General features: G+C 39.3%; 47 protein-coding genes and 1 pseudogene (1 of these 48 running past the window's edge). 9 read left to right on the plus strand and 39 right to left on the minus strand.

Going from position 1 to position 56,626, the window contains the following annotated elements:
- The 13 genes from uvrA to secA all read right to left on the minus strand — a co-directional run.
- Positions 1 to 1,923 carry the 5' portion of an excinuclease ABC subunit UvrA gene (gene uvrA / locus SAZ04_RS11970; protein WP_332695384.1) on the minus strand. It extends 951 nt beyond the left edge of the window, so the window shows 1,923 of its 2,874 coding nt (coding positions 1-1,923); the start codon lies at positions 1,921 to 1,923; its stop codon lies beyond the left edge, outside the window.
- A gap of 6 nt (positions 1,924 to 1,929) precedes the next feature.
- Positions 1,930 to 3,909, minus strand: a complete 1,980-nt coding sequence (gene uvrB, locus SAZ04_RS11975; RefSeq protein ID WP_332695386.1) for an excinuclease ABC subunit UvrB — start codon at positions 3,907 to 3,909, stop codon at positions 1,930 to 1,932.
- 336 nt (positions 3,910 to 4,245) lie between these two features.
- Complete coding sequence (locus SAZ04_RS11980; protein WP_332695388.1) at positions 4,246 to 4,470, minus strand: DUF2198 family protein; 225 nt, start codon at positions 4,468 to 4,470, stop codon at positions 4,246 to 4,248.
- 134 nt (positions 4,471 to 4,604) lie between these two features.
- Entirely contained in the window at positions 4,605 to 5,792 is a 1,188-nt protein-coding gene (locus SAZ04_RS11985; protein ID WP_332695390.1) for a PDZ domain-containing protein, read from the minus strand.
- 17 nt (positions 5,793 to 5,809) lie between these two features.
- Positions 5,810 to 6,004: a hypothetical protein gene (locus tag SAZ04_RS11990; RefSeq protein WP_332695392.1), complete on the minus strand. Its 195-nt coding sequence runs from the start codon at positions 6,002 to 6,004 to the stop codon at positions 5,810 to 5,812.
- A gap of 26 nt (positions 6,005 to 6,030) precedes the next feature.
- Positions 6,031 to 7,494 (minus strand): S41 family peptidase, encoded by a 1,464-nt coding sequence (locus SAZ04_RS11995; protein WP_332695394.1) that lies wholly within the window; start codon positions 7,492 to 7,494, stop codon positions 6,031 to 6,033.
- A 349-nt stretch (positions 7,495 to 7,843) separates the two neighbouring features.
- A complete protein-coding gene (locus SAZ04_RS12000) occupies positions 7,844 to 9,205 on the minus strand; it encodes a murein hydrolase activator EnvC family protein (RefSeq protein ID WP_332695395.1) in 1,362 nt (453 codons plus the stop codon).
- A gap of 90 nt (positions 9,206 to 9,295) precedes the next feature.
- Positions 9,296 to 10,189 (minus strand): permease-like cell division protein FtsX, encoded by an 894-nt coding sequence (gene ftsX / locus SAZ04_RS12005; RefSeq protein WP_332695397.1) that lies wholly within the window; start codon positions 10,187 to 10,189, stop codon positions 9,296 to 9,298.
- Positions 10,179 to 10,865: a cell division ATP-binding protein FtsE gene (gene ftsE, locus SAZ04_RS12010; RefSeq protein ID WP_332695399.1), complete on the minus strand. Its 687-nt coding sequence runs from the start codon at positions 10,863 to 10,865 to the stop codon at positions 10,179 to 10,181. Before ftsE ends, ftsX begins: the two co-directional genes overlap by 11 nt.
- 311 nt (positions 10,866 to 11,176) lie before the next feature.
- On the minus strand, positions 11,177 to 11,494 hold the full coding sequence (locus SAZ04_RS12015) for a c-type cytochrome (protein WP_332695401.1): 318 nt from the start codon (positions 11,492 to 11,494) through the stop codon (positions 11,177 to 11,179).
- A 77-nt stretch (positions 11,495 to 11,571) separates the two neighbouring features.
- Positions 11,572 to 12,444: a YitT family protein gene (locus tag SAZ04_RS12020; RefSeq protein ID WP_431308999.1), complete on the minus strand. Its 873-nt coding sequence runs from the start codon at positions 12,442 to 12,444 to the stop codon at positions 11,572 to 11,574.
- Between the two features lie 299 nt (positions 12,445 to 12,743).
- Positions 12,744 to 13,848 (minus strand): peptide chain release factor 2 gene (prfB, locus tag SAZ04_RS12025; protein ID WP_332695405.1). Its coding sequence is split into 2 segments (ribosomal slippage): positions 12,744 to 13,775 and positions 13,777 to 13,848, totalling 1,104 coding nucleotides; the frame shifts between segments, so codons are not numbered across the junction.
- 108 nt (positions 13,849 to 13,956) lie between these two features.
- Positions 13,957 to 16,467, minus strand: coding sequence for a preprotein translocase subunit SecA (gene secA / locus SAZ04_RS12030; RefSeq protein ID WP_332695406.1), 2,511 nt, complete (start codon positions 16,465 to 16,467; stop codon positions 13,957 to 13,959).
- Positions 16,468 to 16,681: 214 nt separating this feature from the next.
- Here secA and SAZ04_RS12035 point away from each other — a divergent pair, with 214 nt between their 5' ends.
- A complete protein-coding gene (locus SAZ04_RS12035) occupies positions 16,682 to 17,335 on the plus strand; it encodes a glycoside hydrolase domain-containing protein (RefSeq protein WP_332695408.1) in 654 nt (217 codons plus the stop codon).
- 111 nt (positions 17,336 to 17,446) lie between these two features.
- Here SAZ04_RS12035 and hpf read toward each other — a convergent pair whose 3' ends face one another.
- Positions 17,447 to 17,998 carry a ribosome hibernation-promoting factor, HPF/YfiA family gene (gene hpf / locus SAZ04_RS12040; RefSeq protein WP_332695410.1) on the minus strand — a complete coding sequence of 184 codons (552 nt, stop codon included), beginning with the start codon at positions 17,996 to 17,998 and terminating at the stop codon, positions 17,447 to 17,449.
- A 295-nt stretch (positions 17,999 to 18,293) separates the two neighbouring features.
- Positions 18,294 to 18,491, minus strand: a complete 198-nt coding sequence (cspD, locus tag SAZ04_RS12045; protein WP_034634086.1) for a cold-shock protein CspD — start codon at positions 18,489 to 18,491, stop codon at positions 18,294 to 18,296.
- Positions 18,492 to 19,038: 547 nt separating this feature from the next.
- On the opposite strand from cspD, the gene SAZ04_RS12050 reads away from it, so the two are divergent.
- The gene (locus SAZ04_RS12050; RefSeq protein WP_332695417.1) at positions 19,039 to 19,977 is read left to right on the plus strand and encodes a DUF6612 family protein; all 939 of its coding nucleotides are present in this window, start codon (positions 19,039 to 19,041) and stop codon (positions 19,975 to 19,977) included.
- Positions 19,978 to 20,116: 139 nt separating this feature from the next.
- On the opposite strand, the pseudogene SAZ04_RS12055 reads toward SAZ04_RS12050, so the two are convergent.
- From SAZ04_RS12055 to SAZ04_RS12085, 7 genes and pseudogenes are all read right to left on the minus strand, one after another.
- Positions 20,117 to 20,212: pseudogene (locus SAZ04_RS12055) on the minus strand (flagellin); the annotation flags it as partial.
- Positions 20,213 to 20,304: 92 nt separating this feature from the next.
- Positions 20,305 to 20,691: a hypothetical protein gene (locus SAZ04_RS12060; protein ID WP_332695419.1), complete on the minus strand. Its 387-nt coding sequence runs from the start codon at positions 20,689 to 20,691 to the stop codon at positions 20,305 to 20,307.
- Positions 20,692 to 20,934: 243 nt separating this feature from the next.
- Positions 20,935 to 21,639, minus strand: a complete 705-nt coding sequence (locus tag SAZ04_RS12065) for a ComF family protein (RefSeq protein ID WP_332695421.1) — start codon at positions 21,637 to 21,639, stop codon at positions 20,935 to 20,937.
- A complete protein-coding gene (locus SAZ04_RS12070) occupies positions 21,639 to 23,000 on the minus strand; it encodes an ATP-dependent helicase ComFA (RefSeq protein ID WP_332695423.1) in 1,362 nt (453 codons plus the stop codon). The genes SAZ04_RS12065 and SAZ04_RS12070 overlap by 1 nt, the downstream gene beginning before the upstream one ends.
- Positions 23,001 to 23,099: 99 nt before the next feature.
- On the minus strand, positions 23,100 to 23,951 hold the full coding sequence (locus SAZ04_RS12075) for a DegV family protein (protein ID WP_332695477.1): 852 nt from the start codon (positions 23,949 to 23,951) through the stop codon (positions 23,100 to 23,102).
- A 145-nt stretch (positions 23,952 to 24,096) separates the two neighbouring features.
- Positions 24,097 to 24,804, minus strand: a complete 708-nt coding sequence (locus SAZ04_RS12080; protein ID WP_332695479.1) for a response regulator transcription factor — start codon at positions 24,802 to 24,804, stop codon at positions 24,097 to 24,099.
- Between the two features lie 50 nt (positions 24,805 to 24,854).
- Positions 24,855 to 25,991 (minus strand): sensor histidine kinase, encoded by a 1,137-nt coding sequence (locus SAZ04_RS12085; RefSeq protein WP_332695425.1) that lies wholly within the window; start codon positions 25,989 to 25,991, stop codon positions 24,855 to 24,857.
- 392 nt (positions 25,992 to 26,383) lie between these two features.
- Between SAZ04_RS12085 and SAZ04_RS12090 the strand changes: the two genes are divergently transcribed.
- Together SAZ04_RS12090 and SAZ04_RS12095 are read left to right on the plus strand one after the other, a co-directional pair.
- Complete coding sequence (locus SAZ04_RS12090; protein ID WP_332695427.1) at positions 26,384 to 27,025, plus strand: YigZ family protein; 642 nt, start codon at positions 26,384 to 26,386, stop codon at positions 27,023 to 27,025.
- Between the two features lie 323 nt (positions 27,026 to 27,348).
- A complete protein-coding gene (locus SAZ04_RS12095; RefSeq protein WP_332695429.1) occupies positions 27,349 to 27,750 on the plus strand; it encodes a secondary thiamine-phosphate synthase enzyme YjbQ in 402 nt (133 codons plus the stop codon).
- A 69-nt stretch (positions 27,751 to 27,819) separates the two neighbouring features.
- Here SAZ04_RS12095 and opp4A read toward each other — a convergent pair whose 3' ends face one another.
- The 6 genes from opp4A to SAZ04_RS12125 form a co-directional block, all read right to left on the minus strand.
- Positions 27,820 to 29,613 carry an oligopeptide ABC transporter substrate-binding protein gene (opp4A, locus tag SAZ04_RS12100; protein WP_332695431.1) on the minus strand — a complete coding sequence of 598 codons (1,794 nt, stop codon included), beginning with the start codon at positions 29,611 to 29,613 and terminating at the stop codon, positions 27,820 to 27,822.
- A gap of 15 nt (positions 29,614 to 29,628) precedes the next feature.
- Positions 29,629 to 30,537, minus strand: coding sequence for an ABC transporter permease (locus tag SAZ04_RS12105; protein WP_332695433.1), 909 nt, complete (start codon positions 30,535 to 30,537; stop codon positions 29,629 to 29,631).
- Positions 30,538 to 30,566: 29 nt separating this feature from the next.
- Positions 30,567 to 31,529, minus strand: a complete 963-nt coding sequence (gene opp4B, locus SAZ04_RS12110) for an oligopeptide ABC transporter permease (RefSeq protein ID WP_332695435.1) — start codon at positions 31,527 to 31,529, stop codon at positions 30,567 to 30,569.
- A gap of 1 nt (position 31,530) precedes the next feature.
- Entirely contained in the window at positions 31,531 to 32,469 is a 939-nt protein-coding gene (locus SAZ04_RS12115) for an ABC transporter ATP-binding protein (RefSeq protein ID WP_332695437.1), read from the minus strand.
- Complete coding sequence (locus SAZ04_RS12120) at positions 32,456 to 33,475, minus strand: ABC transporter ATP-binding protein (protein WP_332695439.1); 1,020 nt, start codon at positions 33,473 to 33,475, stop codon at positions 32,456 to 32,458. Before SAZ04_RS12120 ends, SAZ04_RS12115 begins: the two co-directional genes overlap by 14 nt.
- 192 nt (positions 33,476 to 33,667) lie before the next feature.
- The gene (locus tag SAZ04_RS12125; RefSeq protein WP_332695481.1) at positions 33,668 to 34,120 is read right to left on the minus strand and encodes an Lrp/AsnC family transcriptional regulator; all 453 of its coding nucleotides are present in this window, start codon (positions 34,118 to 34,120) and stop codon (positions 33,668 to 33,670) included.
- A gap of 560 nt (positions 34,121 to 34,680) precedes the next feature.
- Between SAZ04_RS12125 and SAZ04_RS12130 the strand changes: the two genes are divergently transcribed.
- Complete coding sequence (locus tag SAZ04_RS12130) at positions 34,681 to 35,652, plus strand: LCP family glycopolymer transferase (protein ID WP_332695441.1); 972 nt, start codon at positions 34,681 to 34,683, stop codon at positions 35,650 to 35,652.
- Between the two features lie 73 nt (positions 35,653 to 35,725).
- On the opposite strand, the gene SAZ04_RS12135 is transcribed toward SAZ04_RS12130, so the two are convergent.
- Positions 35,726 to 36,793, minus strand: coding sequence for a glycosyltransferase family 4 protein (locus SAZ04_RS12135; protein ID WP_332695443.1), 1,068 nt, complete (start codon positions 36,791 to 36,793; stop codon positions 35,726 to 35,728).
- 365 nt (positions 36,794 to 37,158) lie between these two features.
- On the opposite strand from SAZ04_RS12135, the gene SAZ04_RS12140 reads away from it, so the two are divergent.
- Positions 37,159 to 39,030, plus strand: a complete 1,872-nt coding sequence (locus SAZ04_RS12140) for a SpoIID/LytB domain-containing protein (protein WP_332695445.1) — start codon at positions 37,159 to 37,161, stop codon at positions 39,028 to 39,030.
- Positions 39,031 to 39,130: 100 nt separating this feature from the next.
- On the opposite strand, the gene murJ is transcribed toward SAZ04_RS12140, so the two are convergent.
- The 8 genes from murJ to SAZ04_RS12180 all read right to left on the minus strand — a co-directional run bounded on the left by murJ (position 39,131) and on the right by SAZ04_RS12180 (position 47,998).
- Positions 39,131 to 40,663 carry a murein biosynthesis integral membrane protein MurJ gene (gene murJ, locus SAZ04_RS12145; protein ID WP_332695447.1) on the minus strand — a complete coding sequence of 511 codons (1,533 nt, stop codon included), beginning with the start codon at positions 40,661 to 40,663 and terminating at the stop codon, positions 39,131 to 39,133.
- A gap of 37 nt (positions 40,664 to 40,700) precedes the next feature.
- Positions 40,701 to 41,180, minus strand: a complete 480-nt coding sequence (pssE, locus tag SAZ04_RS12150) for a PssE/Cps14G family polysaccharide biosynthesis glycosyltransferase (RefSeq protein ID WP_332695449.1) — start codon at positions 41,178 to 41,180, stop codon at positions 40,701 to 40,703.
- Entirely contained in the window at positions 41,177 to 41,656 is a 480-nt protein-coding gene (gene pssD / locus SAZ04_RS12155; RefSeq protein ID WP_332695451.1) for a PssD/Cps14F family polysaccharide biosynthesis glycosyltransferase, read from the minus strand. The genes pssE and pssD overlap by 4 nt, the downstream gene beginning before the upstream one ends.
- 11 nt (positions 41,657 to 41,667) lie before the next feature.
- Positions 41,668 to 42,762: a glycosyltransferase gene (locus SAZ04_RS12160; RefSeq protein ID WP_332695453.1), complete on the minus strand. Its 1,095-nt coding sequence runs from the start codon at positions 42,760 to 42,762 to the stop codon at positions 41,668 to 41,670.
- The gene (locus SAZ04_RS12165) at positions 42,755 to 44,098 is read right to left on the minus strand and encodes an O-antigen ligase family protein (RefSeq protein WP_332695455.1); all 1,344 of its coding nucleotides are present in this window, start codon (positions 44,096 to 44,098) and stop codon (positions 42,755 to 42,757) included. Before SAZ04_RS12165 ends, SAZ04_RS12160 begins: the two co-directional genes overlap by 8 nt.
- 14 nt (positions 44,099 to 44,112) lie before the next feature.
- Positions 44,113 to 45,255: a polysaccharide pyruvyl transferase family protein gene (locus SAZ04_RS12170; RefSeq protein ID WP_332695457.1), complete on the minus strand. Its 1,143-nt coding sequence runs from the start codon at positions 45,253 to 45,255 to the stop codon at positions 44,113 to 44,115.
- A gap of 9 nt (positions 45,256 to 45,264) precedes the next feature.
- Entirely contained in the window at positions 45,265 to 46,149 is an 885-nt protein-coding gene (galU, locus tag SAZ04_RS12175) for a UTP--glucose-1-phosphate uridylyltransferase GalU (RefSeq protein ID WP_332695459.1), read from the minus strand.
- Positions 46,150 to 46,579: 430 nt separating this feature from the next.
- Positions 46,580 to 47,998: an N-acetylmuramoyl-L-alanine amidase gene (locus tag SAZ04_RS12180; RefSeq protein WP_332695461.1), complete on the minus strand. Its 1,419-nt coding sequence runs from the start codon at positions 47,996 to 47,998 to the stop codon at positions 46,580 to 46,582.
- A 286-nt stretch (positions 47,999 to 48,284) separates the two neighbouring features.
- On the opposite strand from SAZ04_RS12180, the gene SAZ04_RS12185 reads away from it, so the two are divergent.
- From SAZ04_RS12185 to SAZ04_RS12195, 3 genes are all read left to right on the plus strand, one after another.
- Entirely contained in the window at positions 48,285 to 49,124 is an 840-nt protein-coding gene (locus SAZ04_RS12185) for a hypothetical protein (RefSeq protein WP_332695463.1), read from the plus strand.
- 122 nt (positions 49,125 to 49,246) lie between these two features.
- Positions 49,247 to 51,928: a CotH kinase family protein gene (locus SAZ04_RS12190; protein ID WP_332695465.1), complete on the plus strand. Its 2,682-nt coding sequence runs from the start codon at positions 49,247 to 49,249 to the stop codon at positions 51,926 to 51,928.
- A 23-nt stretch (positions 51,929 to 51,951) separates the two neighbouring features.
- Positions 51,952 to 54,078, plus strand: coding sequence for a leucine-rich repeat domain-containing protein (locus SAZ04_RS12195; protein ID WP_332695467.1), 2,127 nt, complete (start codon positions 51,952 to 51,954; stop codon positions 54,076 to 54,078).
- 66 nt (positions 54,079 to 54,144) lie between these two features.
- Here the strand turns inward: SAZ04_RS12195 and SAZ04_RS12200 are convergent, their stop codons facing one another.
- Both SAZ04_RS12200 and SAZ04_RS12205 read right to left on the minus strand, forming a co-directional pair.
- Positions 54,145 to 54,834 (minus strand): DUF4956 domain-containing protein, encoded by a 690-nt coding sequence (locus SAZ04_RS12200; RefSeq protein ID WP_332695469.1) that lies wholly within the window; start codon positions 54,832 to 54,834, stop codon positions 54,145 to 54,147.
- A 15-nt stretch (positions 54,835 to 54,849) separates the two neighbouring features.
- The gene (locus SAZ04_RS12205) at positions 54,850 to 55,599 is read right to left on the minus strand and encodes a polyphosphate polymerase domain-containing protein (protein WP_332695471.1); all 750 of its coding nucleotides are present in this window, start codon (positions 55,597 to 55,599) and stop codon (positions 54,850 to 54,852) included.
- Positions 55,600 to 56,626: the final 1,027 nt, after the last annotated feature.

Genomic DNA, 56,626 nt, shown 5'->3' on the forward strand with positions numbered 1-56,626 from the left:
CGAGACGCCTGTAACTGCCATAAACAAGCCAAGTGGAAATGTCACACTTACATTTTTTAAATTGTTTTCACTTGCCTTTTTCACAGAAAAGGAGCGGCCATCAGACTGCCGTCGTATGTTAGGAACAGGAATAAATTTTTTCCCAGATAAATATTGTCCCGTTAAAGAATCTTCATTGTTCATAATTTCTTCTGGTGTGCCTTGTGCCGTAATTTCACCGCCATGAACACCTGCTCCTGGACCAATATCAATTAGAAAGTCTGCTGCCATCATCGTATCTTCATCATGTTCAACGACAATTAATGTATTTCCTAAATTACGCATGTGTTCAAGTGTTTTAATTAACCGATCATTATCACGCTGATGCAACCCGATTGATGGCTCATCAAGAATGTAGAGAACGCCCATTAAGGAAGAACCAATTTGAGTAGCCAGGCGAATTCGCTGCGCTTCTCCACCTGATAATGATCCAGCTGAGCGGCTTAATGATAAATAATCTAAACCTACATTCATTAAAAAGCCTAATCGATCATTGATTTCTTTTAATATTAAACGAGCAATCGCTATGTCTTTATCTGACAACTCTAGTTGTTCAAAAAACACTTTCGCATCTTTGACAGAAAGCGAAGCAACATGTCCAATATGATTGCCCCCGATAAAAACAGCAAGTGCTTCCTTCTTAAGACGAAACCCTTTACAAGCTGGACAATGTTTATGAGTCATATACGCTTCCATTTGTTCACGAATATAATCAGAACTTGTCTCATGATAACGGCGAGAGATATTGTTGACGACCCCTTCGAACACAATTAAATTCTCGCGTATTTGGCCAAATTCATTTTCATAGCGGAAATAGATTTTTTCTTTGCCGCTTCCATATAACACTTTGTCAAAGAGTGATTCGGGAATTTGGTCGACAGGTGTATCCAAATCGATTTGATAATGATCGCATACCGCTTGAAGCAATTGTGGATAATATTGTGAACTCGTCGGTTCCCAAGGCGCAATCGCATTCTCACTCAAGGACTTCGTACGATCTGGGACAACTAAATCAAGATCGACCTCAAGCTTATGACCAAGGCCATCACAAGAAGGGCAAGCCCCGTAAGGACTATTAAATGAAAACATTCTTGGCTCAAGTTCAGGAATGGAAAAACCACACTCAGGACAAGCATGATGCTGACTAAACAGCAATTCTTCCTCCCCAATCACATCAACTAGTACTCGTCCATCTGCTAAGGTGAGTGCTGATTCTAGGGAATCGGCTAAACGAGTATGTATGCCATCTTTGATCACAATGCGGTCAATGACTACTTCAATGCTATGCTTCTTATTTTTCTCAAGTTCAATCTCTTCGGCCACTTCCCGCATCTCTCCGTCAACACGGACACGGACGTATCCTTGCTTTTTCATATCCTCAAGCACTTTCACATGAGTCCCTTTTCTACCGGAAACAAGCGGAGCGAGAATTTGCATTTTCGTCCGCTCTGGATACTGGACGATCCGATCAACCATTTGTTGAATCGTTTGCGACGAAATTTCCACGCCATGCTTCGGACAGACAGGTTTTCCGATTCGTGCATACAACAAACGCAAGTAGTCAAAAATTTCGGTGACCGTTCCCACGGTTGAACGTGGGTTGCGACTCGTTGTTTTTTGATCAATCGAAATCGCTGGTGATAACCCTTCAATGGCATCAACATCCGGCTTATCCATTTGCCCGAGAAATTGACGAGCATACGCAGAGAGTGACTCAACATAACGTCTTTGTCCCTCTGCATAGATTGTATCAAAGGCTAACGAAGATTTTCCTGAACCAGACAATCCTGTTAACACAACAAGCTTATCTCGCGGAATTGTTACATCAATGTTTTTTAAATTATGAGAGCGTGCCCCTTTTACAACAATGTTTTCTAATGCCACGTTTCCTCACCCTTCCGCTTTTAATTCAAGAACAAGGTCACGAAGTTCAGCCGCCCGTTCGAAGTTCAATTCGCGCGCTGCTTCCTTCATTTCCTTTTCCATTCGTTCGATCATTGCTTGTCTTTCTTTCTTGTTCAGTTTTTGTACTGGTGCCGCATAATTTGTTGATTCTGTATTTTCGGCAACTTGAGTTGCTTGAATGATATCTGGAATTTTCTTTTGAATTGTTTTTGGTATAATGCCGTGCTTCTCATTATGTTCTCTTTGAATCGTACGACGGCGATTTGTTTCTTCTATTGCCGCGTTCATTGACTTCGTTATTTTATCAGCATACATAATGACATGACCATGCACATTACGCGCTGCCCGCCCCATTGTCTGGATCAATGAACGATCAGAACGCAAGAACCCTTCTTTATCAGCATCTAAAATGGCGACAAGTGACACCTCTGGAATATCAAGCCCTTCCCTGAGCAAGTTAATCCCAATTAGCACATCAAATGTACCCATTCGCAGTTGACGAATAATCTCAATCCGCTCTAACGTCTTCACTTCTGAATGCAAATAGCGAACGCGAATACCAATCTCTTTTAAATAATCGGTTAAGTCCTCTGACATTTTCTTCGTTAATGTCGTCACAAGAACGCGCTCATTACGTTCTGTCCTCGCATGGATTTCACCAATTAAATCATCAATTTGCCCTTCAATTGGCCGAATATCTATCGTCGGATCGAGTAAGCCAGTCGGTCGAATGATTTGCTCAACCATTTTAGGCGTATGCTCAAGCTCATATGGACCTGGTGTTGCCGATACATAGACAGCTTGATGAACTTTCGCCTCAAACTCCTCAAACTTTAATGGTCGATTATCAAGAGCAGATGGGAGGCGGAAACCATGATTTACGAGCACCTCTTTACGAGCCCGGTCCCCGTTGTACATTCCCCTTACTTGTGGCAAAGAAACATGCGACTCATCCATAATTAAAAGAAAGTCTTCAGGAAAGAAATCGATCAGCGTGTACGGAGTAGCTCCTGCTCCGCGTAATGTCAAATGACGGGAGTAGTTCTCAATCCCTGAGCAAAAACCCATCTCAGCCATCATCTCAATGTCATAACGTGTACGCTGTTCAAGGCGCTGAGCTTCAAGTAATTTCCCATTCTCATGAAGCTCTTTCAAACGTTCTTCTAATTCAACTTCAATGTTGGCAATTGCCTTTTTCAGTTTCTCTTCACGGGTGACGAAGTGGGAAGCTGGAAAAATCGCAATGTGACTCCGATCGCCTTTTATTTCTCCTGTAAGAGCATTGACCTCGGTCATTCGATCAATTTCATCTCCAAAGAACTCAACACGTATGCACTGCTCATCACGTGAAGCTGGAAAGATTTCAACAACGTCACCTCGAACGCGGAACGTACCACGTGTAAAATTTACATCATTGCGATCATATTGAATATCGACTAATTTGCGAAGTAGTTCATTTCGGTCGATTTCCATACCAACTCGTAGAGAGACAACGAGATCACGGTACTCTTCCGGCGAACCTAATCCATATATACACGAAACACTCGCGATAATAATGACATCGTTTCTCTCAAATAAGGCACTCGTCGCTGAGTGACGTAGCTTATCAATCTCATCATTAATACTAGCGTCTTTCTCAATAAACGTATCCGAACTTGGAACATATGCTTCAGGTTGATAATAATCGTAGTAGCTGACAAAATACTCAACTGCATTGTTTGGGAAAAACTCTTTAAATTCACTATAAAGCTGGCCAGCAAGTGTTTTGTTGTGAGCCATAATTAACGTAGGTCTGTTCACTTCTTTAATGACGTTTGACATCGTAAACGTCTTCCCAGTCCCTGTTGCCCCTAGTAAAGTTTGATGCTTCTCACCTTTCCTCAGACCTTCAACGATCTGTTTAATCGCTTCAGGCTGATCCCCTTCAGGTTGATATGCTGACACAAGCTCAAACGTCTCTCTCAATCAAATAACCTCCTACCGAACTGTTTATAATTACCTGTATTATACCATGGAATACCAGTTACAAAGCAAATAATACGAACGTCTGTTTTTGTTAAAAATGGTCACCAGAAACAAAAGATGATCTAGAGTCTTCTAAGAGAAGTTGCAAAACTTGTGAAAATACACTTCCAATGAATTTCTCAAAATCATTATGTCCACACTGTAAAGCATTTCTAACATAACAGCTTTGAATGTTTTTCCATTAGCAGCAGTACCAAAACTTCGTAAACGCATTCATAACCATGAGCAATTTTCACAACAACAAAAAGAGAGACGGTCTTCCACGTCTCTCTTTTTTTACATTCCTGGTTTTTTCTGCAGCCTTTTTCTTGCAATAGCAAGACCCACAGCAAACGATATAAACGCAATCATCCCAACTATCCAAGATTGCTGATGAAAACCCAATACAAACAAGCCAATCATCCATGTCACGATACAAGCTCCTATTAGACTAAATGTAACTCTTGTGACGACAATCATTAACAAAAAAGGGATGACAAGAGCAAGGACAAAGTCCATCATCCGTCTATTCAAACTCCTTTAGTGAATCCTATTTTTCATCAATTATACTTCATTACGTAATATAATGCTTTTCTACTCACCGTAATCACTTTTATCATTCTATTCAAAAGGTTTCTTACGGCAGGTTTAGTGCGTTAAATGATTGAATCCTGAAGATTGATATCATCTTTTACTAATAAGACACCGAGCTGATAATGTTCACCATCATAGAGAGCGCCATGAGCAAAGCGAATTTCTCCTTCATGGTTCAAGACATCTATTTTACAAAAGGCCGAATTGATTTGCAACGCTTCATAAAAACTCGTTTCACCGCTTATTTCTTGTCCATTTACTCTCACAATCGTTTCGCCAACAACAATGTTCATTTTATCCGCAGGACTTCCTGGTAACACACCTAAAACGACACAACCTCTTGCTCGAGTTGTGAAAAAGACCTGCTTTTTTGCATCACGTTTTTTCGTAATAATCGATAGAAGCTCTCTGCCGACAATTGCTAAAACACCTAATACAATAGCCAAAAATGGAATGAAGTAACTAGCTGCAGCCAAGAGAGCAAACAAACAACTTAATCCGATTACACGCAAGCCCGTTGTTTGAATCGGACTCGTCGGAAGATTGGACCGGACTCGTTGATGAAACCCGATTAGAAATGGCACAAGTACTGGTTGCAACGTTGTATCGGCAACCGTGATAATCGGCCAGAATGAAAAAGTTGGGATAAGCCCTTCTGGAATAAAAAGAACAACCGGAACCATCCAGAGCCTTTTCGCTATATGTATGCCAATCCACTTTCCACGTTTGCTCCTCTCAAGCATCGGCGAAGTATACGTAGCTCCGTTTATGCGAATTAAAATTCCTTCTACGAGCATGAGCAAAACAAGTAAGCTTGCAACAACAATAACTGGAACTTGTTCAAGAACATGATACAGAGGTGTAACTACTTCCCTAGAACGAAGCAGTGGTTCTAACCCATATAAGATCAGTACGAACCCTAATACAAACGTTGGAGTCATCCACCTAATTTGAAACGTTAGAGCAAATAGAATATAAATAATGGCTAAAACCGCAACAAACGGCAACGTAATCGTCAATCCTAATGCAATCGTAACGACTGATACACACACTCCCATTAACGTTGCTGATAAAAAAGGAATCGTTAGATCCGCCATACGACCATAAACTCTTGTATGAAAAGCTTTCCGCTCCTCTTTGACACGTTTATCTGAAAATAAATAAACAGCATATAATCCTATATACAAAAGTGGGTTCACAATAAAATAAAGAAAAAAGTAACCTAAACTTATAAAAATGTCCTGTATCATAGTTGTATCTCCTTCAACTATTCTTTCTTCCTTAAACGTACCATACTTACGTAAAAAGGTACATCCTTCTTAACACGAAGGATGTACCTTTTTAATTCGACATGAATGTCGCCTGTTCCTGCAATAAGTGGAGCCACCACTTGCTTTTCAGCCTGTTCTGAGCGAGTTTCCCACAACAGACATGCAGCGTGAGGAACCATTGTGACTCCCATCTAAAGGGCATTTTAACCAACCCTTGTTATTTTACGTTTGCCTGCTTTATGACTAGTTCAATTGCTGTTTGAAGTTGAAGGTCATTTTCTTTTTTGCGCGCATGTTCAACTATTTGTTGTTGGATTAGTGAAGCTGTGTCTTCATTTATCTCCCCTTTCGGCTCTAGATCTTTTGCACGTTGGAAAGCAATAACAGCTTGCTCTGTCTGCTCGTCGAAATAGCCATCAGCTCGACCTGGTTCGTAGCCAAGACCCTTTAACATTACTTGGGCATTTTTAATTTGCTCACTCAGCATATCAATTCTAAGCGGGCCTTCATCCCCAATAGAAATTGGAGCTGTATAAAAATAGTCTGGTTGCTTCACTTCAACTGTCGGCATAACTCCTTCGCCGTTAATGTCATTTCCAGCTGATGTTAGCCATCTAAATAAAGAAAGTTTAATCTCACTTCCATCACCAAGCTTAATCGTTTGCTGGACAGTTCCTTTTCCAAACGTCTGCTCACCAACAACATCATAATCACCGCCTTCAATTAAAGCCGCCGATAAGATTTCTGATGCTGATGCTGATGCACGATCTGTGATTCCAACAATTGGATATGGTTTCTGCTCATCAAGATTTGACATGTAACGTACTTTTTCGCCTTCACGGTTTTCAATTTGAACGATCGGTTGTCCCCCTGGAATAATGAGCTTCCCAATATCTTCAACCGCATTTAAATAGCCTCCAGGATTCCCACGCACGTCGATCAGCAATCCATCAATGCCTTCGCTCTCAAGCTTTTCTAATTTTTCTTGAAAACGATCAGCTGTATCTTCAGAAAATGAGGTGATCTCAAGAAGACCGATTTTCACATCATTACGTTCAATCACTTCTGAACGAACCGTCTCAATCGGAATCAAGCCACGTTCAACAGGGACTTTAAATAAATCATTTGCACCTGCACGCTCAATTGTCAGGTTAACGGTTGTCCCTTCTTCACCTCGAATCTGCAAAACAGCTTCATATAGAGAAAGTCCTTCAATTGAATTTCCATCAATTTCAATAATTTTATCATTCGGCTGCAGACCTGCTTTTTCAGCTGGTGACTCGCGAAATGGCGCAACAATCGTAACTTTTCCATCCGTCATGCTTACTTCTGCCCCGATCCCTTCAAAATGAGAACCGAGAGATTCTAAAAATTGCGTGGCCGTCTCTTGATCCATATAAACCGAGTATGGATCTTCAAGAGAACGAAGCATCCCCTCAATGGCGCCTTCAATTAATTCCTGTTCGCTCACTTCATCGACATATTGTTCATGAATAATCTCTAGTGCTTTTTCAAACTTCGCTACTAATTCTTCATTAGAAACTTCAGATTCTACTTGTCCATCATTTCCAGATGTAGCTGAATTCGTCTCCAAACTTGGCTTTGCTGATTGAAAATAAAATCCAAACACACCTAATACAAGTACGGCTGCTACGATCATTAGAAACTGCCTTTTATTCACTTCTACCAACTCCCACTATGTCTAAAACATCACTTCCAACAGCCACCCCTCTATTCTCACCTTTCTTTCGAGACAAGAGCAACCGAAAAACATTCATTAAAGAGTGTGTTGGATGGCAATGGCACAGCATCATACACGTCTCTTGGAGAACCCCACTCTTAGAGACTTAATACCTTGTAGAGGCTTCACTCATTGCTTTGAGGATTTTCAAAAATCGTTTTACTTCACTTTATGATTTGCTTGTACATATTATGTTTCTATATTTATCCTCATTTTAGTCAAAGAACCGAAATAAGTCAAAACCTCATCACTCTTCTATTTTGAAGAATGATGAGGTTTAAAAATTTGCTTAACGTGGAATATATTTTAATGGGTCTACTGCATTAGACTTAGCACCATTCCAGCCACCTTCATGTATTTCAAAATGAAGATGCGCTCCAAATGAATGACCTGTATTCCCCATCAGTCCTATACGTTGTCCCTTTGAAACACTCTGACCATTTGACACTTCTAAGTTCTCCATATGAGCATATAATGTTGTCACAAGTTGTCCATTGACTTGGTGAGCAATCAAGACCGTGTTCCCATAACTACTAGAATAGTAAGCACGGATTACTGTTCCATCTTGAACTGCAACAATTGGAACATCACCTGATCGTCCGTTTTTGCCAATATCAATTCCGTAGTGCATGTTTCCACCTGAAAAAGCACGCGGGCCATATGTAGATGTAATCGATCCCGTAGTTGGGCGCATAAAACCAGAACTTGTTACAGGAGGGCCGCTATGTACTTGTGACGATTTACCACCTGATGTTGATGTTGACGTTGATGTTGAACCCGAACTACTACGAGATGCTTGTGCTTGTGCTTGTTCTTGTTCTTGTTCTTCCGCTTCCGCTTCCGCTTTTGCTTTTGCTTCCGCTTCTTGACGCTGACGTTCTTCATAATCTGCTAACTCTTTTTTCAATGCCGCTTCTTGAGCACGAAGAATTTCATCAGCTCCCTTAAGTTCACCAAGGTCTGCATGAAGGTTGCCTTCTTTTTGTTCTAACTGTTTCATCACACTGTCTTTATCTTGACGTTGTGATTCTAACTCTACCATTAACGTCTCAAGTTCTTCTAAATGGCTTTCTAATTTTTCAAGCTCAATTTCAACTTGTTCTTTCGCTTCTTCTAACTCTAGATGATCAGCAATATGTGCGTCCAAAATATTTCGATCTTGTTGAGCAATAACCGATAAAGCACTAACACGGTCTAACAAATCACTAAACGTTTGAGCCCCTAATATAACTTCTAGATAATTGACTGACCCACCTGATTGATACATCGTACGCGCACGTTCTTTTAACAACTCGTCACGCTCAGCAATTCGTTCTTCAAGAATTTTGATTTCCTCTTGCAACTGTTCAATCGCTTCTTGTACTTCTTCTATTTCAGTACGTTTTTCACGAACTTTTTGACTCGTTTCAGCTACTTGTTGGTCAATACGCTGAATTTCGTCCGTTAATGCCTGCATTTCTTGTTCTAATTTTTCAAGTTCCGCTTCTGTTTTTTGTTTTTCTGCTTGTGTTTCAGATCGTTCTTTTTCCACATCACTTATTTTATTTTGAATTTCGCTATTCGCCGAGGCGGTCTCGCTAAAAGAACCCCAACCGAAAGATCCAATTGTTAGTAAGACTGCTATCGTTAATAGACCGACTTTCCTTTTCATTCAATTGCTCCCCCTTATTTTTTTCAAAAACTCAAACGAATCTCTGACCTTATGAAAGCAACGGCCAGAGATATCGCTTCAAGTTATCTCTTAAACTCTCAAAAATTTCCGTACCGACATCATACTTCCCCACACACCAATAAACGCTCCAATTCCTACTAACAACCCAGCAATTTGCCATACATAAGGGAAAGCAGGTAGTAGAGAGAAAAACATAATTTCAATTCGAGCTCCATAATTTGTAACTAAGTAGGAATAGCCAAACCCAATTAGTAAAATCGGAATCAGTGCTCCCAAGATTCCTAACAAAATTCCTTCTATGAAAAACGGCCAACGTATGAAACCATTTGCTGCTCCAACAAGTTTCATAATTTGAATTTCTCGTTTTCTTGCTACAATCGTTAGTTTAATAGTGTTTGCAATTAAAAACATCGCAGTAAACATCATTCCTACTACAAGGACTAAGCCAATTGTTCGAACGAATTCAGTAATCGTGAATAATCGTTCAATATAGTCTTTTCCATAGTTCACGCGTTCAACATTTTCGAGTGGTTCAATCGTCTCAGCCACTTGTTCAGTTAACTGCGGGCTCGTCGCTCGGACAACAAAAGAATCATTCAACGGATTCTCTTCCCGAATTGATTCAAATACTTCTCCACTCTCATTCAAGCTGTCGATTAATTGATTTAAGCCTTCTTCTTTATCAACAAATGAAATACTCTCTATATGCGGCAGTTGTTTCATTTCGGTAAGTAACTCATCCTGCTGTTCTTCCGAGGCAGTCAATTCTATATACACCTTAATCTCAACATCATCTTCAATGCTTGAAGCGACATTGTCGACATTCATTATCAGCAAAAGAAAAACTCCAACAACAAATAGCATAACGGCGACTGCACTAATTGAAGCAAACGTCATCCAACCATTCCGAGCTAAATTTTTTGTACCTTCGCGAACATGGCGTCCGAGGGTTCTAAGCTTCATAGCCGTAGCTCCCCCTTACTTCATCTCGGACTACTCGTCCACCTTCAATGGCAATTACGCGTTTTTTGATCGTGTTTACAATATCTTTGTTATGTGTAGCCATAATAATCGTTGTTCCACGGTGGTTGATATCATCTAAGATATTCATAATTTCCCAAGCTGTATCTGGATCTAGATTCCCCGTTGGCTCATCGGCAATTAACACTTCTGGACTATTCACAATCGCCCTTGCAATCGCGATCCGTTGTTGTTCGCCACCTGAAAGCTCGTCCGGCAAAGCTCTAGCCTTATTTTTCAAATGAACAATATCTAATACATCCAATACTTTTCGCTTTATTACCTTTGGATTTTCTTCTATTACTTCAAGTGCAAACGCAACATTCTCAAAGACTGATAGAGTTGGAAGTAGTTTAAAATCTTGAAACACCACTCCAATTCTTCGTCGCATTTTTGGTATGTGTTTTTCTTTCAATGTCGCCAAATTCGTCTGATCAATAAAAATGTCACCTTTTGTTGGTTTCTCTTCACGGTACATCATTTTAACAAAAGTTGATTTCCCTGCACCACTTGGACCAACAACGTACACAAATTCACCTTTTTCAATGCTTATCGTTATCCCATTAATCGCCTTAACATTATTAGGATAAGACTTCCAAACGTCTTTCATTTTAATCACAAATACTCACATCCCTGCATTTCTAATAAGCTAACTCTGCTGCACAGGATACTAGCTTGTCCGACAAAATCCTGTAGAAATAGTAAAAATTTCGCGTCTCTTGTCGTATCTTAAATCATTATACCATCTAAAAAAAAGAAGTGAAGGTCAATTATATTACAATTTGATTTCAATAGAAAAACTTTCCCCTCACAACCTACAATGTAGAGAGTGCCTACTTAACAGATGACTAGAGTAATTAAGAGCAAATAACAAGAAAGAGACCAAATCTTATGCAATTTGGTCTTAGATCATATGGCTTTCCATTCTCATTATTGCGCTTCAATCCATTGTGCTAAATTTTCCGCTTCATCAGCTGGTAAATTTTGTGCTGGCATTGTCTTTTGTCCATTTTGAATCACATGGAGAATCTCATCAGCTGTGAGGTCCCCACCTACTAAACCGGGACCACCTCCACCTTGAAGATTTTGTCCGTGACAATGAATGCAGCTTGCTTCATAACTTTCACGTGCAGCTGTTGCATCAAAATCTCCAGTCACTTCTTCTGCAGGTGCCGGTGCCGCTTCATCTCCACCACCACATGCTGTAAGGGCAATGACAACACCAAGTGCAAGCAAGATCTTTTTCATTATTGTAACCTCCTTTCAATTTTAAAAAACTTCCTATTGATTTTCTCTCATTGGTATTATAACCCTTTGTTTTTACATTAGGCTCGTTTAAAGCCTTCCCCAAGTACCTCTGTTGCATTCGTCACAATGACAAATGCTTTGGGATCAACTGTTTTAACTATTTGTTTCAATTTTGTGACCTCTGTTTGGTTTACGACACACATGAGAACATCACGTTCTTCTTCTGTATAACCACCATAGCCACTTAGTTTTGTCACGCCTCGGTCAACATCTCGTAAAATACTTTGACGTACGTCTTCTTGGCGATTCGAAATAATGAGCGCGACTTTTGCATACCCTACCCCCATTTGCACCATATCAACCGTCTTTCCTGTTACAAACAAACTAATTAAAGCGTAAAGGGCTAGTTCAATACCGAAAGTGAAAGCGGATGTTATCACAATTAACCCATCGATGATGAAAACCGCTGACCCTAGTGTTAGTCCCGTATATTTCTGAATAATTTGTGCTGCAAGATCCGTTCCTCCTGTACTTGCACTCGCACGAAAAACAAGTCCAATCCCAATTCCAACACCAATTCCGCCAAATAAAGCCCCAAGCAGCGGATCCTCAAACCCTACTGACCAATCTCTCGTTAAAAAAACAACGAAAGGTAAAAATACCGTACCAACAAGTGTCTTGATCCCATATTTAAATCCACCTAGTAAAAGTATGCCTAAAATAAAGAGAGGAATATTTAAAGCCCATTGTGTAAAAGCAGGTTCAAACCCAATCATATAGGCAACAATCGTACTGATTCCACTAACACCACCAGAGGCTACTTTATTCGGCAATAAAAAAAGATTAAATGCAATGGCCACCACCGCAGCGCCTACAAGTATATATGTATAGTCAGTAAATAATTGCATGAACGTACTAGGCGGTTGTTGCCCTCTTTTAGGTCGCATCATCATGTTTGTTCACTCCTTGTTCTTAGAATATCCAAATAATCCTCGCGTAGTATAGCACTAGCCTCAAAATAAGTAAACGATACTCCGCTAACACTGTGATGAGGCAAAGTGAAGTCTGACTCTGGTTGCCCCCGCCAATAAATCTCGTGATTCGGCTAAAAAACTTCCTCGGTATCCAACAAACCTGCTGATTTAGTCACGAAACTTCCTCGGTCCGCCAAACCCAACCAAAGCCATAGTCCATCAAAACCGAAAAACCAAAAAGCTACCTCTTATACAGAGGTAGCTTCCCATCTCATTTATACACCTAACGCCAGTCTTAAATATGCATCAATAAACCCATCAAGATCGCCATCCATCACGGCATTGGTGTTGCCGATCTCAAAGTTTGTCCGGTGATCCTTTACCATGCTATAAGGGTGGAATACATAGGAGCGAATTTGGCTTCCCCAACCAATTTCCTTTTGCTCCCCTCGTATTTCAAGAAGTTCTTGTTGCTGCTCCTCAATTTTCAATTGATAGAGCTTGGCGTTCATCATCTTCATCGCCTGCTCACGGTTTTTAATTTGTGACCGTTCGCTTTGGCAAGTAACAACCGTATTCGTCGGCAAGTGCGTAATGCGAACCGCTGAATCGGTTGTATTAATATGCTGCCCACCGGCACCACTTGCACGATACGTATCTATTTTCAAGTCCTCAGGTGAAATATCAATCACGACAGTGTCATCAAGTTCAGGCATAATCTCACAAGAAACGAATGATGTATGGCGTCGTCCTGATGAATCAAATGGCGAAATCCTTACAAGGCGATGTACACCTTTTTCCGCTTTTAAATAGCCATACGCATTATGACCTTTAATAAGAAGAGTGACACTTTTCACCCCAGCTTCGTCACCAGGTAGGTAATCCATCGTCTCAACTTTAAAGCCCTTCTGCTCTGCCCACCGCGTATACATACGCAAAAGCATCGAAGCCCAGTCTTGTGATTCTGTACCACCAGCTCCTGGATGAAGCTCTAAAATCGCATTGTTCTTATCATAAGGTTCACTTAAAAGAAGTTGTAACTCAAACTCATTCATCGTTTGAGACAAGGACTTCACACCCTCTTCAAGCTCTTTTTGCAAATCAGCATCCGCTTCTTCTTTTACAAGATCATAGGAAACCTCTAAATCCTCAAATTGCTCTGCTAACTCCAGGAACGTATTGACTTGTTCTTTTAATGCATTTGCTTCATTGATGACAACTTGAGCGGCATCTTGATCATTCCAGAAATCTGGATCGGTCATTTTTTCGTCTAATTCAGCTATTCGTTCTTGCTTCTCATCGAGGTCAAAGAGACCCCCTAAATTCAGATAATCGTTTTTCAACGTTTGCAAGCTCATGCTTTACTTCTACTAATTCCATCTTCTCACCTCATAGTTAATGGCAGAGGGGCGCCAGTGGCGACTGACCCTACTGGCGTAACAAAAACCCTCTATTACATGCTCGGGGTCTGATCCCCTTTATTCTATATTATACACCGCAGCAGTTTTTGTACTTCTTTCCACTTCCGCAAGTACATGAATCATTACGTCCAACTGTTATTCCTTTGCGAATTGGTTTTTTCTTTTTGGGCTCTTCGTTTGGTTTTTGTTGCATCGCTTTTCCTTTAGCTACTTCTTGACGCTGCAAGTTTTGTTGAACTTGTGCTTTCATGATGTACATCGCCACTTCTTCTTCGATTGAATCAACCATTGCCTCAAACATTTCGAAGCCTTCAAAGCGATATTCACGCAATGGATCATTTTGTCCATAGGCACGCAAATGAATCCCTTGACGTAGTTGATCCATTTGATCGATATGGTTCATCCATTTACGGTCAACTGTGCGAAGCATAATGACTTTTTCAAATTCACGCATATGCTCAGGCGTAAATTGCTCTTCTTTTTTGTTGTAATTAGTCGTAACCTTTCCGACGATGAGCTCAATCATTTCTTCAGGATCTTTCCCTTTTAATTCTTTCTCCGTTAGCTCATCTTCATTTAGAAGGTTTGCTTTCATATAGTTGACGACTGCACTAAGATCCCAATCTTCTGGAACCTCATTCTCAGGTGTATGCAATTTCACCGTACGCTCGATGACGGACTTGATCATTTTCTCTACAATCCCACGAAGGTTTTCTGATTCAAGTAATTCCATACGCTGCTTATAAATAATCTCACGTTGCTCACGCATAACATCATCGTATTGAAGAATTTGCTTCCGTGCATCAAAATTATTTCCTTCTACTCGCTTCTGAGCTGTTTCAACCGCACGTGAAACAAGCTTACTTTCAATCGGCTGATCTTCTTCCATCCCGAGTCGTTCCATCATGTTTCTCATATTATCTGAACCAAAACGACGCATTAATTCATCTTCCATTGATAAGTAGAACTGCGTTGAACCTGGATCACCTTGTCGACCGGAACGTCCACGAAGCTGATTATCGATCCGACGTGATTCATGACGCTCTGTACCAAGAACATGCAGTCCGCCAAGATCAAGAACACCTGGCCCGAGTTTAATGTCGGTACCACGACCAGCCATATTCGTTGCAATCGTCACGGCACCTTTATGACCTGCATGCTCAATAATTTCGGCTTCCTTCTCATGATTCTTCGCATTTAAAACATGGTGAGGAACTTTGCGTTTATTCAACATCTTCGCAACAAGCTCTGACGTTTCCACACTAACTGTACCAACAAGTACCGGTTGACCTTTTTTGTGCAATTCTTCAATTTCATTCACAACGGCTTTAAACTTGGATTCCATCGTTTTGAAAATTAAATCTGGTTTATCATCACGAGCAATCGGTCTATTGGTCGGGATCACCATAACGTCCATGCCATAAATATTACGGAATTCCTCTTCTTCCGTTTTCGCTGTCCCAGTCATACCAGCTAACTTTTGATATTTCCGGAAATAGTTTTGGAATGTAATGGAAGCAAGCGTCATGCTTTCTTTTTGAATTTGCATGCTTTCCTTTGCTTCAATGGCTTGATGCAAGCCATCACTATAGCGCCGTCCCTTCATTAAACGACCGGTAAATTGGTCAACGATGACAACGTCTCCTTCCTCAACGACATAATCTGCATCACGGTGCATAACAACATGAGCCTTCAACGATTGATTCAAGTGATGATTCAACTGCACATGTTTTTGATCATAAAGATTGTCGATTCCAAATGCACGCTCTGCTTTGTTGACACCTTCTTCCGTCAACTGAACATTTTTCGTTTTTTCATCAAACGTATAATCTTCTTCTTTCTTTAAAATACGAATAAATGAATTTGCCTGTTGATACAACTGAGTTGACCGTTCAACAGAACCAGAAATAATTAATGGCGTACGCGCTTCATCAACTAAGATTGAGTCAACCTCATCGACAAGAGCAAAATTCAGTGGACGTTGAACCATTTGCTCTTTGTATAGCACCATGTTATCGCGTAAGTAATCAAAACCTAACTCATTGTTTGTACCATACGTAACGTCAGCTAAATACGCCTCACGCTTTTCTTCCTTTGAAAGCTCAGAAGCATTTAACCCAACGGTAAGTCCAAGGAACTGAAACAATTCGCCCATCTGTTCGCAGTCACGACGCGCAAGGTATTCATTGACCGTAACAACATGTACGCCTTTATCCGCTAAAGCATTTAAATAAACAGCGACCGTTCCAACTAATGTTTTCCCTTCCCCTGTTTTCATCTCGGCAATGTTTCCTTGATGCAAGGCAATTGCCCCAAGAAGCTGCACTGGATATGGAGTCATATGTAGGACACGAGTAGACGCTTCACGAACAACAGCAAATGCTTCTATTAATAGATCATCTAACGTTTCACCTTTTTGATAACGCTGTTTGAATTCATCTGTTTTCTTGCGAAGCCCCTCATCGGAAAGCTTCTTCATGTCTGATGCTAATGCTTCAATTTGGTCAACGAGCTTCTCATTTTTTTTCAGCTGTCGTTGACTCGGATCACCGATCACTTTCTTTAATAAACCTAACATCAAATTCGCCCTCTCTTTTTTTCAGCTCGTTCATCATTTGAATACGAGCATGACGCATTTTCACTAAACTTAATATTATCAGGTAAGGTCAGCTCTTACAAGGGACACCCTTTTGACATACTTGTCGAATGCGTGTAGAATATTTCATTTTTTTCAACTTCAGAAGTCGCTCTCTCCGCACTTGTCGCATAGAGTATGCATGAGGAGGGATAATATGCAGATTTTGAATTGGGGTGTAGATTCTGCAGCTACTGTAACAGAAGACTTGTACCAATGTGTTGTTACGAATTTCGGTCCCCCTGATTTTTGGGGGCGTTATTTATCGACGATCCCTAATGTCAGTGATGGACTTACGTTAGAAGAATTCCGTTTCATTCGTGACAAAGGAATGAAAATAATGCCAATATACAATAATTTCAGTGAAGCAATAGGTGCACGTGCAGGAGCAGTCGCAGCTCGTAATGCGATTTTCAAGGCTCGACAATTAGGAATAGAGGAAGGCAGTTTTGTGTTTGCAAATGTCGAACGTTTTTTTGAAGTAGATGCTGATTGGATCATCGCTTGGGTCGAAACCTTCTTCTCTAGCCCTTATCGTCCTGGAATTTATGCCGACCCAGATGAAGGTCCTTTTAATCAAGCTTATTGCCAAGCTGCTTCAATGAGCAACACCGTTCAAGAACAAACGGTCATCTGGAGCGCAGAGCCTGAACCTGGTGTGACGACGAAACGAAAGGCACCACGAATATTTGCTCCAAGCAAGCCTGATTGCCAGGAAAATGTATGGGCATGGCAATATGGACGAGATGCTGATGAATGTCCTATCGATACTGTTTTAATGGAAAACCGTCTCTTTCAAACGTTGGTCTAGCTTCTATTTAAGTATGTTCCATATCGCATCATAAAAATTGTTACACTGCTCCATCCCATGCATGCTAAAAAGGGAGCACAGCAATGCTGCACTCCCTTTTATTTAATCGGTTCACGCCTCAGGCTCGATCAAGCCATACTTACCATCTCGACGCTTGTACACAACACTTGTTGATCCATTCACAGCATCGGAATATACAAAGAAGTTATGACCGAGCATGTCCATTTGCAAAATCGCTTCTTCAGCATCCATCGGTTTCAAGTTAAACCGTTTCTTACGGACAACCTCAAGTTCATCAGATACAGGTTCTTCTTGCTCGAGTGGTTCGAGCTCATTTTTAAACATATATTTCAAGCTTCCCTCTTGGCGAAACTTGCGATTCACTTTTGTTTTATGCTTACGAATTTGACTTTCTAATTTTTCAACGACACTGTCAATTGCTGCATACATATCACTATGAACTTCTTCCCCGCGCAGTAGCAACTGAGGCATTGGAATCGTGATCTCAATAATATGCTGGGTATTTAAAACCTGCATTCTGACATTGACATCAGCAACTGGAGTACTATCAAAATAGCGTTCAAGCTTCCCAACTTTCTTCTCAACATAATCTCGTAAAGCTGGAGTTACTTCCAGGTTTTCACCTCGAATATTGTAGTTCATAAAAACTCCTCCTTTTCTGTTATGTATCTACTTCTATTTACCCCAATCGAATTCCTTCTTAAACATTAAAAAATGTGTCGATTTTGTCACTTATTTCTTGCATATGATTTTTTTAAAAGGAAAGACCGCCTTTTTTAGCGTTTATTGTAATGACTTGCAAAAGCTCCGCATTGCTTAGGTTTTCCCCCCAAAAGAGCAAAACCTTTTGGGGGAAACTAAAAAAAAGCTCATCTCGGTTAAACGAGATGAGCTGTATCGTTTTAGCTATGATTCATTTCCTACCCAGGAATGTGAATTAAAGCTTAACTACGTTCGCAGCTTGTGGACCACGCGCGCCTTCAACAATTTCAAATTCTACATCTTGACCTTCGTCTAAAGACTTGAATCCGTCAGAGTTAATAGCTGAGAAATGTACAAACACATCGTCCCCATCTTCGCGCTCGATAAATCCAAAACCTTTTTCTGCGTTAAACCATTTTACTTTTCCTTGCATGCTTTCACATTCCCTTCGTAACTAAAATACTGTGGATCATTTCCACACTTTTACTATAACAACGCTCTCACGCCTTTGTCAAACGGTTAAACGTCTGACATCTCGCCAAAAATCAACATTTCGAAGTCCTTAATGTCGAATGATGTAATCGCTATCAACACATATCTTTTTTTCTTTTTTTTAGCGAGAACTACCCACAAATGTTTAAGGAATTTTATGTTGTTTCCAATTAAATTCCTTTATTATGTATAATAACCTTACAATGTTATTGTATTCGTACAATTTACTTAGTAATATAAGAACAAGAAATTACAAAAACTAACAAGCGACTACATAAAATTACCCAGAACTATATAACTATACCCTCCAACTAACTTGCGTGCCATTTATCTTACAGAATCCTCATACATGAGCCCAGGTTAGATCTTATGTACACTAACTCTATTTAGAGATGGTGTACATTTTTATTTCTATCCATTGTCACTATAAACAATAATGATTATTTGGTAAAATAAGGTGGTGCAAATAGATTCAAGGGGGAAACTGAATGGATAAACTTAAAAAAGGGATCGTAGCATTGATTATTTGCGCTCTCTTCACTGCTTGCAATGAAACCGAGACCGTTATCAATCAACCAAAGGAAGAGCCAACGGTGGAAGACGAAAAAGAAGAAATAATAGATGTACTCGCCGTTGAAGATATTTTGCAACAATCAATCTACGTCATGAAAAATATTGAAAGCCTTTCCTCGAACATGGACGTGAGCCAGGAAATGGAGTTTCCTAATGAGGAACGCTTCGCAACAACTAGTAGTTTGTACATGGAAATAATGATGCAGAAGCCTCTCATTATGTATCAAAAGAGCCAAATGGATGTACCAGAAATGGGAAACCTAGAAACGGAACTTTATATGGTTGAAGACGGCGTTTATTATAAAGATGCGATTGAAGATAAATGGTTTACATATCCAGAAAACTTCACCCAAGAATTACGTGAACTTGAAGAAACACAAATGAGTCCAGCAGAGCAACTCGAATTGCTCACTCGCCACTCTGAGCATCTGTCTTATGAGGAAGATGATACTTATTATATTGTAACAATAGAAGGTTCTAATGATATCCTTCAAGCTTTTGCAGAAGAATTAAATAGATTGGTGCTTGATGAAATGGCTACGGATATGGACCAGCTCATGATGATGGCAACGATCCAAGACTTAGACTATAGGCTTTACATTGAAAAGAAAACCTTCTTACAAACAAAAATGAACATGAAGATGACGATACAGTTAGAGATGGAGGAAGAATTGGTGGGAATTCACTCAACAATGAACGCCACATTTGATCATTTTAACGACATTTCAGAAATCACAGTTCCTGCTGGTATCCTTAAAAACGCAGAGGAATACAATCCTTATTCTGGTTTAAATGATCTTGAGGAAATCGAGATCGACGACTTGGAAGAAATGGAGGAGGACGCAACTGAATAACGATAAAGAGGTGATGAAGCTATCACCTCTTTTCTTATGAGCAGCCACAGCTCCTTCTCTTCAATCATTTTACTTATTTATCTTTTTAGCACTTTCCTCAAGTCAAAGAATGCTTGTAGCGCTACATCGGTAATACTTACTACCATTGTGGAGCTTGGTTTGCTTGTGCCAGCATTGATTGAGAAGCTTGAGAAAGAATGTTGTTCTTTGTCATCTCCATTACTGAAATTTTCATCAGATCTAAAGAGCTGTGCAATTGCTATCGTATATAGACCAAACAAAAAATCTCCCCACTCAAACGTCTATCAAGTAGTGGAGAGTTTTCCTTTATTGATTCTTTAATTGAGCAATATCACGTTTGTTTGTTTGGGTTTCTTGGAATAGGAGGTCAATGTCTGAGTTCATTTTGTAAAAGGCGACTTCAAGTTTGTCAAAGCGTTGATTCGTTTCTGTTCGAAGTGAAGTGATGTCTTCTGTGTTTTTCGCAGTCATTGTGATTAAGGATTGCAATAGCCTTTCATGCTGGTCTAAGCGAGATTCTACTTTGTCTAACCTTAATTCGACCTTATCTAGCCTTGATTCGATCTTGTCTAGTCTTGATTCAATCTTGTCTAATCGTAATTCAACCTTGTCAAAACGTGCCTCAATCTGCTCATACTGCTTGTCCATCTTTTCATTCATATTCTTTAACAGAATTAAAATCTCATTCTCCATTCAACAACACACCTCCTTTCGATCATTTTATGTCGAATAGAAGAGAAAGTAAAGGTAATAAAGCCCCTTTAACACATCCAGCGACACCGACTGCACTATTCTCCTCTTGTATCGTCAATTTGAATCGCTTCTTCTTCAAGTAGAGGAGGATAAATGCTGTTTCGTCTTCAAATGTTGAGATTCCCTTTTCAAAGGCAATGACTTAGTCAGCGTTTAACAGAAGCAAGGTTGTCAGAGCTCTCCTTACCTAGCAACTGTCAGGGATGCTATCTTGTTTGCTCCGTTTTCTTTTAATACAATTGCTGCCAGTCTAACTGATGTTCCTGTTGTATAAATATCATCGACGAGCACGATGTTTTTCTGTTCGATTTTTGCTTCTTCTCGAAGTGAAAATGGATTTTGATGTAGTTGCCTCATTCTTTGTTTGCGATTTTTTTTGCTTTGTTTCTCACCTGTTGTTCGAATTAATATGTCTTGATCTTCCGCCCAGCCTTGCATCAGTAAGCTTGATTGGTTGAACCCTCTTGCAACAAGCCTTTCTTGACTGAGCGGGAGCGCAACGGGAAGGTAGCCACGGAAATCCTTTTGATAGAGTCGCGCCATTTTCTCGGCAAAAAAGGAAGCAATCACAACATCTCCTCGAAATTTAAACGTTGCAAATAATTCTTTCAAAAAAGCGTTGTACTCATAAAGCGAAACATTTCGTTCAAGAAGATGCCCTATGTCTTTTCGCTCAGCCCAGCGCAAGCAATCTAAACATTGATCACCATTCTTAAATGCTTGCGTAAGTGAATCAAGCGACCTTGAACAAGCGACGCATCGCTTGCCGCTAATTGGCACCAGTTTCAACTCACAGAGCCGACATAGCTTAGTAGGAGATTCAAGCATTAGTAACTTACGCCAAACCGGTTGTTCGAAAAAAGTGTCATGACAAGCTAAACATCGCATCAAAACCCTCCCTCATTGTTCATCATTTCGATATGTGCTCGAGCTGCCCTCATCGCCTTTGATATCCCAAAATGAAAAAAGACGATGTCACCAGTTGCCGCTTCGGCCTTTCGTCCAACCCGGCCAGCAATTTGCACGAGAGCCGCCTCTGTAAAGACATCCTTTTCTGCTCCAAGTACCGCTACTTGAACATCTGAAAACGTTACCCCTCGCTCTAAAATCGTTGTCGTGACCATTAATGATATGTTTTTATCTCGAAAAGCTTGGACTGCTTGATGACGATTCGGGTCATCTGCATGAACCGAGGCATGCTCAAGAGATAGTTTTGCTAATAAAGTAGAAACGTGATGCAAAGTGGAAATCGACGGGACAAAAAGAAGGAGCGGTTTTTTCGTTTGAAGATAAGCTTTTATCCACGTAATAAGAGGTGATGGGAGTTTGTGTTTGCGCATTGCCTTTTGCCAGTTTCCGCACCACTGAAACCGTGGAATCGGTAGCGGAAACCCATGAAAGCGCCGCGGAATTTTGATAACTTCAAGGTTCGGAGTTGCAAGTAGAGTCGTAGACGGAGTCGCACTTAAGTAGATCGTGGAGGCTGTCTGTTTCATTGCTTGTTGAACCGCATATTGCAAGCTTTTGTCATAGGAAAAGGGAAAGGCATCGACTTCATCGATGACGACAAGATCAAAGGCTTTGTAAAAGCGCATCGTTTGATGAGTGGTCGCAAGCACGAGTTGTGCGTTCGGCTGTCGGTCTTTGCTGCCTCCATATAAAGCTGAGATTACAATTTGAGGAAAAGAACTGGCAAAGCGCGGATACAATTCTTTAACAACATCGGTGCGCGGAGTGGCGATGAGGACGCGCTTGCCTTTGGCGAACGCTGTTTCTAAGCCGTGAAACATTACTTCGGTTTTCCCTGCGCCACATACGGCCCAGACAAGAAGCTCTTGTTGCTTGAGCGTTGCCTTTCGTACAGCTTCGGATGCTTTTTTCTGTCCGGGTGAGAGTGCTCCTTCCCACTTCAAACTTCTATCAACTGAAGGCCTAGTTCGTTCAGGCCCGCACCAACTATACAGTTGCTGGCAGCTACTAATTTTTCCTAAAAGCAAACAATGACGACAGTAGGAACAGGTTGTTTGACAGCGAGCACAAACATGTTTACCAAATAGTGTTCGATCATCATTTCCGCAGCGCCTGCATTTCAATTGGTTTCCTACTGTTTCTAGTCCCGACTCCGTTTTTAGAAAGCCTTTTTTTAACACTTGTTTCAGCACTTCTTTTCGTAAGGGAATTTCAGAAAGGAGCAATCGTTTTCCGTCAAGGTGTTGTGCTAAGTCTTGAACCTGCGAAGAGTGTTTCATTTGGGGCACCTCATTTCTGGGGAATATGAGCCTGCGCTTTTAAAAAAAGAGCATGACAGCGTTGCTTTGTGTCATACTCTTAAGGTGAATATCGGATCTCTACTTTTTTTGCCAACATATAGCCAGACTTCCCGGGCCTAAATGCGTGCCGAGAACAGGACCTAAATGACTAATATCCACTGTGACATTTCCAAACCTTCCTTGAATCGTAGCTGCTAATTTTTCAGCATCCTCTAAGCGATTCGCATGAATAACTGTCGCGATAAAGTTTCCACCTTGTTCAACATCCGCTTCAAGCAAACCGAGAATGCGCGTTAATGCTTTTTTCTCTGTCCTCACTTTTTCAAAAGGAACAATGCGTCCGTCTTCAAATATAAGGATCGGCTTAATTTTCAGCAAATTCCCAACTACTAACTGCGCTGTATTCAAGCGCCCTCCACGATGTAAATGACTTAAATCATCGACCATGATGTATGCTTTTGACGTTTTCTTCATCTCTTTGAGCTTTTCAAGAATGGCAGTGGCATCAGCACCTTCGTTTGCCATTATTGCAGCTTCAAGAACATAATAGGCTTGAGGAGCTGAACTAATTTCCGAGTCAAATCCATATACGTCAATGCCTTCAACCATATTAGCAGCACCCATCGCAGCTTGATATGTACCGCTAATCTTACTAGATAAATGAATGCTCACGACTTGCTTGTACCCCTTTTTTGCAAGATCTTCATAAACAGTGACAAAATCTCCAATTGCAGGCTGTGATGTTTTAGGAAGATCTTCTGTTGACGTCATTTTTTTATAAAATTCCTCTGTCGTAAGATCTCTCTCTTCTTGAAACGATTCCTCTCCGAACACAACATGGAGTGGCACCATCTCAATCGACAATTCCTTGCGAATATTTTCGGGTAAATAGGCTGTACTATCCGTTACAACGGCAACACTCTTATTCATCATTTTTCCTCACTTTTCTTATATGGAAAGTCTTTCTATTACTTTACATCGAAACAAACTTGCTTTCAAGCCTACACCGTTCTACTTCTACAGACATAAAAAAAAAAGAGAGAACGTTGCTATATAGCAATTTCTCTCTTCTTCGTTATTTTACGATCACATAACCTTTTTTTATTGCCTCCACTACTGCTTGTGTACGGTCATTTACATTCATTTTTTGCAAAATATTACTTACGTGGTTTTTCACGGTTTTTTCACTAATGAATAACGTTTCACCGATCACACGGTTGCTTTGTCCGTCTGTCATTAATTGCAACACTTCACATTCACGACGTGTTAAAATATGTAAAGGTTTACGATATTCAACTTCTCGGAATCCAATTGACTCTTCATGAAGCTCATCTTCTGTTGCTAGACGACGATACTCATTAATTAAATTATGTGTTACTTTCGGATGAATATATGCTCCACCTGATGCGACAACTTTTACCGCTTCAACTAGCGCAGACGCATCCATCTCTTTCAACAAATAACCGGATGCTCCTGTTTTTAATACATGAGTAACATAGGATTCATCATCATGAATAGATAGAATCAATACTTTTGCATTTGGAAAAGCTGTAACCAATTCCTTCGTAGCTTCTACCCCATTCATTTGTGGCATATTTATATCCATTAATATAACATCTGGACGGTAAACTTTAACAAGCTCGATCGCTTGAGAACCATCTTGTCCATCAGCAACGATATCAAACTCTGGCTCCATGTCCAAAATCCGTTTCACACCTTCACGAAATAACTGATGATCATCAATGATAACAATTTTAACTTTCTTATTTTGATCTTCACTCATCATTTTCACCTCTTTGCTGACACTATTTTCAATTTCGTTGTACAAGTTTGCTAGTTTGACTTAGAGTTTAACGGGATGCCTATGATGACAATCGTTCCTACATTTCGTTTCGATTCGATGTTTATCTCACCTTTTAGCATATGGACTCGTTCTTTCATCCCGATCAAACCAAATGAACCTTCTTTTTTCAAAGATGGATCAAATCCTTTTCCATCATCTTTAATTAACATTATAACCTTAGTTGGCGTAATATCAATTTTCACTTGGATTTCAGTAGGGGCGGCATGCTTATAGGCATTTTGTACTGATTCTTGTACAAGCCTGAATAAGGCGATTCCAAACTGTTGTGGGAGTCGCGTCTCTTTCCCGATATGCCGAAACACTATAGAAATCTGCGTACGTTCTTCAAAGGTCTTTAAATATTTTGCTAGAGTTGGAATCAACCCGAGGTCATCGAGCGCCATCGGTCTCAAATCGTATATAATCCTTCTCACTTCCACAAGTGAGGATTTTACCATTTTTCGTAGGTCTCTGATCTCGTTTAATGCATCCTCAATTCCTTTTTCTTGATAAATTCGTTCAATTAGCTCAGAGCGTAGCAAGACATTCGCCATCGTTTGCGCCGGTCCATCATGAATTTCTCTTGATAGTTTCTTCCGTTCTTCTTCCTGCGCTTCAATGATTTGTAATCCAAATGCTTGCTTTTCGCGCGCATCTTCTATAACATGCGTTACTTTTTTTATATCACTTGAAAGAAATTTATAGACGATCGCCATTTGTCCTGCCAGCTGTTCAGCTCGCATCACCGTGTTTTTTAAATTAACTAACCGACTTTCAATCTGAGCTCGTTTATCTCGTAATTGAACCTCTTCTTGTTTATAAACAGCTAATTGAATTTGATAATCATTTGCTTGCTCATAAGCAGTTCGTACTTCATCATTTGTGAATTTCTCAAACTCTTTGCTTACTTCAACTAAGCGATTGCGTGCAAAACGTGCATGCATTTCCGTTCTGTCTGTCTTTTCAATGATTGTCGCTACTTTCAAACGAACTTCAACGAGTTCATTCTCCAAAGCTTGCAGTTCTTGTCGTGACTGCTCGCCATTCTCAAAGATTTGTTCGCGACTTTTCCCTACTGTGTCCAATGTCTGATCAATAATTTTGTCTAACATTTTTGTATCCGTCAAACCAATCACCAGCCTCTAGTGGAAGATGAAGCAATCCATTTGCTATGTAAAATGAATTTCGCTATTCTTATTTTACATCATCTTCTAACCAAACAACGCAAAAATCTTTTCTATCAAGTTGTTTTTCTAGAGTTTAGTGATTTTTCCCTTTTTTTGATCGATCATAACTGGAACTGCTAGCTAGGTTTCAGAGCCTATTCTGGGTGAGTTTCTCAAAATAGGCGAGTACCGTGCGGAGCCATCGCAACCACTTTTTGACGATCTTCCAATAATCTTGATAAGATAGAACCGATTTTCCGTCAGAGACTAATTCGGACTAATTTATCGTACCATAGCTTTATTACATATATATTTCTCGCATTTGTAAAACTATGAAAAAAGAAGGAGGAATAATGATGGCTCTTTCAACCTATCAAACCGTAAAAGGTGCTGGTGAACACGAAATCATCATACAAAAGTCTAGATTTATTGCTTTCTTCGATCGAGTCGAAACAGAAGCAGCCGCACAAGCATTCATCGAAAAATTAAAAAAACAACATTGGAATGCGACACATAACTGTTCCGCCTATTTAATTGGCGAACGCGACGAAATTCAAAAAGCAAATGATGACGGAGAACCAAGCGGAACAGCCGGAGTCCCGATGTTAGAAGTACTTAAAAAGCGTGGGCTCAAAGATACCGTTGTTGTCGTCACCCGCTATTTCGGCGGAATCAAGCTCGGTGCCGGCGGCTTAATCCGTGCATACGGCGGCGCCGTCAGCGAAGGACTAAAAGAAGTCGGCACCGTAAAGAGATCACTCACACAAATCGTTCATACGGAAATCGACTACCACTGGCTCGGTAAAGTCGAGCACGCCTTACGAGAGTCACCCTACCAAATGAAGGGCATCGATTACCTTGAACAAGTCGATGTGCAAACATACGTGGAAATTGATCAATTGGAGGAGTTTGTCGCGTGGATGACAAATATCACGAACGGACAGGCCGCGATTAAGCGGGGCGAGGAAACATATTTAGAGGTCGATGTTAAATAGAGTGTTTGTGTATGCGGAGATGAGGAGCGGCACCGAGCTTTGAGAGGATGCCGAACTCTGAATCTTTTATCATATCTTTAAGATGTTTTTTAATGATTTGATTGATTTTTTCTGGGAGGGCATCACAGTCGATCACGATTTTCGATAAGATGCAATTTTCAGGAGTAGATCGAATGAGGGAAAAAGGGTTACTAATGACAACGAGTGTGGTAACTGGTAATGAGTTTTTATAATCATACCATCATTCCTATTCACTTGTTACCTAGCTATATACAGCAAAGTGAACAAAAATCCTCCTACTACTTCATGAAAGGATGACCAATATGATAAAAACGTTTCACCTTAAAACAGTAGCACGTGATCAAATGGTTGAGATTACTTCATTAATTGAGGAATGGATCTACGAGCAACAAATTGAGGAAGGCATCGTTGTCGTTTCCTCCCTCCACACAACGGCCGGCATTACCATTAATGAGAACGCTGACCCTGATGTGAAAACAGACATGCTTCGTCGCTTCGATGAAGTATACCCTTGGGATCATCCAAAGGACCTTCATATGGAAGGCAACACGGCCGCTCATATGAAAACGAGTACGGTCGGCCATGCGCAAACACTGATCATTTTGAATGGCCGTCTCATGCTTGGAACATGGCAAGGTGTTTATTTCTGTGAATTTGATGGTCCTAGGAATCGGAAAGTTGTTGCAAAAATAGTTGAAGCATAATTAGGGGGTCTGCCCCCCCTAAAAAAAGAGCATTCCTCCATTAGAGGAATGCTTATTCTCGTACAATCGTTACTCAGCTACTAATGGGCTTTCTGATGTTACCGCAATTTCATGTAAATACATTTCTGTTCCATCACCAATTGAGTAGTTTAACACACGATTGTTAACCGGAACTACTGCAGCACGGTAAAGTGTTGGGAATAGTGGGACCTCATCAACCATTAATTGTTGCCACTCTTTGTAAATTTCTTGACGTTTGGCGACGTCAAACGCTTCTTCAGATACACCCGTAGCGAGTAGACGATCGTTCTCTTCACTTGCATAACGAGTGTAATTGAACATTGCATTACGTCCATATAGGTCTGTTGGGTCAACATCAATCCCAGCTTGCCAAGCAGCTTGGTATATATCTATTCCTGGATCATCTTCTTCAACACGATCATAGAATGTGTTAAATTCTTGCAAACGTCCATCTAACAATTGAACATTTAAACCAACTTGCTTCCAAGCTTGGATATAGTACTGTGTCAATGGCTCAGCAATATCATCACCACTCATTGAAGCAAAGTTGATCACAAGTTCATTTCCATCTTTATCTTCACGCATGCCATCTCCCGTAACATCGACGAAACCAGCTTCTTCAAGAAGTTCCTTCGCACGCTCGGGATTATACGTGATACCTGGATTTGTTTCATCATGAAATTCCGGATGCGACGGTGGAATTAGCGTAGTACCATTCCAACGCAATCCATGGTAGAAACGTTCTCCAACTGTTTCATTATCAACCGCATGCCACATTGCTTTACGCAAGTTCACATCGGCCATTTTCGCTTCTGGATCTGGTACTACTTCCTCATCTTCCCATGTTCCAAGCTTGAAACCGATATAATTGTAAGAACGGTCAACCATACCTAAAAACTCAACATTTGACATGTCCGCATTATCTGGGAACTGATTAACAGGGAACGCGTCTACTGTATCTACTTCACCCGTTTGTAATGATTGTACAACGACGTTAGGGTTAATAACTTTAAGAACGACTTCATCTAAGTTTGGCTCACCGCGCCAGTAGTCTTCATTTTTTGAATAAACGACAGACTCACCAGGGACGATGCTTTCTACTTTAAATGCACCAAAGCCAATTGGATGTCTTCTTACTGCATCAGAAGAAGACATCTCAGCAACTTCCATCTCACCAAAAATATGCTTCGCTAATGGATAAGTCCAAATACTACCAGTAACTAGAGACGGCGTTGCCTTGATATACGTAATTTCTAATGTTTTTTCATCAATTACTTCAATACCAGAAATCGTATCTACTTCACCTGCATGGTACGCTTCCATCCCTTCAATATTCGTGAAGTCTGAACCGTAACGAATACCATCATAGTCAGGATGTCCAATGACTTCATGAGCAAATAACCAGTCTTCAGCCGTTACAGGCTCACCATCATGCCAATTTACACCATTACGAATGGTAAATGTGAACGTTTTTCCATCCTCTGAAACCTCATACGTTGCTGCACCATCTTGTGTATAAACAAAGTTTTCATCCCATGTTAGTAATGCTTCATCGAACCAACCAATCACTCGAGCATCAGGACCTCCTGAATTGAAGTTCGAGTTTAGTGTACCTTCAAATGCTGTGTCAGAAACAAGACCATACGTGAATGAACCACCTTCGATTGCTTCTCCTTCATTTGTTTTCATTTTGCTGAAATCTTCAATTGAATAAAGACCATCATCTTCTGTTTCTCCTTCATCGACTTGCTCTTCTTCGCCTCCACCACTACACGCTGCAAGAGCTAGCAATAAAATTAGCATCAAGGTAAATAGCAACTTTTTCAAACTAGACTTTCCCATTATATAACCTCCCTCTTATCCTCTTCTTTGTCTTGCATCTGTCGCACGCTTGAGAGCTTGACCGACATTATTTATACTCAACATCAATACTAGAATTAGTAGCGATGCTGGTAACCAAATCCACCATCTATGCTCCAATGTTTGCGGGTTTCTTGCATAGCTAACTAATGTTCCTAAACTTGGTGTACTCTCAGGAAAACCAAATCCTAGGAAAGAAAGCCCTGATTCCAACCCAATATTTGCTGCTAGGTTTAACGTCATTGTTACAATGATAAGTGAGCTTAAATTTGGCAGCACTTGTGAGAAAACAATCTGGAAGTTTGAAGATCCCAGTGTTTTAGACGCATGAACGTAATCAAGCTCTTGTTCTTGTAATGCTTTTGAACGAATTAACCTAGCAATTCCCATCCAGAGAAAAGCGGTCATAATTAGCGAAAATGATAGAATACCATATTTCGGAACAATCGCTACGAAAACAATAACAATCATTAAAAACGGTAAGATCATGAAGAAATCAACGATTCTCATGAAAATATTATCAACTGTTCCACCGAAGTACCCAGATATAACTCCAACCGTTATCCCAATGATTCCACTAAGTAACGTAACTAAAATTCCAACGCTCAACGAATTACGTGTACCGATGATTAATTGGCCAAATATGTCTCGTCCACCATAATCCGTACCAAGCCAATACTCAGATGATGGTGGTTCATGTATGGCAAATAGATCAACCGTCACGATTTCGGCCTGGTCTAAAAATAACGCTACCCCGTAAACAAATAGAATAACTAATATTAGAAAAATAAGCGAGACGAACGCTAATTTATCTTTAATAATCTCACGTATAACAATTTTCCAACCAGAAGGACTTTTTTCAATCTCCTGCATCGATCTCGGTGTGTTCGCATTGTTCATCCTCATTTTATAACCACCTCAACCATAACTACTTCTTATTTAATCCGAATTCGCGGATCGACGAGACTTAAAATAATATCAGAAAGCAATGCACCTAGAATTGAGGCTATACCGAATAATAAAGCCAATGCCGTCACGACACTAAAATCACGCATCGTGATTGAAGTCAGAAAAAGCTGCCCCATTCCAGGATAGCCGAATATATTCTCAATGAAGATCGCTCCCCCGATTAAACCTGTAATCTCAAAACCAAAGAATGCCGCAATCGGTAAAAGGGAATTTCTCAAAATATGACGGTTGTACACGCGAGATTCAGGTGCCCCTTTGGCTCTAGCTGTTAACACAAATTCTTTTTGTTTCGTATCAATTATTTCACTACGTAAATATTGAACGGTTGAAACCGTTGTAATTAATGCCATCGACAACGATGGGAGCAATAAGTGATTCAACTTGCTTAAAATGTACTCAAATGTTCCTGGCACAAGTCCCGGTGTGACACTCCCCCCCGTCGGGAACCAACCTAGTTTAAAACCAAACAACCATAACATCACTAAGGCAAAAATGAATAATGGCGCTGCAAACCCTACGTATGTATAGCCTGTAATTAAACGATCTCCCCATGTGTCATTAAAGCGTCCACTTGTAATCCCGAGTGGAATCGCAAGTAAATACGTAAAAAATAATGTCACGACTGAAAGCCAAAATGTATTCACAAGACGTTCTGAAATTAATTCAGAAACCGCCATTTTATAACGGAACGATTGACCAAAATCAAATTGGATCACTCCTTTGATCCAATCCATATACTGAATATACCAAGGATTATTTAACCCCATCGCTTCTCGTCTTGCTTCGATGGCAGCTGGATCAATATTCGGATCAATTAACCCCGTCAACGCGTCCCCGGGCATCACCTTGGCCATAATGAAAATCAATAAGCTCAGAAAAATGACTTGAGGAATCATTAGTATTATTCGTCGTACAGTAAACTTCCACATATCATTCAACCTCTCCAGGTAAAGCTACCAAATGCGTCTTTGAAACTGGCTGTAATGGATAAGCCAAGCCTTCTTCATCAAAGTAACGATCATAATGCTGATCATATTCTTCTTTTACTTGTTTCCTAAATTCAGCTTGGGTAGCGCGTTGTTTCGGATCGATATCAGGAATTGCTGATAGCAATCGTTTCGTGTAAATGTGCTGAGGGTTATGAAAAATCTCTTCCGTTGTCCCTTGCTCCACATAACGACCTTTATACATAATCCCAATGTGATCACACATGTGTTTAATAATTCCTAGATCATGGCTGATAAACAAGTATGTCAGGTTTAATTCCTTTTGGATGTCCTGCATGAAATTCAGTACTTGTGCCTGTACCGATACATCAAGTGCGGAAACTGGCTCATCGGCGATGATCAACTTTGGCTTTAATGCAATCGCTCTTGCAATGCCAATCCGTTGTCTTTGTCCACCCGAGAACTCATGTGGATATTTCAGAATACTATCTGGACTAAGGCCCACCTTTTTCATTAATTCTTGGACTTTTCTTTTTTCTTCGTCGCGTCCAAGCCTCTCAAAATTCCGAAGCGGCTCCGCTACGATATCAGCTACTCGCTTTTTCGGATTAAGAGATGAATACGGATCTTGAAAAACCATTTGAATATCACGGCGATAATCAATGCCTTTACTCTTTTTCATTCCGGTAATATCCTGTCCTTCAAACAAGACCTGACCGGAAGTAATTTTATTCAAACCAATAATCGCTCTCCCGGTTGTTGTTTTACCAGATCCCGACTCACCAACTAGTCCATAGGTTTGTCCTTGTTCAATCGTAAGGTTCACGCCATCAACGGCTTTAATATGACCAAGTACTCTTGGTAGTAGTCCCCCCTTAACAGGAAAGTGAACTTTTAAGTCTTTCACTTCAAGAAGTGCCATACTTCTGTTCCTCCTCTAACTTGTTCGGGAAACTGAATTCTTTGTAGCATGTACATCTAACAAAATGTCCTGGCTTAATTTCGTGCAATTCTGGATGCTTTTCATGAGCCGATTCATCAACCCATGGAATTCGGTCTTTAAAACGGCAGCCTTCGCGCCGCAACATTTGTAAGGATGGGACAATCCCTTCAATGACATGGAGTCGTCCACTTTCTTCGTTCGTTGATGGGACCGAATTTAATAATGAGCGTGTGTATGGATGCGTCGGACTTGCAAACAACGTATACACGTCTGCGATTTCAACAATTTGCCCTGCATACATCACCGCGACCCGGTCCGCCATCTCAGCCACAACCCCTAGGTCATGTGTAATTAAGATAATTCCCGAATTCAACTCTAACTTCAGCTTTTTTATTAGATCAAGAATTTGTGATTGAATCGTCACATCAAGTGCGGTTGTAGGTTCGTCGGCGATTAATAATGTCGGCTTACAAGCAATCGCCATCGCAATCACAACACGTTGACGCATTCCACCGGAAAGTTCATGAGGGAATTGTTCAAATGTGTATTCAGGACGAGGAATTCCCACCTGATTTAAAAGTTGAATTACTCTTTTTTTCCGTTCGGTTTTTGACATTTTTGAATGTAAGATCAAGGTTTCTACAATTTGTTCTCCAACTGTCATTAATGGATTAAGAGCCGTTAAGGGATCTTGAAAGATCATCCCTAATTCTGACCCACGCAATTTATTTAATTTTCGTGGTGATACATTAGCTATATTATTTCCTTTGTAAATAATTTCGCCTTCAACTTTCGTACGTAATTTATTATGAAGACCCATAATAGAAAAAGCTAAAGCACTCTTTCCAGATCCAGATTCACCTACTATTGCTAGAATCTCATTCTGGTTAACGGAGAGTGTGACATTATCAACAGCAGCATAGTAATCATTTTTTATTCGAAAAGACGTTTTTAAGTTCTTAATATTTAATAATGGCTTGTTCAAGAAAAATCACCCTGACATTTATAGAAATTAGTAGTAATTTATTTGAATAACTGAACTTTAGATTAACTAAATAAAAACAATCATTTCATTCGGGTTGCGCTTTTTTCAGATAATTAAGAAAACTCAGTGTAAAACTTGATGATTTTCAAAAGATAATACGACTACATAATTAACATTCACTAAGAAATATTATTATTCAATTATATAGGAGAAACAATCTTTGTATTGTTTTAATTCAATGCTCACATCTACTGATATGATTCCATCCATCTTAGCAAGATCTTTGTTAACAAAATCAACAAGATCGTCGTTGTTTTTAAAATAAGCTTGTAATATTAAGTCGTGACGTCCTGAAAATGCGCCTACGAACCTGACTTCTTGAAACTGATTTAAGGTTCTTGCAATTTGTTCCTGTTGTCCAAGCTTCGTTGATATCCCAATAATGACTTGAACATTTAGCCCAATCTTGTTCGGATCCATATGTATGATAAATTCGAACACTCCATCTTTCAACATACGATTAATTCTCGTACGAATCGTTCCTTCACTCACCTTAAGCAGTTTCGCAATTTCTGTGTAAGAGCGCTTTCCATTTTCTTGCAAAAAACCTAAAATCTCCATATCCATCTCATCTAACTTCCCCATCATACCACTCTCTTCATTAAAACGAATCTCGCTATAAAAATAGCTTCCTGTTACGTTTTTTGGTAATTTTTCATATTATTCTGCATTTTTCGTAATTAGGACTAACCTAATTATAAGTGATAAATTTTTCCAATGCAATATTCATTCTTTTTGCAATAATGATTTCTATGTGAGTATTTCTATTGATTGAAAACTCGATTGCCACTTCAGTCCCTTTCCGAAAGGATTCAGCGCTATTTTTTTCGAAATTGACAGTAAAAAGCGACGTTTATGACGAATTTTCTTACACGAAGTAACAATCCATTATTTGGATATATACTCTCTTAGTTTCGCGCAATAGCATATGCATCTATGCTGAGAGAGCCTATTAACTTTTAGTGATTCTTTCACAGTTTCCGCTGTCAAACTCGCAGTGAATCGATTTCCAACAATCTTCTTATTTACTAATCTACTGTTTTTCGTTACTATGAGGTATATGTTGAATTATGTCTATTCTTCGGTTCATGGTATTCATAAAACTTATAACAAATACATTTAATAGTAAAAAGTGAGGTATTGCGATGACGCAGAAACGTTTAAGGCGCCATAAACGCAGAAAGAAAAAAATAGTTCGAGTTATTATGCTCTTTTGCATTGCCACTCTCCTATGTGTCGGGGCTGCGGCAACTTATTTTATTTATCAATTATCCAATGTAGCGGCGAATACACAATTAGAGCTCGACCGTGGTGAAAAGTCCGAACGGCGTGAGGTCGCTGTCGATCCTAGTAAAGATAATATTTCAGTGTTAATTCTTGGAGTGGACGATCGTGATGGTGATTTACGAGGACGTACTGATTCGATGTTGCTTGCTACGTTTAATAAGGAAGAAAGATCAATTAAAATTCTAAACATTCCACGAGATTCATTAGTGGACATACCTGGGCGAGCGAATCCAGATAAAATCAATCACGCTCACTCCTTTGGTGGGTTAGACCTAACAATAGAAACCGTTGAGCAATTATTTGAAATACCAGTGGATTACTATGTTACCCTAAATTTCGTTGCTTTTATTGAAATTATTGATGCTCTTGGAGGAGTAGAAGTCGAAGTACCATTTACATTTACTGAAATGGATAGTAATAATAATAAAGAAAGCATTACATTATATGAAGGCACTCAGACATTAAATGGGGAAGAAGCACTTGCATTCTCGAGAATGCGCAAAAAAGATCCGCGTGGTGATTTAGGACGTGGAGAACGTCAACAAGAAGTCATTAAAGGCATTATCTCAAAAGGAGCTTCCCTTTCATCAATCACTAGTTACGGTGACGTCATGCAAAGTGTGGAAGAACATATGGCTACGAATCTAAGCTTTGGAAACATTATTGCACTTCACTCTTACGCAAGTGGCATAAATGAAGTTGAATCACTTTCGCTTGTAGGGAATGACACACGTATTAATGGCGTTTATTATTACGGCCTTACTGATGAATCCTTAACTGAGTTAAAAGACACGTTCCAAACTCATCTTGGCTTACAAAAAAAAGATTGACTCAGCTTGATTCTGAGTCAATCTTTTTTGTTGCTTATATTTAGAAAAAAAATAACTAGGTGTTGCAACCTAGTTACTTTTCATATTTTAAAGGTCTTTTTGAATTTGTGATGCGTCTAAAAAATTTGATCATAGGTCTGTATTCTGAACTAACTAATCCAACCCGTTCAACAATAAACTGAATCGCAATAATCGTAACGCATAAAATGATCATAGATATCCATAACGTCGACATCGTTAGCATGACTGCAGCTAAGCCGAAAAATGCTGTCATTGCATAAATAGCAAGAACTGTTTGTTTGTGAGACAGTCCTAATCTTAATAAGCAGTGGTGCAAATGTGACTTATCAGGAGCAGATAATGGTTGTTTATGAACTAAACGACGAACGATTGCAAACAATGTATCTGAAATCGGAATTGCTAAAATGATAACCGGTATTAACAACGAGAACATTGTAACGTTTTTAAATCCTAATAAGGAAATAACCGAAATCATATAACCTAAAAACAAAGCACCTGTATCACCCATAAAAATCTTTGCAGGATTAAAATTATGAACAAGGAATCCTAATGTACTTCCTAATAAAATAACTCCAAGCGCTGCAACAAATACATCGCCTTGTATAATCGCAAGAGATGAAATCGTAATTAACACAATTGATGAAACTCCTGCCGCTAAACCGTCAAGGCCATCAATTAAATTAATCGCATTTGTAACTCCGATAATCCAAAGCAGCGTTAACGGAATACTAAACCACCCTAGTTGCAATTGACCATCAAACGGTAAGTTGATAAATTCCACTTGAACTCCACCGTAAATGACGACAGCCGCAGCCGCTACTTGACCTAATAACTTCCACTTAGCAGAAAGCTCCATCATATCATCAAGAAACCCGGTCACAATAATAATGAAACCACCGATTAAAACAGGAATCATAAAAGGACTTTCTGGCTGCAAAATGATAAGACCGATTAAAAACCCAATATATATGGCTAATCCACCTAAACGAGCCATCACAGTTTGGTGTACTTTGCGATGATTCGGTTTGTCGATAGCTCCAATTTTTATAGCAAAACGCTTTACTAGCGGTGTAATCAACATCGTAACGATAAAACAAAGTACTAAAGCCAAAGCGAGCATAATGACCCTCCTTATTTCTTACCTTCTCCATTAACTCCACTTTTATTTCTTTTTCTATAAACATGCTATCTTATCCCAAAGAAGTATTTGTAAAACTTCCATAATGGATTGTACCACAAAGAACAGATTTCGAAATCAAAAACTTTATAAATTATACATATTGCCACAATTTCACACATTCGAGATGTGTTATTTTACCTATTATTGCATTTTCCATTCGTTAACTATATGAAAATTGTATCATTTTGTTATAATGAAACTACTAAAATTGTAAAAGGAAGTCGAAAATAGAAGGGAAATTAAGTAAAATTACATATTTTTTCTGTTAAACAATGAAACTACTATAAAGAAGTTAGGAGACCACGATGCAAAAATTACGACTATTTACGATTCTCATGATATTACCTATTTTAGCTTTAACAACTTTTGATTCCGCATTCGCGAGTGGAGATGAAATCATCACGAATGTTGAAACACGCCCAATCCTTGACGGTGTTGAAATTCCCAGAGTTGAGTATGTTGATCCTGATGAAACGGTACAAGCATCTTCATCCAACAGTGGTGCTACATTTACTTTTACAGGTGATGGCTGGGGCCACCGCGTTGGAATGAGCCAATATGGTGCTTTAGGTATGGCTAAGGAAGGGAAATCTTATGAACAAATTCTAAAGCATTATTATACTGGGATTAATTTAAGACAAGATGCTAACTCAAGCGTGAAAGTAATATTAAACCCCGAGCAAACATTTACATTAACTCCAAATGGGGATTTCAAGTTATTAAACGAAGAAGATGGTCTAGAAGTTTCATTTAAAGGATCCATTGAATTTAGTCAAAATAGCAGCAAGGAAGCCGTTGCAAAAATAGATAATACAATGTTAACTTCAACAAAAGGTTTCACATTAATCCCAAAGAAACAGCAAGATAGCAACTACACAACTGTTTCTAAAGTTAGACATGGGTCTAGTAATGTAACGGCCGATTATCGTGGATCGTTCTATATCGAGCCAGACGACCAACGCTTAACCCTTATTAACGAATTAGATATTGAAGATTACCTGAGAGGAGTTGTACCAAGTGAAATGCCGGCTTCTTGGGGTACCGAACATTTGGAAGCACTAAAAGCACAAGCAGTAGCTGCCCGTACTTATGCCAAAAGAATTGCTAATGGCCGCTACTTAGATGATGACGTCTCTAATCAGGTATACCGTGGTAAATCACTTGAGCACACTAATTCAGACAAAGCAATAAAAGAAACACAAGGCGTAGTTGCCGTTCATAACGATCGACTGATTGACGCTGTCTTCCATTCAAGTTCAGGTGGACACACTGAAAACAGCGAAAATGTATGGGGCGGTAAATTTGACTATTTAAAAGCAGTAGATGATCGATATGATACGAATACAAGCCACCATCATGGTTGGTCAGTAACAGTGGCTAACGAAACCATTGCACACGCCGTTTTTGGAACAACTGACTATATGGTCAGCGATATTAAAATTACAAAACGAACCGATGCACAAAGTGTTCAAGAAGTGGTTGTAACCGCTAAGCACAAAACATCAGAAAAAGAAGTAAAAGAAACACTTCCAAAACCAAATCCGCAGGGTCAAAAACTTCCTGATCGCTTACGTGCTCAACTCGGCTTCTCACTGAATAGCATTAAATTTGATGTAGAACGCAATGATATTTTTACAGACGTAACAAACACAACCTCAGGTTACGATGAAGTTATGTTCCTTTACGACCGTGGTGTGATCAGTGGTTTTTCTGATAACTCATTTAAACCGAATCAAACGATCAACAGAATTCAAACAGCAAGAATGATTGATCGTGAGTTAAACTTAACTGCTCCTCCTAGCAGTTATCAATTAAAAGCAACGGACGTCTCTACAGATCGTGATTATTATGAGTTATTCCGTAAGATGGAGTATCATAGAATTATGACTGGTAACAATGGAAAGATGAATCCAGGTGAGGATTTGAAACGTTCGCAAATGGCGATTGTCTTGACTCGTACGTTCAACCTAACGAAACCATCTAACACAAGTTACCAGTATGCTGATATTAATCGTTCTACGTATTCGGAAACAAGCTTAGAAGCCATTGATATCATTGCTTATCATGGCATTACGACAGAGTATGGAAAAGGTAAATCGTTCCGTCCGAATGAACCAACAAGCCGCGTTATGTTTTCACGTTTCATGACACGTGCGATTGATGAGTCCTTTAGATAATAGCTTTTGAAAAAGTGAAAAAGAATATACAGGAAAAAGAAGAAGCTGCATGTTAGCTTCTTCTTTTTTGTATTTCTTTTTCGTTCCTATAACAACTAATTCATCCTCGCTTCGCAATTTTTTTCAGTAGCTTCGTACGGACAGCTTCAAATTCAGGGAAACGTAATCCATAAACTATCAAACCAACAACAACCATCGTTATGATTAAAGCAATCGTTAAAGTGACGATAGGCATATCAAACGTGATCAATGATTTCACCCCTAGTTGAACAGCTATGATTGCCGCAAAGAGTACAGTAAACTTCCAGATCGTTGTGAATGTTTTCGGTCCAAAAAGGTTTAACTTTAAAACTACCTTTGCCGCGATCAGCAGCAGCAACAAATTACTAATTGCACTAATTGATGTTGCAGCAGCAAGACCTAAAGCACCAAAATGGTTGATTAATAATAGATTCAGACCAACATTAATTCCAAAAACCGAAATCACTCCTAAAGTCACAGGGAGAATGGATTTCTCCTTTGCGTAAAAGAAACGAGTAACATATAAATTGGCTGAATGAGCAAACATCGCAATCACTAATAGCTGAAAAAGTGGTGCAGCTATTAACGTCGAATCACGAGTGAAATTACCATATTCAAACACAACTCGGAAAATCTCTTCTGCGTAAAAATATGCAAAGATTGTCGCCGGAATAATGGTGATCGTCATCATTCGCAACCCTTTTTGATAAAGTCTTTGAATGTCATCCTTCTGATTTGCTGCTACTTTTTTCGCAAGCAACGGGTAAATAACGGTTGTCACAGCTGTCATTAATACACTTTGCGGTAGTTGAACAATTTTTGATGAGTAATTCAAAGCAGAAATCGCACCATCACTTAGTCCAGCTGCAAAAATTCGATGAATTAAAAAGTAAAATTGTAACGTTGCGCCTCCTAATATAATCGGAAACGCTAAACGCCACATTTTCTTAAAATCATCGTCTATTTTTAAGTTAATTCGAAAACGAACAAAATTTCCTTTTTTCAACAAAACGACTAACATAACCGCCATCACAATCGCACTAATTACCGCTCCGTATGCATGAGCATATGGTCCGATGTACGAATAGCCAACAACAGCAATGATTACAAACGTGACGTTCATTAATAGAGTCGACATTGTTGCGAGCGTAAATTTTCCATTTACATTTAAAATGCCCGTAAACCACATCGATATGACGAGAAACAATGTTGCAGGAGCCATGATCTGAAACAAATCAGCCGTTAGCGCAAGCTCTTCAGGTTGAAGTCCTCTAAATAACAAGCCAATAACCACTTCAGAAAAGACCATTAACAAGGCTGTAAAGATGATTAATAAAAGCGAGAGCCATGTAAAAATAGAGCTTAAGAATGTCTCCCTCCTGGGCGGGTCATCCATTTTACTATAAATCGAAATAAAAGCGGTAGTAATCGCGCCTCCGATCACAACATAAAAGAAGTTCGGTAACGTATATGCCGCAACGACACTATCTGCTATGCTTGACGTTCCAAACTGATAGCCAATGACGACTTCTCGTAAAAAACCGATAAACCGCGACCCTAAATTGATCACGGCTACTGCTCCGATAATTTTAAACAACGTGTTGCCTTTCACTTATCCGTTCACTTCTTTCTCTCTACCGAATCACGATTCAAATCGTTTGAATAAACTCATCGATAAGCTTGATCATTTGATCACGTCCACTTTTAAATGGGACTGGCTCGAAATCTTTTGCCTGCTCTAGCTTTTTTTCTAAGTCATTAAGATCAACAACACTCAAAATATGACCAGCTTGACTAAATGTTTCAGATATCTCAATTTGATGATCGTCATTATGTTCCGCATATTTGGACAGACGAGCTGCCGCGATGACGGTTTTCCCTTTTTTGACTCCTGTAATAATCGAACCTGTTCCTGCGTGCGTAATGATGAGTCTCGCTTCGTCAAAATAGTTCTCCATTTCAGAATAACTCATAAATGGGATTAGCTTCATCGTATCACTTTTATAAGGAGTATGTCCGACTTGGACAACGACTTCTTCTGTAATCACTCCTGTTTGTTGAAGACGTTCAACCTCTTTTAACAAGCGAGTGAACGGTAATTCATGTGTTCCAAGCACAACAAAAATCAATAGATTGACCCCCCATACACAGCTTTCGGGTACACTTTCTTCATTGATTCCCACTGAACAATGAATAAATCAGCAATTGGATAAACTAGTCTACCAGAAAGAGTCGGTGTCGTTGTTTTGGCAAAGCTTTCGATATAAATGACTTTACGTCTAAACAACTTAGCGATGTAGCACATTGGAACCGATGTATGAGCTCCCGTTGTCACAATAACATCTGGACGTTCCTTTAAGAAAATGAAGAAAGATTTAATACAGTTAAACGAAAATTTAAATAGATAACTAAACAGGTAGTTCCGCGCACCATATACTAAAAAAGATACAGGATACTCCTTCGCTAATTCTTTCGTTATACTGGATTCTTCTGTGACAATGTGATAATCGTATTGATCAAACAATGGTTTCAGCTGCAAAAGCTGTGTTAAATGACCACCAATCGAGGAGATGAACATTACTTTTTTCTGCTTATTTCTCTTCATCTTCCATCACCTCATTTCGCATAGATCTCAAGCACTTTTTGTATTAAAGCTTCTTGATCATTTTCTATCGCCCTTCTTTTTCCAGCTTCGACTAGTTTCTGGCGATACTCTTCATCTTCTAGTACTTTCATCATTCCATTAGCTAAAGAATCTGCGTTTTCTGGCTCGACTACTACACCGTGGTCATCTGCAAGCAACACTTGAAGTCCACCAACCTTTGTCCCAACGACTGGTGTGCCACAAGCCATCGCCTCAACGGCTACAAGCCCAAACCCTTCCATATAAGAAGGCAAAACGAACAGATCCGCAACAGACATCCAAATCGCGACTTCCCTTTGCGGTACCGCTCGATGAATATGCACATCTTGTAATTGATGGTTATCAATATACCCTGTAACCTCATTTTGAAACGCTTCTTGTTTTGGGTTCCCAACTAAATAGAGAGAAAGGTTTCTATGTTTTTCTTTTAACGTGTTATACGCTTCGAGGAGTTCTAAGATCCCTTTTTCTCTAATGATGTTCCCAACAAATACAATCGGGCGCTCATCCTCTTTTATTCCAAGCACCTTTCTTGCTTCGGCCACATCATGATGATGAAACGTTGTTAAGTTAACCCCCATGTTAATGATCGATAGTTTATCAGCCGGGATGTGATACTCCTGATGGATTTCTTGGTACAAATCTTGTCCAACCGCGATAACATGATCCGCTTCTTGTAAAATTTTTGTCGTCCATCCCTTAATGCGTGTATTCTTTTTCGCCATCCGGTTAATATCACTACCATGAGCCGTTACAACCATTTTCGTCTTAAACCATTTTTTGAAAAGCAATGCAAGCATCCCTGTGGGGAAAATATAATGAGCGTGAACAACATCATAACGTCTCCCTTTTCCTAACAGCGTTAAACCTGTTTGAATTGCCCATTTCGCATATTTTTTTACTACATTAGCTTTCTTCATATCAGGGTCTGTCACCGCTACGACATCAACTATTGTGCCTTGTTTACGCAGGGAATTAACCTGATTTTTGACAAAGATTCCAAACGTCGCACTTTTATTTCCTGGATACATATTGCTTAAAACAAGGACACGTATTGGTTTACCCATTTTGCTTCTCCTTCATATGCCAGTTCATGCCAATTCCTAAAAAGAGCCAAAACCAAAGTGCTATTTGATGGTTCTCCCATGCGGTTGATAGCAAACCCATAATCACAAAGGCAATCCCAAATGTAACGACAAACAAACCAACCCATTTATAGATGAGTGCGTCTTTCTCAGCAAATAACGTCATTTCCTTCAAGACTTTAAATAAGAAGTAACCAAGTAAGATAACCCCAATGACACCATACTCAACGAGAACATATAGCGCATTGTTATCAACCGTACGCATCGTACTTGGAAGCCCTTCGTGCATAAACTGATGGAATGGTGAGTTAAACACGAAGGCAGCGTTACTCCCAAACATCCCCGGACCGACTCCAGCAATTGGATTTAACATAAACACTTCAAGTCCACTTAAGATGATCAAAGATCGATAATTTTTCGTTAAATCTAATGTATATAAATTGCGCTGAGCAAAACCTTCTAAAAAGAAAAGAGCGAGCCCATACCCTACAACAAATAAAACAATCAGACCAATAGCCACTTTTAACAGAACACGAAACGCCTGATTTTTCCGATTCAAAATACCAATAATCGCAAAGCATCCAATGAGCGCTAAAAATGCTTGACGAGAAAACGTCAGGGCAATGACCGTTAGTAGAACAGCTACGATACCAAGATAAATCGTTTTCGATCTAAACGTTAATTGCAGCCTATAAACAAATAGATAAAGAGCGACAAGTAATAGAACAGCCACTAAAAAACCTGCTAACGTATTACTTGAATCCATTAATCCAAATGCTCGAACTTCTTCTCCAATCGCAATACTTCTTCGCTCGGAAATATCTCGTAAAGGCAATGGAATTAACATCGCAATTTGAATAAATCCGATAATTGATTGAAAAATAGCCAATCCAATTATTAATTGGAAGAGCTTCTTTACCCAAATAGATGGGATATCTAATGTTAACAAAATAAAAAACAAGATGACATATTGAAACAATGCTCGCACCCCAAATACCCCTTGAGTAAACGGAACATTGTTAATGAACATACTAAATAAAGCAAAACTCAAAAACAGAATCAAGCTCCCATTAATAGGGTTTTTTAATCGTGCGAGTAAATTCTTACGTCCCAATTGCGGATGTATAATGACAAGTAGTGCCATTGCAACAAGAAGCATTTCTCCTGTATAGGAAATCGCCATTCGAACAATCCCAGGAAGTAGATTTCCCCAAATTCGTGTAAACTGCAATTCAATGGATGTCCAAATGACAAGCATTATTGTCGCAACCAATAGAATTCGATTCGTTCTTTCTACTGGAAAATATCTCTCTATCATGAAATTCACACCATTCACTTTTTATCTATTTCTAACTGTTTCAAACCCTTCAGTGCCTCTGCTTTTAACGTATCTGATACAATGTCAAAAGCATTTTGAACAGACTCCCAGTTTTCACTTACCCCATTAAACACATCAACAATCGATGAAGAACTTGGGTTTACGTTCTTAATCGGTATACCAAGAGAAGGCATTTCAATTACTTTCATGAAATCCTCTACTTTATGATGATAACCAATCCCAATGACTGGCGTTTTCGCAACGACTGATAAAATTAAAGAGTGAAGTCGCGTCCCAATAATAAGATCTTGCTCCGCGCTCAGTGCAACGATGTCAGTAGGATGTAGGTTATCCTCAATTAATTTTGTGTTCTCTTGATGGTTCATTTTTGCTAAAATATCCTTTGTCACTTCAACATCTTCTGGATATTTTGTAGAGAAAAACGTAACTTCTACACCTTTCCCTTCTATTAATTGATCAAGTTGCGCTGCCATGCCATCAACATAAGCCTGATATTTCGTTAAATCTGGCGTTGGCCAATATTGCTGGCTAAAATAAGGGACGGCTGTTACTCCGACTTTTTTTACCGTAGCTGAGCGGGTATGAGTGTTTGGAGCAGGTACTGAAAAGGCCGGATCACCAATCACTGAAACAGGTGTCTTGACTCCAATTGATTGTAGTAGCTTTTGCGAATCACGATCTCGAACCGACACAGACTGAGCCGCATTCGTTAAACGAGTAATGAAAAATTTCCCTAACGCCGTTGTAATCGGACCAGCTCCAACTCCATATACGACGACTTTACAACCCGCTCGTTTACCTGTTAATCCAAGCGTGCTATAAAGCGGGGCATCTCGCTTATACATATCCATTAATAAGCCGCCACCACCAATAATAAGCAGATCAAGCTCTTTCATGACATGATAACTAGCTCGAATCGTTGTTGCACCTGACTTTAACATGCTCCCTTTTTTATGAATCAAAGGCATGGAGCGAACCTGATAACGTTCCTTCGTATTGTCAGGGTTGTTACTAAAAATAACGATGTTCTCCTTATTTACATAAAGATGTTCAGTTAACTGATGCAATATCCCCGTTAGGATCGCTTCATCTCCATTGTTGTTATGTCCGTAGTTACCAATAATTCCTACCTTCATTCCATAATCCTACTTTCCCGTAAATCGTTTTTGAACTAACTCACGTAAATATAATTCAATCTCATCTTTTAAGTCTGCTCGATCAAGCGCAAATTCAATCGTAGTCTGAATAAATCCCAGCTTTGCCCCTACATCATAACGCGTTCCTTGAAACTCATAAGCAAGCAAATCTCGCTTGCTGCTTAATACTTGAAGTGCATCGGTCAGTTGAATTTCTTGACCTTTTCCAGGAGGCGTTTGCGCCAGTATATCAAAAATATCTGGAGTTAAAATGTATCTACCCATGATTGCAATATTGGAAGGTGCTTCTTCTTTCGGCGGCTTTTCCACCAAATTTTTCACTTTATGAACGCCTTTTCCAATTGACTCACAGTCGACTACTCCGTAGCGCTCCACTTCGTCATCCGGTACTTCCTGCACACCAATAATCGGACTTTCATATTTCTCATACAGGTCCATCATTTGTTGCAAGCAAGGCGTCCCTGTTGATTTCACAATATCATCACCTAACAAAACAGCAAACGGTTCATTGCCAATAAATTTCCGCGCACAATAAACAGCATGTCCTAACCCTGAAGGTGTTTTTTGACGTATGTAATGAATATCAAGTAAGTCCGTACTTTGCTGCACAGACTGCAAAAGCTCTTCTTTTTCCTTGCGTCGTAACTCTTCTTCTAATTCCACATTTCGATCAAAATGATCTTCAATCGCTCGTTTGCCTCGACCCGTCACAATTAGAATATCTTCAATCCCAGATTGAACAGCTTCTTCGACAATATATTGAATTGTTGGTTTATCAACAATTGGTAACATTTCTTTTGGTTGTGCTTTCGTCGCTGGCAAGAACCGCGTCCCAAGACCAGCTGCAGGTATAATCGCCTTTTTCACCTTCAAACTGATAACCTTCCTTTCCTAACAACACTCACTAAAAAACATAGCTACTCCATTATACAATACAGAACAACACAATGCAGATGAATTCTTATTGACAAAGATGTAAAAAGAACAAAAAAGGTCGGTTTTTGGAGGCCACTGAAAAAGTTAAAAAGCAACCTTTTTCAGTGCCCTCCGAATTTTTACCTTTCTCAGTGGCCTCTAAGCAATGAGCGCATCCGATATACGGTTTTGATATTTCTCTATGAGCGCCCTTCTCATCGAGAACTTGTATCGCGTGGAGCCATTGCCCTTCCACGACTAAGCTTAACCGCCTTTCACCTACCCCATCGCCCGTGGTCGGGGTTTGACCCAATAGCCTCTGCTGCGCGCACCAAAAACCCGCTTTGAAAAAATCTCAGTAGCGGGTTAAATGATAGTAAACTATCACTTATTTACTAGAATAATAGTCTTCAATGCCCTTACGAATAGCATTTGCGGCTCTAGTCTTATAGGTAGACTGTTTCATTAAAGCTGCATCTTTGCTATTTGTCAGGAAGCCAAGCTCAATTAAAACTCCTGGCATATCTGTTTGAACTAATACACTATAATTAGCTTCTTTTACTCCACGGTCAGTTGTCCCTAACTCTTGAACTAAACGCTTATTAATCTTATAAGCAAGATCTCTGCTTTCGCTCTTCGTTGCTGAAGAAGCACTAATCCACGTTTCCGTTCCGTTTCCAGCTGTACTAGCTACTGCATTCGCATGAATACTAACAAAAATATCTGCCTTTGCATCATTCGCAATTTTCGCACGTTGACCTAACTCGATAAACGTATCGTTGTTTCGAGTCATAAGAGGCTTTGCACCTGCATTTTGAAGCTGTTTATTTAGTTCAAGCCCCACACCTAGAACAACATCTTTTTCTTGTAACCCATTTGCTACAGAGCCAGGATCTTTCCCACCATGTCCAGGATCAATCGCAATGATACGATTGTTTAACACAGAGTTAGATGCGTTATTTGAATTACTTGATACTTTCTTTACGAAAGCGGAACTGACAAAACCCAAACTATTCCCCAATTTAATTTTATACCAAGAACCTTGAGTAGCAAAGACATCAACTTTTTGTCCACTTCGTAAGCTACCAAGTACGGAATAGTTTGTACCAGCACCTGCTCTTACATTTAACGTACTAGAAACAGTTACTTCTCCTTGAAATTGAACAGTGTCATTACTTGGTTGTGATTGATTTAAGCGAAGACTTGGATCTTGAGCACGTGCTACATATGTAGCAAACTGGGCACGTGTGATTGCTTTTCCTGGTTCATAACGACTGCCTTTTTCGACAATCCCATTATGTTCAAGAGCAGCAATTTCCTTTGCAGTCCAATAATCCGCTTGAATATCGGAGAACGAACTTGTTCCTCCCCCACTCAAATTAAAAGCTCGTGCAATAATAGCAGCTGCTTGTGCCTTGTTCATTGACTCAGCTGAATAAAATTTTCCATCTTTGCGACCAGTAAAGATGCTTTGTTGAACAGCACGCTCAATTTCTGCAGACGCCCAATGATTAAGAGAGACATCAGGAAATGTAGGTCTACTAACCTTAAGTCCTTCAACACCAAGTGCTCCTGTTAAAATAACAGCACCATGAGCACGGGTAAGAGTATTATTAGGTCGAAATGTACCATCTGAATGACCTGTAATAATCCCTTTATGTGCTAAAGAATGGATTTCTTTATGACCCCAAGCACTTGAAGGAACATCAGGAAATTTGCTTTGTGCAGAAGCAACCTGTCCATTTCCAACTAATAACAACAAAAAGAGAATAAAAACAAATGACAAAATAAAACCTTTTTTCGACAATTCTATGCCTCCAATCGAAATTCATTACTCTTTTTTTAGAATAACATGTAAAATTATATGAAACTAGCGATTATAAGAATTTATCGAATTTAGGAATTTTTACGTGAATTTTGTAAAGATTACTCATATCACCCCGTTTTTGCAGGCACTAATTCGACTAGTTTGCGGATAGATTACTAGTCATGGTAGAGATAAAGTCCATCTCTTGGGTTAGCTTGCTCTTCACAGCAAGAAAAATTTCCGCTAAAATAAGTTGACTGGATACATGATAAGGTGGTTACGAATAATGATAAATGTACGTACTTTTTTTCTTCTTGTTTTTTTGCTTGTTTTGTTATCGGCTTGTTCAACAATGAATATGGAAAAAAAATTAGCCGAGGAACAACGAATTGATACAACTCTTTACGCTTACGATGATGAACAGTTTCGATATAGCGACCAAATCGTTCAAACGTTAGCTAAACGCTTTCAATTAAATGAGTTAACAACAACAAATGTTAATAGCATCATGAAAGATGAAATTGCAGCTGGTAATTATAATGAAGTCATTATTTACTTTCGTTATCTTCTTGACGAAAAAGAAAACGAAGCGGCTATGTATACAGAACGTTATTACGAGGCCTTACAAGCGCATATTCAAAATACAAATGATCCCTCTCCACAACTTGTTGAAGCGGCTATCAAGCAAGCAAAGCGACAATACGAACTCGAGCCTGATGAACAACGACATGTTGTGTATTACGCGTCGTTGTTAATCGAATCTAAATATGATGTCGAACAAGGACTTAATTTGTTATTCTCGTTAGAAGAAAAACTCTATCAAAGCAGCGAAGACCCTAATAAGCAAACATTACAAGCTTTAGCAAATGCGTACTATGTAAATAAAGATTATGAAGAAAGTGTTGAAAACTATTTGTTTTTAATTGCCCTAGAACCAGACGACACATCGCTTTACTATACGCTAAGTTATGTATTGGAAGAAATGGGCGAAGTAGAAGAAGCTTCTAGATATTTAGAAAAGACCTACGCCCCAACAATTGAGTTTTTAAATATGTATAGTACGGAAGCATTTGGTCTTTATAAAAGCTATTTCAATTCCAAAGCCAAAAATTTAAATAATGAATAAGAAAAAGGGTCTGGCCGCTACCAAGAGGAGGGTCAGACCTTTACCGTTACTTTGTGATATTATAATGGGTAGGACGCAACTCACGCGCGGAACTTTTTTTGAGTATAGGAGGATACAATACATTGAAATCATATATACTGCTACCGATTATCGGAGTATTCGCTATTTGGATAGCATCTTTCTTTATGCTCCAAGCCGACTCTGCAGACCGATATCAAATTACAGACGACCATTTAAAAGAAGTTATCTATACAAAACTGCAAATAGAAGATGATGAAGAACTAAACTCACAACGATTGAAAGAAATTACGTCATTGAACCTTTCGAATGAAGGAATCAAGGACATTACCGGGTTAGAGCATTTCACTAACTTAGAGACGCTTAATTTATCGGGCAATCACATTACAGAGTTTGAGGAGCTTACCAAACTTAAGCAATTAAAAGAATTGGATCTTAGTTTTAATAAGATTGAAAGTATCGATCCGCTCGAAAGAATGCCGACAATCGAGAACTTGAATCTGGAGGGCAATCGGATTACCTCAGTTCAGCCATTAAAGAAAATGGCTAGCTTGCTTGCCTTAGAAATGGCCGACAACCGCATTCGTACTATTTCTGCACTTTCATCTTTAGTTTATTTACAAGAGCTTGACCTTCGCGGAAACTATGTAAATGACATTTCAGCGCTAGAGAACCTGCCTAATCTCAGGACACTAGACGCTCGCTATAATTTCATTACAGACTTATCGCCACTTGCTAACATGTCATTACTAACGGAAAGACTCCTTTTAAAGGGAAACCAACTTCAATCTGTTAAACCTATTGCTCATTATTACGATGCAATCTCAGAAACAGATCTTGGTGAGTTACCTTTATTGATTGAGCTTTCTGAGCGAGGTGGTTTAAAAGAAAATGCTGTTACGATTGAGCTTTCCCTTCCGGTCGATTCAGATGCTGTCATTCATTATACAACGGACGCATCAACACCTGATGAAAACGCACCAATCTACGACGGACCTCTTGAACTTACTGAGTCCAGTGTCCTTAGTGCTGTTAGCATCTCTCCTACAGGAGACCGCGGAACGGAAGTACGTGAAACGTATTTAATTCAAGAAACACCGAACTTACCAATTATTTCATTAAGTACTGATCCAAGAAATTTATTTGACGAGGAAATTGGCATTTATATACCTGGGGATAATTTTAATCCTGCCTTAGACCGAGCGACTTCCGGAAACTATGCCATGACTGGCCACGATTGGGAAAGACCTGTGAAAGTTGAACATTTTGATGAGTCTGGGGATCTTGTTCTTTCAACTCATGCCGGCATGAGAATACATGGCGGTGCCTCAAGAGCATACGATCAAAAATCTCTGCGCCTCTATGCTAGAAATGAGTATGGAAATAATACTTTTAATTACTCTTTCTTTGGTGATGATAAGCGTCACCTATACAAACGCTTGCTCTTACGCAACTCAGGTAATGATTACAACAGCACGCTATTTCGAGATGCTTACCTTCAATCTTTAGTGAAGGATGAAATCAATGTAGAAACACAAGACTACAATCCGGTCGTTGTGTATATCAATGGCGAGTACTGGGGAATTCATAATATTCGAGAACGCTTTGACCAACATTACTTTGAACGAGAATTAGGTATACACCAAGATGATTTAGACCTTCTTGAAAAAGAAGGTGAAATTGAGCAAGGTCGTAATGCACATTGGAATTCAGTTATAGAGTATATCCGCGAACATGATTTATCCGAAGCGAAGCATTATGAGCAAGTAGCTGAATGGATTGACCTTGATAATTTCATCAATTACAACATTACTGAAATATTCGTTCGAAATACGGACTGGCCTGGGAATAACCGTGTATTTTACCGAAATCGAAAAGAAAATGATCCTTGGAAACATGTGTTGTTTGATCTTGATTTTGGATTCGGCCGTTTTGGTGGGCCTGATGCGTATCGTCACTATACATTACAAATGGCAACAGAAGCAGGACAAGATTCAATGCCAAATCCTGATTGGTCTACTCTTGTCTTACGTTCATTAATGGAAAATGATGAATTTCAAACTGACTATATTAATCGATCCGCTCATTATCTTAATACATTATTTCATCCTGAGCGAAGTGTGCCACTTCTAGAAGAAATGGCTATAACGATTGAACCTGAAATCGGACATCATATTGACCGATGGCAACATCCTAGTTCATACGAAGATTGGGTTACTCATCTTAATCGAATGAAACAATTTGCGATCGAGCGACCTGAGTTTATGTTTGCTCATTTATCTGATTACTTTAACCTCCAAGGCTACGGGGAAGTAGAGCTAGATGAAGCATTGCGGAAACAACTAAGTGTTAATGGCTACTCATTGTGGAGAGACGATTTACCTGGCAATCATACCTTCCGCTTTATGACGAATGTTCCATTATCATTTAGTCATACTGACACGATAGGACGGATCACCTCTTCTAATGAAGAGATTGTCCAGGTAGTAGGTAACGACAAAGTCATCCTTCTTGAGAAAGGCGAGGCTACACTTGAACTATTTAATAAAGACGATCGCTCACTTGGTACGGTCAGTATTACGGTCTCACATTACGAAAAAGATCAGATCGCTTTATCAGTTGGGGAACACACATCATTAGCTGACGGAAGTTGGTTAACGAGTGATGAGGAAACGGTTGCCATAGACGGAAGGACCGCAACTGCCCTAGTGCCAGGAACGGCTCTATTAACAAGAAAAGAAGGAACAGACATTATTGAACTAATTACCATTCAAGTCACTGACTGACGTAATTTGAGGAGGATTAATTAATGAACAGACAATCATGGACCGTATTAATAGGCATAATTGTCTTGCTACTAGGTGGATGGGGCGGAGCATATATCTTCGTCTCCGACACTAGAGTAAACTTTGCAGATGAAAACTTTAAACAAGGGGTCATCGCATCTCTAGGTTCGGAAAGGCCACTGAAAGAGTATGACTTACAACAAATTACAACATTAAACTTACGCGGGAGGCAGATTGAAAGTCTAGATGACTTACGACATTTTCCAAACCTTCAACAATTAAATGTTCGTGAAAATGCGATTCAAGATTTAGAACCTTTACAGTATACTCCGAACCTAGAAGAGTTAGATATTGAGGAAAATTTTATCGTCGACTTATCTCCATTAGCATCATTAACTCGTCTTAGAACATTAGATGCTGAAACTAACCAAATTGAGTCGATTGAACCGTTAGCGAATCTTACCGGACTTGTCGATTTAAACTTGCGTAACAATCGCATTACATCACTTGAACCATTAGAGAATTTAACGTATTTAGAAATCCTTAATGTCCGGGACAATCAAATTGAGGATATTAGCACCTTGCAGCATTTATTTCGTTTGCAAGACCTTAACCTTCGTAATAATCTAATTACTGATTTCAGTCCTTTACAAGACTTACAGGACCTAACCGAACGTGTATATGTCCGTGGGAACCCATATGAACGTGAGCCAACGCTCGATCTATTGTACGATCAAGTGAGAGACGTAGATTTTGGAGACCCGACCTTACAAGTTAGTGTTTCAGAAATGAGCGGAACCTATGACTCCCCTATTGAAATTCGGCTTGAAAGCCAGCGTCAAGGAGTCATCCGCTACACGTTAGATGGGAGCGAGCCGACTCTTGCTTCTAATGCCTATAGCGCTCCAATTACTATTAATGAAACAACAACCGTTCGAGCTAAATTATTTTTAGCAAATGGAGAAACGGGAGAAACAGCCACTCGTACGTATTTGATTAACGAGTCTGTAACTGGCGCACCTCCCATTCTCTCTATATCCATTGACCCCGCTCACCTCTTTAATGAGAAGCGGGGCATATATGTTCCGGGTGAACATTTCGATCCTACTGCATCCGTTCCAGAATTAACAGGCAATTATATGATGCGCGGATCAAATTGGGAAAGACCGATTCAGCTTAGTTACTTCGATCAAAACGACGAGACAAGTCCATTCCTTACGCAATCTGCTGGCATACGTATGTATTGGGGTGATTCTTTAAACACGGAGCGTAAATCATTCCTTCTTTTTAGCCGAGGAGAATACGGGCAACATGTTTTTTCCCCTTCTCCGCTCCTTGCAAATAACAAGCGAGGAGATAAACGCTTAGTTGTCAGTCACGGTCAAGACGATGATTTGACGTTCATTCGCCAATCACTTATTCAAGAAACAGCTAAAGACATGAATGTAGCAACGAAGGAATCCAAACCCATAACCCTTTTAGTAAATAACGAGAATTGGGGACTATACCATCTGATAGAACATTATGATCATCATTATTTTGACTTAACTTATCAAATTGATCCACGTCAGCTAGATTTACTTGAAAGCAATGGAAAAACGTTGTCTGGCAAGAGAGATTCATTTGATGAATTGGTAGCCTATGCTGTTGATCATTCCTTACAACAATCTAATCATTTTGAATTTATCAAATCACAAATCGATCTAACTAGTTTGATTGATTTCTTTATTATCCAAACATATTTCCAAAATAGTGACTTAACGCAATCAACCTATTGGCGTGATCGTGGCGGTGATAATTTGTGGCGTTGGGCGGTTACGAATGCGAAAATAGATACTACCGATCAATTAAGAAATCTAGATGATTTTCTCACCTATCATGAAAAAAATGAGCTTGTGCAATTGCTTCAAGCTCTGCTTGAAAATGAACAATTTAAAACTCAATTTACTCGTCAATATATGGAAAGCTTACATTCAACCCTTTCCCAAAAAAAGCTTTCAAGCCTAGCCAACCAACTGCAACAAAACATCGTAGATTCAAACGCAAACCTCCCTTCATCAGTAGAGGAGTGGGAACAGGCTAACGAGGAGTTACGTCTATACTTTAAAGATCGTACTGCTGACATCCAAGAACAACTCCTCTCATTTTAAAATGAAAAAGCATGAGTTCTCGATAAGAGAGCTCATGCTTTTTTGACTAGTGTTTGTTTTTTAATATTAAAACGTCTGTGACGGCATAATAATCGATACTTTTAAGTTTGCATTATGCTCTCTTATCGCATCAATAATCGTTTTGTCAGATACACCTTCCTTAGGCACGATTGTATAGGTTAACTGATACATTGTCCCTAAATTTGTTGTCTCTACTTGAAGCAGCTTATGCTGAGCTAGATACGTAGCAAAGATCTCGTCAAATACATCGTCATAATGCATGTTCTCTGGGATTGTCACTTTTAATGTTTTCGCGGTTTCGTCCTTTGCCCCGTAGTCAACAGCATAAAGGATATAAATCAGTAATGATAACGTAATAGCAAATAAAACCGCTAATGTATAAAAGCCAAGACCACATGAAATCCCTGCAGCCATCCCAAAAAAGATAAACGCAATATCTTTTGGATCAGCCATAGCACTTCTAAAACGAATAATCGAAAACGCACCAACTAAACCGAAGGCAACAGCGATGTTATTCCCAATTACAATCATAATGACGGATACGACAACAGACATAATGATGATCGTTTGCACAAATGTCTGTGAATACTGACCGCTTTTATGCGTCTTTTTATACACCCATGTAATTAATAAGCTTAGCAAAAAACTAAGAGCGATCGCAGCAAAAGCTTCCATTATCGCTGTACGCGTTGTGAAATCCGAGAAATACTGTAGTTCATTAAAAAACTGGTTCATGATAATCTCCTCAAACTAAATTGTCACTTCTTCTTTCGTTCGGCTAGACAAGCTTGTTTTTTCTGTTAAGTCCGAACTCGTACAGAACTTTGAAACACTGTCTTTCGGACATTCATATTCACTTAACAAACGTGATAGCCATAATGGAACACTGTGCGTAACCTTTACTTCCATAATAACTAATCCTGGATCAACAAAATGTTTCCCCTCTGGTCCATTCTCTACACGCAGTTCATCTTCTCGACACATTAAATTATAATCGAATGTTACTCTCAAGTCATCCTCATAAAGTCCATGAAATGCTTGACGATCATACGAAACAATGACACGTGGTTTAAGATCATACAGAGATTTGAATGCGTCTACCTCTTTCAACGTTTGAGGATTACTTAAATCATAAAAATCCATATGACTTGTATTCCCGGTATCCAAGTAGTGATAGGCATCACGTAATGTAATCATCGTCCGACGTTTATTTACAACATTGTTATACTTTTGCTTTATTTCTAAGAAAGAAGCACCATCAAGGGTAGCATGATCATAAACGCGTAAACGTAATTTCTGTCTGAACCTAAGCTTATTACGCGTTTCATAATAAATCTTCTTATCATCGGAGTCAAAGTATAAACTGACGATATTGTAACACCCATTTTTTCCAAATTTATCATAGCGCATTTTTTCTAATAAATAGGGAACAATTTGTTGGTAGACATGATATGGTATTAAATATTTAACTTCATACCGGCTAAATACTTCTAGCGCCATAGATCAACCACTCCCTTACTTTAAAAAAACGTAATAAAACCTTTACAAAAACTTAACATAATAAGTAGTATAACATTTGCTGTTTTAGATTGTCATTACATATAGCATGCTTTTTTCTAGTAATACGACTTAGTATCTCTAAAAAGACGAGTTACCTTCATCATAATTGCGTATTCTCTACAGTAAATATTGTTTGAGTTGCTAAAAGTTGTGTCAAAGTGGTGTCTGTCCCGACTAAGCTGGGCATGTGAAAACGCAGAGCTACAGCACCAAAAAGCCAACCAGCGTCGCTGATAAAAATCGCTTCCCGTTGTTATATTTTCAAATCATCACCATTTTTTGTTTTTTGACAAGCTAAAATTTAGAAAGAATAGTAGATAAAGATTTTCTCGGAGGTATATTTAATGATTACTAGTTTTAATTTTCCAAATGCCTTTAAAACGTCATCACTTTGCCAACTTACTAAACCACTCCATCCAAGGATCAGGTCTACCATAACGCTTTGAATAATACAAAACCAAGGATCTGCCCCAATGCCTCATTCCAACTATCGCCAACACACGGCGTCTAACTCCAAACCCTCAATGTCATCCCAACATCACACTTTCGTCAAACAAATCGGGGGCTGCCCCTTAAATAAAAGATCAGACCCTTTCACCTTACTCCTCTTCTTCACCTGTCAAAGATAATATATATTCAACAAGAGCTTCTTGTTCTTCACTTGAAAATCCAGCTTTCTCATCAATCCAAAATTCATGTCCAATCCCTTAAACATTTCATCACTCTCATCATCATTACTCCTTACGAAAGATTTCATCTTACCTTTCCACTTTTAGAGATTTTTATAAGTGAGACTTGGCATTTAGAATTAATGAAACCATCAAAACAATATGCCAATTTGTTTGTATTGAATAAGTGGCATAAAAAAAGAGCTAAATCCATAGGATTTAGCTCAGGCTGTTGAGAAAGTGTTCTCAACAGCCTGTTTTTTTTGTTTTTAAATCCGATTATTCAAATGGATATAGTA

The organism is Halalkalibacter lacteus (assembly GCF_036663595.1).
GTDB classification, from domain to species: domain Bacteria; phylum Bacillota; class Bacilli; order Bacillales; family Bacillaceae_D; genus Halalkalibacter; species Halalkalibacter lacteus.

Coding starts and splice junctions, on each gene's coding strand:
- SAZ04_RS12020 (WP_431308999.1), bottom strand. CDS start 12,444: ATGATGCGACCTAAAAGAGGGCAACAACCGCCTAGTACGTTCATGCAA.
- SAZ04_RS12015 (WP_332695401.1), bottom strand. CDS start 11,494: ATGAAAAAGATCTTGCTTGCACTTGGTGTTGTCATTGCCCTTACAGCA.
- SAZ04_RS12075 (WP_332695477.1), bottom strand. CDS start 23,951: ATGAATAAGAGTGTTGCCGTTGTAACGGATAGTACAGCCTATTTACCC.
- SAZ04_RS12095 (WP_332695429.1), top strand. CDS start 27,349: ATGATAAAAACGTTTCACCTTAAAACAGTAGCACGTGATCAAATGGTT.
- SAZ04_RS12080 (WP_332695479.1), bottom strand. CDS start 24,804: ATGAGTGAAGATCAAAATAAGAAAGTTAAAATTGTTATCATTGATGAT.
- SAZ04_RS12125 (WP_332695481.1), bottom strand. CDS start 34,120: ATGGGGAAGTTAGATGAGATGGATATGGAGATTTTAGGTTTTTTGCAA.
- SAZ04_RS12205 (WP_332695471.1), bottom strand. CDS start 55,599: ATGGCGCTAGAAGTATTTAGCCGGTATGAAGTTAAATATTTAATACCA.
- SAZ04_RS12140 (WP_332695445.1), top strand. CDS start 37,159: ATGCAAAAATTACGACTATTTACGATTCTCATGATATTACCTATTTTA.
- SAZ04_RS12035 (WP_332695408.1), top strand. CDS start 16,682: ATGCAGATTTTGAATTGGGGTGTAGATTCTGCAGCTACTGTAACAGAA.
- SAZ04_RS12050 (WP_332695417.1), top strand. CDS start 19,039: ATGGATAAACTTAAAAAAGGGATCGTAGCATTGATTATTTGCGCTCTC.
- hpf (WP_332695410.1), bottom strand. CDS start 17,998: ATGAACTACAATATTCGAGGTGAAAACCTGGAAGTAACTCCAGCTTTA.
- ftsX (WP_332695397.1), bottom strand. CDS start 10,189: ATGAAGCTTAGAACCCTCGGACGCCATGTTCGCGAAGGTACAAAAAAT.
- SAZ04_RS12160 (WP_332695453.1), bottom strand. CDS start 42,762: ATGGGTAAACCAATACGTGTCCTTGTTTTAAGCAATATGTATCCAGGA.
- SAZ04_RS12170 (WP_332695457.1), bottom strand. CDS start 45,255: ATGAAGGTAGGAATTATTGGTAACTACGGACATAACAACAATGGAGAT.
- SAZ04_RS12165 (WP_332695455.1), bottom strand. CDS start 44,098: ATGATAGAGAGATATTTTCCAGTAGAAAGAACGAATCGAATTCTATTG.
- SAZ04_RS12195 (WP_332695467.1), top strand. CDS start 51,952: ATGAACAGACAATCATGGACCGTATTAATAGGCATAATTGTCTTGCTA.
- secA (WP_332695406.1), bottom strand. CDS start 16,467: ATGTTAGGTTTATTAAAGAAAGTGATCGGTGATCCGAGTCAACGACAG.
- SAZ04_RS11990 (WP_332695392.1), bottom strand. CDS start 6,004: ATGGGAGTCACAATGGTTCCTCACGCTGCATGTCTGTTGTGGGAAACT.
- SAZ04_RS12090 (WP_332695427.1), top strand. CDS start 26,384: ATGATGGCTCTTTCAACCTATCAAACCGTAAAAGGTGCTGGTGAACAC.
- SAZ04_RS12135 (WP_332695443.1), bottom strand. CDS start 36,793: ATGCTCGCTTTGGCTTTAGTACTTTGTTTTATCGTTACGATGTTGATT.
- SAZ04_RS11980 (WP_332695388.1), bottom strand. CDS start 4,470: ATGATGGACTTTGTCCTTGCTCTTGTCATCCCTTTTTTGTTAATGATT.
- SAZ04_RS12060 (WP_332695419.1), bottom strand. CDS start 20,691: ATGGAGAATGAGATTTTAATTCTGTTAAAGAATATGAATGAAAAGATG.
- pssD (WP_332695451.1), bottom strand. CDS start 41,656: ATGAAGAGAAATAAGCAGAAAAAAGTAATGTTCATCTCCTCGATTGGT.
- SAZ04_RS12105 (WP_332695433.1), bottom strand. CDS start 30,537: ATGAGGATGAACAATGCGAACACACCGAGATCGATGCAGGAGATTGAA.
- SAZ04_RS12130 (WP_332695441.1), top strand. CDS start 34,681: ATGACGCAGAAACGTTTAAGGCGCCATAAACGCAGAAAGAAAAAAATA.
- opp4B (WP_332695435.1), bottom strand. CDS start 31,529: ATGTGGAAGTTTACTGTACGACGAATAATACTAATGATTCCTCAAGTC.
- SAZ04_RS12185 (WP_332695463.1), top strand. CDS start 48,285: ATGATAAATGTACGTACTTTTTTTCTTCTTGTTTTTTTGCTTGTTTTG.
- SAZ04_RS12000 (WP_332695395.1), bottom strand. CDS start 9,205: ATGAAAAGGAAAGTCGGTCTATTAACGATAGCAGTCTTACTAACAATT.
- cspD (WP_034634086.1), bottom strand. CDS start 18,491: ATGCAAGGAAAAGTAAAATGGTTTAACGCAGAAAAAGGTTTTGGATTT.
- SAZ04_RS12065 (WP_332695421.1), bottom strand. CDS start 21,639: ATGCGATGTTTAGCTTGTCATGACACTTTTTTCGAACAACCGGTTTGG.
- SAZ04_RS11985 (WP_332695390.1), bottom strand. CDS start 5,792: ATGATACAGGACATTTTTATAAGTTTAGGTTACTTTTTTCTTTATTTT.
- opp4A (WP_332695431.1), bottom strand. CDS start 29,613: ATGGGAAAGTCTAGTTTGAAAAAGTTGCTATTTACCTTGATGCTAATT.
- SAZ04_RS12115 (WP_332695437.1), bottom strand. CDS start 32,469: ATGGCACTTCTTGAAGTGAAAGACTTAAAAGTTCACTTTCCTGTTAAG.
- SAZ04_RS12070 (WP_332695423.1), bottom strand. CDS start 23,000: ATGAAACACTCTTCGCAGGTTCAAGACTTAGCACAACACCTTGACGGA.
- SAZ04_RS12200 (WP_332695469.1), bottom strand. CDS start 54,834: ATGAACCAGTTTTTTAATGAACTACAGTATTTCTCGGATTTCACAACG.